Below are 57,671 nucleotides of genomic sequence, written 5' to 3'. Positions count from 1 at the left end.
AAACGCCAATCAAACGAACCTTGGGCTTGGTAGGTATAGGCCAAACAATTATGGTCTTTCAGCGCCTCTAGATCATTGACTTCACCCTGTGTCTCAAGATAGCTTGGTGAGCAACAGACAATCCAATTGGACTGGATTAAAGGCTTAGCGATCAAACTAGAATCTTCCAACTTACCGGTGCGAATGGCCAGATCGAGTCCTTCTCCCACAAGATCGACAAAATCGTTTTCAAGGCGCATATCCACACTGATATTGGGATATTTTTGACAAAATTCGGCAATGGCTTCGGCCAGTAACAACTCACCGGAAATAGTCGGTACCGACATTTTAATCGTCCCCGTTAAACCTTGGCTAAAGGCTGACACAGAGGCAATCGCATCGCTGACTTGGCCTTCTATATTTTTCGCATGGACATACAAACTCTCCCCCGCTTCGGTCAAACTGAGCCGCCTTGTGGTGCGATGAATCAACTGCGCACCAAGGTCTTGTTCAAGCTTACTAATGCGTTTACTCAGTGCCGGTGTTGAAAGGCCAGCTAATTCGGCCGCTTTATTAAAAGATCCCGAGTCGGCAACATGAACGAACAGTGTTAGATCAGTAGCGTTCAACGATAAGGCTCCATTTCATTAAGTTGTTTTGAGAAAGAGTTTATTAGTTTATGTCGTATTTATCGCAAATAAAACTAAGACTATAGTGAACACATACAATAAAAGGAGCAAAAATCCATGCGTCTCAAAGATTGCCACAATTTCCAAGACTTTCGCACCTTAGCCAAAAAACGCCTGCCAGGGCCGATCTTCAATTATATTGACGGCGGTGCCGATGATGAGACAACTTATCGACGCAACACCGCGGCCTTTGAAACCTGTGACCTTGTGCCCAGCGTCCTGACTGGCGTAAAAGAAGTGGACTTATCTGTCACTGTGATGGGACAAAAGCTCGCGCTGCCCATATATTGCTCACCAACCGCATTACAACGCTTATTTCATCATGACGGTGAAAGAGCCGTTGCTGGTGCCGCGGAAAAATACGGCACCATGTTTGGGGTGTCATCCCTTGGCACCGTGAGCATGGAAGAGATCGCCAAGCAAACCACTACCCCTCAGGTCTATCAGTTTTACTTCCATAGAGACCGCGAACTGAACCGCGCCATGATGCAACGCGCCAAAGACTCTGGCATACAAGTGATGATGCTGACGGTGGATTCCATTACTGGCGGCAACCGAGAACGCGACCTTCGCACTGGCTTTGCAATCCCCTTTAAATTGAACCTAAAAGGCATAATGCAATTCGTTCTTAAGCCTATGTGGGGCATTAACTACGTGACTCATGAAAAATTCCGTTTGCCACAACTTGAAGAGCACATCGACATGGGTTCTGGCGCGACTTCCATTGGAGACTATTTTACCAACATGCTCGACCCATCGATGAACTGGGATGACGTGGCGGAAATGGTGAAATTCTGGGACGGCCAGTTCTGCTTAAAAGGCATCATGAGCCGAGAAGACGCCCGCAAAGCAGTAGAGATTGGCTGCACTGGCATCATCATTTCCAATCATGGCGGTCGCCAGCTTGATGGCTCCCGCAGCTCCTTCGATCAGCTCGCAGAAATCGTCGATGAAGTAGGTGACGAAATCGACGTGATATTCGACAGCGGCGTGCAACGCGGTACTCACGTGCTCAAAGCTTTATCTCTTGGCGCCAAAGCCGTCGGCATCGGCCGCATGTACTTGTATCCACTCGCCGCCGCTGGACAACCTGGTGTCGAACGCGCACTTGGACTGATGAAAGCCGAACTCGAACGGGACATGAAACTCATGGGCAAAACATCGATTGATCAACTCAATAGAGAAAACCTGCGATTTCGGTCTTAGTCTTCGACATATTAATTAATAGATTTGCTCTGCTACAACTAACGTGGAGCTAATCTTGGATCGATAGAAAACGCGACTCGTTGAGCAATCGATGTAAATTCTCGACATTGGGGGTGTCTCGGATTTAGTAACGCACAAAAGTCACCCGATATAACACTGGGCACCAATAAAACAAGGCTTTCAACATTCTCAAGCCATTCCGCCCCCATGTCAGCTAACTCTTGCGGTGCTGGATAATCTCTCCAATTTTCCGGTAGATCACTCTCTTGAAACGCCATAATCAACTCTTCTGGAACATCGATGGACAACATCGCGTACTGATCTAAGGCTTTTGCGTCAGTCAAATGCGCCACCGTTTCAAGTAGACAGACAGATTTTGATTCACCTAAATAAACGCAATCCAACCCTTTGGGGTTCCAGCGACCACCATAAGTTCTTGCGCCATAACCATCAAACGCAGTATCAGCAAACTCCATTTTGCACAAACGATAGAGCTTCATTAGATGATAACCCCATGTTTAATTCTACCGATAAGGTCTATCACCGCTTCTTGCCCTAACGGATATCTCGCGTAATCAGCAGGGCTTATACCACCGAGAGCAATGGCTGGTGTATTTAGCCAGTTTTCTGCCTTTTGTTTATCTTGATCAAACAAATTTAATGTGGCATCAATGATTCGAGCAGCGTTATAGACTTTGACGGCAGAAGCCCCCGTCCATTTTGTACGCGCTCTTGTGTGGCGGCTCAACGTCCCTCGGTCAATTCCTGCCGCTTTCATCACGGTGATCTGCTTGATTTGAGCTTGTTTTACAATGCGTCCAATAAAAGCAAAGTCAAACCCTTCTGCCAATTGATTTGACGCACTCACTGGATCATTAGACAGCGCCAATGCAGACAGAAGCCCTACTTTTTCTTTTTTACTAGGTTTAAACGCTCGAATTGTCATAGTGCCTCCGAATTATGTTGCAACTGCAACATTTATTGTAGCGATTGCATCAAAATACACAAGACACTCTCTTCTCTAATTATCCTATCGAGTCAAATTACCCTTACCCCAACCCTCATAAAGTTAACTTACATGTAAACATTCATTCTCGTAAAAGTTCACCTTAGTGTTAATATTTGGGTATGAGGAATTAAATTTTTACATCACGGAAGATGGCAAGTCGCCAATAGCAGACCTTATTTCGAGGAAAAAACATGAGTGATTTAAAAAAGTATTTAGCAGACCGCAAAGCGGTCAATAAAAATTTTAATGACGGTTACGACGAGGGTTATCAAGCCTTTAAATTTGGTGTATTGCTCAAAGAAGCGCGAAAAAGTGCAGGGTTAACACAAGATGAATTAGCGTTAAAACTGCATACTCAAAAAAGCGCCATCTCTCGTATTGAAAACCACTCTGATGATGTAAAGCTATCGACTCTTGAACGTTTCGCTACCGCTCTGGGGAAAAAATTAGAAATACGTTTGGTTTAATGTTTCCATCTACAAAACTATAAAAAAATCACATACAACGCCTCATGAAGAGTTCGCGCCATTGTCGGTGTGAGACGTTGTTAATAGTTTTTTACAGCCGAATTAAATTTAGCGAAAACTACAACTCCCCCACTAAATCCCGCCATTGCTGACGATACAGGTTCAGCAGTGGTTTTATTTGCGCATCACATAGAGCAAGGCTGAGACGGCCTTTTAGCTTTAAGCTTTTGTTAGACAGCAAGGCTGCGCCGCCGGAGGTGCCGGTGACATCGCGGGAGGCGTAAATTTCGTTTTGGCTGCGCATACAAGCCAATAAGGTGAGGAAGTTGAGGTTATTACTGAATGCCCCTTCGACAATCACGGTATCGCTGCTGTCCATCAGATCCAGACAATAATCCGTCATCAAGGCCACATACACATCCGCCAAAGCAGACTGCTGGGCGGAGGTTAATTCCACACCACGGTTAATAATGCGACCTTCGCAATGGGCAAATGGCCCGCCACCTTTGGCAAAGGCGGGTATCGCTAAAATACCGTGCTCAAGGATAAAGCTCACGTCGCTCAAGGTGGCTTTGCTGTCGCTGCGCAGTTGCTCCCATTCTCGTCCGCCCATAAAGCGAATCGTCGGTGTAGCGCGGCCAAGAGCATCCACATTAGCGAGCATGTCTTTGTCTTCTTGTAATGAATCCAGCTTGCCATTGATGGTGGCAATCACCGTCCAAGTGCCGCTAGACACCACAGTGAGTTTTTCCATCGGTTGCCCAATATAAGGCACCAACGAAGCGTTGGAATCGTGTATGCCGTTGAAAATAACACAACTCGGCGGCAAGCCAATTTCTCTGGCTAAGTCTGGCAAAATGGTGCCCAGTTTTGCGCCCGTTTCCATGACTTCGGGAAAGCGCTCCGCCCACTTTTGTTGCTCACAAAAAGTAGAAAACTGACAGCTGGTCGGATTCCACAGATCGGTGTGACAGCCTAACGAGGTCACCTCTGTCGCCTTGTTGCCACTGAGCTTATAACCCCAATATTGCGGATACAAAAGTAACGAGTCGACCTCAGAAAACTCATCAGGAAAGCGTTTTTGCTGCCAAAATAGTTGTGCGCCCAAATTTAATCCTTGTGGCAATCGAGGACTAAACGATTCACTAAAATCTGGGCGTGCAGCGTCGTATTCTTCTTTTGACTCAGACACACCATCGTATTCGTAATCCAAAATCGGCAAGGCGAGTTTGTCGCCCTTCATGCAGGCAATCGTCGCGCCATGCGTGGTAATCGCAATGCTGGCAATAAAATAGCGCTGAGCTAAATCGGTCAGCGTATCTTTGATCCATTGCCAAATAGAATCCACATCCACGTGAGGATATGGCTGCGCATCAATCACACCATTAACTCGTTTAGCGATCTGCAATAAGGCACCAGTTTGCCCATCCATCAGACAGATTTTAATGTTGGTTTTACCTATGTCTAACACCGCCACTACGCGTGTTTTATCAGGTTGCAACACATTAAAGCGAAACACTTCTTGCAAGGCATCGGCAACGGGCTCAAACGATGGGGTTTTGGTTTCCATGATGTCCGCCATGTATTCCCACCAGCGCTGCATGACAGGATGAGCGGCTAATGCTTTCGCATCCAGATCGTCTGCGTCAAAGGTGGCATACAGTCGGTTTGCGTTTCGATCACTCTCATTAGCATCCAAGTGAATATAATAATTGCGGATGCCATGTTGCTTAAGGTGCTCAGCAAGCTCTGGCCAGAGTTCATCATGACGTTTTTTGTATTCTTCTTCACAGCCTTTGTGTAAGTACATGACTGAGGCGTATCTCATAGCGCTTTTGCCTTTTTGCTTTTATTTTTATAGAGAGTAATGAGTATCGGTAGACTCACTACCGTGATCAGCATCACACCAACAATAATGGTCATCACAATGCCAGGAATATTCAACAAGCCCATGCCGAAGGTCACCAAGCCCATTAGAATCACCGCCAACACCACGCCACCAATGGTGCCGCTACCACCAAGAATGCTCACACCGCCCAATACCACCATAGTGATGATGCTTAGCTCCCACCCCGTAGCAATACTCGGACGTGTGCTGCCCAAACGTGACGTAAGCAACACTGAAGCAATACCAGACATCACACCAACTAGGGTAAACAAGATCAAACGATGTTTATTGACTTTAATACCTGAGTAATAAGACGCTGTGGGGTTATTACCTATCGCGTAGGTATAACGACCAAATTTAGTGCGATGCAATAGCCAATAAAACACCAAGCCAAAAAAGACAAATAGAACCAGTTCAAACGAGAATACCCAGTAAACGTAGCCCTGACCAAAAAACTCAAAACCAGCAGGATAATCACGTACCACCTGATCGCCCAATAAGACATAACTGATACCACGAAATAAACTCATGGTGCCGATTGTCACCACAATAGAGGGGATCTTAAAACCTGTTACCAAAGCACCATTAAACAAACCACAACCAGCGCCAACCAAAATACCAACGCACGCCACCACATACACGGGTGCGCCCATTTGCGCCACCAGTCCCATTAGCGTACTGGAAAGCGAAATAATCGCCGCCACGGAAATATCAATTTCCTTGGCAATAATCAGCATCGCCATCGGCAAAGCAATGAGGGCCTTTTCGGTAAAGTTAAAAGTCGCATCTGATAAATTCCAAGGGTCTAAAAAGTAAGGTGATAAATAGGAATTCATTACACACACCAAAACAATGATCAATATCAGCAAGCTTTCCCACCGGAAAAGCGCTTGTCGCTTACTGGTTAACAAAACATCTGGTGTGGCTGATTTTTTTATTATTGTGTCCATAAAAAGCCTCTTTCTCTTAATGTGATTGCGACGACGCGGAGCCAACTGGCTCCTCGGGCTTACGAAGAATAATCCGTGCTTTGTCTTTGTCGGACGAGGCGTTCGCTACCACAGCGATGATGATCACGACTCCAGAGATGGCCATTTGCCAAAAAGGCGATACGCCAATAATAGGCAAAGCGTTATTCACCACACCAATAAACAAGGCGCCAATCACACACCCCACCACGGTTCCCAAACCACCAACGATGCTAACACCGCCAATCACACACGCTGCGATCACTTGCAGCTCAAAGCCATTGGCGACATCCACGTAAGCCACGGCAAAACGCGATACCCACAAATAACCACACAACCCTGCCAAGGTACCGGATACTAAAAAAGCATAAAACTGCACCTTACCGACATTCACACCAGAATAAAAAGCCGCCATAGGATTGCCACCAGCCGAATAGAAGTTGCGCCCCCACACACTGAATTTCATCGCCCAAAAGGCCAATATAATGGTGATAATCGCCATCCAGGCTAATACCGGAATAGACAGAATTTCATATCGAGGCAAACCAATGAAGGCCTCACTCATTTGGTGAGAATTCACCCATGCGCCGTCTGACAACAAAAAGGTCGCACCGCGATAAATACTCATGGTGCCTAGGGTAATCACAATAGAAGGCACTTTTAATAACCAAACAAACAAGCCATTAATCGCCCCTAAAAATGCCCCAATCCCCAACGCGAGTAACATCAAAACAAACATATTCAAGGTCGGAAAATATTGATTCACCATGGCAACGACCATGCCGGTAAAAGCCACATTGGCCGCCACAGACAAATCAATACAACGGGTTAAAATCACCAGCATTTGGCCTAACGCCAACATGATCAAGATCGAGGTATCATTAAAAATACTGATGCTGTTAGACACACTAATGAAGTTCGGACTGATCGTGCCCACCGCCAAAAACATCGCCAGCACAATCATGCTCAAAATGCCTTCGCGGGAATAAATAAAACGTTTTAACATGTCACATTGCCTCCGGTCGCCAGAGAAACGACTTTTTCAGGTGTCGCATCAGACCGTGACAACTCACTGACAATCAAACCTTCGTTCATCACTAAGATTCGATCAGACATACCCATAATTTCAGGCAATTCCGATGACACCATGATGACGGCCAAACCAGAATCCACCAATTCAGACATAAACTCATGTACTGCGGCTTTTGATCCAATATCAATCCCCTTTGTTGGCTCGTCCAAGATAATGACTTTGGGGTTAGTCGCGAGCCATTTAGCAATCACCACTTTTTGCTGGTTACCACCGGATAGATTCATGACTTTCTCTTCCCAGCAAGAGGCTTTCACTTGTAAACGCTCACAATACTGGCGCGCTAACGACATCTCACTTTCTTGATCCAAATTACCGTGTTTCGCTAAACGGTCCATTTGCGGCAAACTGATGTTTTGATAAATGGGCAACTCCAACACAATCCCTTGCTTCTGACGTTCCTCTGGTACATAGACAATGCCATTTTCTATCGCGTCTTTTGGTGAGTGAATGATCACCTCTTTGCCATTCATTTTTACCGTGCCTGTCACGTGGTCCGTGGTGCCAAACAAAGCCTGCATCACCTCCGTTCTACCTGAACCCACCAGCCCATAGACACCAAGGATCTCGCCTTTTTTCAAACTAAAACTGATGTTAGCGAACTCCGTTGTGTGACATAGGTTACAGACTTCTAATAATGTCTCACCAATTTCTACGTCTTTTTTGGGATACGTGGCGGCTATGCTTCTCGCCACCATCATTTCCACCAGCTGACCTTCATTGGTGTCTTTGATAAAGCCTTCCCCCACATAACAACCATCACGAAACACGGTGTAACGATCTGCCAAGGCAAAAATTTCATCGAACTTATGGGTAATAAAGAGAATCGCTTTGCCTTGTTGCTTGAGTGTATTTACCAATTCATAAAGCTCATGAATTTCATGGTGAGACAGAGCGGCTGTAGGCTCGTCTAAAATCACCACTTTGGCGTCAACCGACAAAGCTCGCGCAATGCCAACCATGTGTTTTTGACCAATACTTAGCTCGCGTAAAATTTGATTGGGATCCATGTGGGCATTGATTGACGACAGAATTTCTTGTGACCTCATCTCCATCGCAGGCCAATCAATGGAAAAATGTTTGGTCATCGGGCCTTTTTTCATTGGGTAATTACCCAAAAAGATATTTTCCGCCACCGTCAGATCATCAAACAACACGGTCTCCTGATGAATCGCCGTGATACCTAAGGCATGGGAATCATGAGGGGAATGAAACTGCACAGGTTTGCCGTTAAAAATAATGTCCCCACCATCCGGTTGATAAATGCCAGTCATGGTTTTAACTAGAGTAGATTTGCCTGCGCCATTTTCACCAATTAACGCCGTCACTTGGCCGGGATATAGGTCTAAATTAACACCGTCCAGCGCTTTGACGCCTGGGAAAACCTTGCTTACCTTTTTTAAACTAAAAATTGCATTGTTCATAACGGCAGCTCTTATTGTTATTGATTCATTATGAAATTATTGAACGAGTGAACGCCCAACCTAACCCTCCCCTTCAAAAACACAAGAGGAGGGAACAAAAGCTCTTAGTACCTTTCCCTACTAAGGGAGGTTGGGAGGCGGTTAATAGCCACTAAAAAATGGAAGAGAATTCGTCGACGTTGGACTCATCATAAACAAAGGGTTTCGCCATGGCGCCGTCACCATTCTCATCCAATGTCAGTGTCCCCATGCGGCCCATTGGGACTTCAGTTTTTGTACCTTTGCCTTTAACAAGGTTGTAAGCCAACATAGTTGCTGAGTAACCAAGGTCTATTGGGTTCCAGATAGCAAAACTATGAATCGCACCACTGTGCACATGACCCGCTAATTCAGAAGGCAGACCCAAACCGGTCACATAGACTTTGCCCGTTAAGCCCAAATCACTTACGGCTTGTGCTGCCGCCAGAATGCCAACGGTAGTTGGTGCCACGATGACATCTAGATCGGGATGATTTTTGATCAAAGCGGTCGCTTCACGGAAGCTCTTATCCGCAAGGTCATCACCATAGACAGTATCGACAAGTTTTAGATTAGGGAATTGGCTAAGAGATTTTTTCATCTCACCAATCCAAATATTTTGGTTGGTTGAGGTTGGTGTTGCGCTCAGGATGGCAAACGTACCGGAGGTTTTGCCTTTGGCTTTAATGGCATCCGCAGCAAGCTGGACGTTCATTTCGCCAATTAGGCTGTTACTAGAAGGGTTTAAGTGAATTTGGCGGCCTTCTTTGCCAACACCAGAGTCCCAAGAAATCACTTTAATACCACGCTGTTGTGCTTTTTTCAAAGCAGGAACCAAGGCATCCGCGTCATTGGCAGACACGGCGATGGCATCAACACGCTGTGCAATCAATGAATTGATGATCTCAATCTGGCCTTCTGCTGTGGTTGATGTAGGGCCTGTGTAAATAATCTCTACGTCACCGAGCTCTTTCTTGGCTTCTTCTGCACCGCGGTACGCTGCTTCAAAAAAACCAATCCCCAAAGCCTTTACCAACAACGCGACGCGAACCTGCTCCGCGGCATAGGCACCAGAAGCAAACAAAGTGGCAGACGCCAACACACAAGCTGTGATGAGTTTATTTTTCATAATTATCTCCAAGAGCGCGCTCATCATCACACAACGAGATGTTGTCTTATCCGAGACGCGGTTTATTGTTTTTGTTTTTCCACTATGATCAAACGACACCCTGCCGACTTAATCACTTCTTTACTCTTGTTATCTATTCCATCGTCCGTAATGACGATGTCTATCTGCGACAAAGGACAAATGATCATACTTGATCGGTTTTGAAACTTTGTACTATCAACCAAAAGCACCCGCTGATCGGCTCGATTTATCAGTTTCATTACCGCTTGTACGATCTGAGGATCTGTCTCCATCACACCGTGAGAATTTACCCCGTATGCACCGATAAAAAGAATGTCAGCGTAAGTGTGATTAGCAATATCATTCGGGAACGGACTCAATATAATGTTCTGCTCCCGATGAATTTTGCCGCTCGGCACGGTCACGCTGCACTTGCTCTTTTTGATCAATTGATCGGCAATAGAGAAGGAGTTAGTCAGGACTTGTAGCTTTAAGCCACGCATGTACTCAGACATAGCCGATGTGGTTGTACCACCGCTGATCATGATCGACATATTGTCCGATAATAAATCCACTGCGGCTTTGGCTATACCTCGCTTTACATCCGTATTAATCGTCTGATTGACGGAGTAAGGTCGCCCCAACAAACTGGCATCAGACGGTGGATTGATGGCTTCCGCCCCACCCCGTACACGACGCAGTTTTCCCTCTTTGTCCAAAAAACCAATGTCTCTTCGTATTGTGGCTTCAGACGCACCTAATACATCCACTAAATGCGCTACTGTCACAATAGGTCGAGTCTCGACTTCTGACAGGATCACTCTGTGCCTTTCAATTTCGTGCATCGATCATCCTCGATATTCAATATAATTAATTTTCAATCATTATCAAGCACTATTAATCACAAACCATCGAAAAAGATAAAAAATGCTTGAAAATGATTATTTTTGTTTTAGTATGAAGGTTATCGATCATTCTAACCCGCTGGTTGTGCATAACAAAAATAAATTTAAGTCTTTATTAAATAGCCATGAAACAAAGTTTTACGCTATTAAATAGGCAATACTTGAGGTTAAACGATGTCTACTAACTTACTCCCTACTCTTTGGAATGACGCGGATGCGTCTCTTCTAAGTGAAGCTGAATTATTGCAATATCGATCAAACTTGCTTGGTTCTGACATGCGCGTTACCAACTACGGCGGCGGCAATACCTCAGCAAAACTGCAAATGAAGGACCCTCTCACGGGTGAAAAAACCACCGTATTATGGGTAAAAGGTTCTGGTGGCGATATTGGTTCAATGGGACTGGATGGCTTTTCCACTCTTTATATGGACAAATTGAATCAGCTTTTACCACTGTATCGCGGACTTGAGTTTGAAGATGAGATGGTCGCTTACCTTCCGCATTGTACTTACAATCTAAACTCCCGCGCCGCCAGCATCGATACGCCACTTCATGCCTATTTGCCTTATCTTCACGTCGATCATCTTCATCCAGATGCCGTGATCGCGATCGCAGCAAGCAAAAACAGCAAACAGCTCACACAAGACATTTTTAATGGCGAGATTGGCTGGCTTCCATGGCGTCGACCAGGTTTTCAGTTAGGCATGGATTTGCATAAAATCGCCACCGAAAATCCGCATTTAAAGGGCGTCGTACTGGAAAGCCATGGTCTTTTTACCTGGGCTAATGACAACAAAGACTGCTACCTCAACTCACTGAATATTATTAACAAAGCACAAACTTGGTTAGAAGAACAAAGTGCTGGCAAAGCCGCCTTTGGTGGTGAGCGATTTAACACATTACCGGACGACAAACGCCAACAAGTGGTTTCAAGCTTAATGCCACTGATTCGTGGTAAAACCAGCGAGAAACAACGTCAAATTGGTCACTTTAATGCGTCCGACGAAGTATTGCAGTTCGTTAACTCTAAAGATCTAGATCGTCTTGCAAAACTGGGTACCTCCTGCCCAGACCATTTCTTGCGCACTAAGATTCGCCCTTTTGTGGTCAATTACAATCCAGAAACTGACAACCTTGATGAAGTAATCGAATCATTGGACCAAAGCCTTGCAGAATACCGTGAAGATTACGCGGGTTACTACAACCGCTGCAAACGCGATAACAGCCCAGCAATGCGCGATCCAAATCCCGTCATTTACTTGATCCCAGGGGTGGGTATGCTGTCTTTTGCCAAAGACAAAGCCACCGCTCGTATTGCAGGGGAATTCTACGTAAACGCCATCAATGTCATGCGCGGCGCAGACAGCGTCAGCGAATACGTCGGCCTACCGGAGCAAGAAGCCTTCGACATTGAATATTGGCTATTAGAAGAAGCCAAACTGCAACGTATGCCAAAACCCAAATCCTTAGCGGGTCATATCGCCTTGGTTACTGGCGCGGCTGGCGGCATAGGCCTTGCTACCGCTAAACGTCTCGCTAAAGAAGGCGCCAACATCGTATTGATGGACATAGATGAAGACGCTCTGCAAACTGCTCAGGCGAATATGAACAGTGAGTTTGGCAAAGATTGCGCGTCTAGCATCAAAATGGATGTGACCAATGAAGACGATGTCATCCGCGCGGTGAAGCATTGCGCAGTGGCCTTTGGCGGTTTGGATATTGTTGTTTCCAACGCTGGTATAGCCTCTTCCGCGCCATTAGAAGAAACCTCTCTTGCTCTATGGAATAAAAACCAAAGCATCTTATCAACAGGTTACTTCCTGGTTGCTCGTGAAGCCTTTAGTCTGCTAAAACAACAGAACATGGGTGGCAACATGGTGTTTATCGCCAGTAAAAATGGCTTGGTTGCCAGCGCCAACGCCAGCGCCTATTGCGTCGCAAAAGCCGCTGAAATCCAGCTTGCTCGCTGCGTTGCCCTAGAAGGCGCACCGCTTGGCATTCGTTCAAACGTGGTTAACCCAGATGCGGTTTTACGTGGTTCAAAAATCTGGACTGGCAAATGGAAAGAAGAAAGAGCCAGTGCGTACAAACTGTCGACCGATGATTTAGAAGAACACTATCGCCAGCGCAGCATGCTGAAGCTAAATGTATTCCCTGAAGACATTGCGGAAGCCATTTACTTCTTTGCGTCAGAGGCCTCCTCTAAATCGACGGGAAATATTCTGAATGTCGATGCGGGTCACGCACCGTCGTTTACTCGCTAACGACGGTAGATATTTACTCAAAGACCTTTGCAGGCGCTATCGTCGTCGCAAAGGTCTCGATTAAAAGAACAATAAAAGGAATCACCATGAAACAACTCATTGATCAAAATTTGCTACAAGAGCAAAACGCCAAGCAAGAAGCCGCGGTCACTAGTGACTACCATGCACTGGCGAAAAAATTGGATCGCTCCGGCATCAAAATTGACACTATTTTAGAGCAAGCTAAGCAATTTACCGTCGCCGTTCCCTCTTGGGGAGTGGGCACAGGTGGTACGCGTTTCGCCCGTTTTCCAGGCAAAGGCGAGCCGCGCAATATCTTCGAAAAACTTGACGATTGTTCGGTTATTCAACAGCTATCACAAGCCACTCCAGCCGTTTCTCTGCATATTCCTTGGGACAGACCAAAAGATCCAAGCGAGCTACGCCAATACGCTGAGCAATACGGTTTGCATTTTGACGCAATGAATTCCAACACATTCCAAGATCAAATCGGTCAGGAAGAATCGTACAAATTCGGCAGTTTGACGCACACCAACAAAGCCGTGCGCGAACAAGCTATTGCTCATAATATCGACGTGGTGGAATTAGGCCAAAAGCTCGGATCAAAAGCCCTCACCGTTTGGGTGGGCGATGGCTCCAACTTCCCCGGCCAACAACACTTTAAAAACAGCTTCAGCAATTATTTAGACAGCATCAAAGCCGTTTACAACAGCCTGCCAGACGATTGGAACATGCTGCTGGAACACAAAATCTTTGAACCTGCTTTCTACTCAACTGTGATTCAAGACTGGGGCAGCAGCTACCTTGCGGCTAAAGAAACAGGCGAGCGTTGTTTGTCTCTCGTGGATTTGGGCCATCATGCGCCGAACGTCAACATCGAAATGATCGTCAGCCGTCTTGCGCAATTCGGCAAGCTGGGCGGATTCCATTTCAACGACAGTAAATACGGCGACGATGATTTGGACAGCGGCTCGATAAATCCTTATCAATTATTCCTAATTTTTAACGAATTAACCGATATACGCGCACAAGATCCGTCTTACCGTCCCTTCTACATGTTGGATCAATCCCACAACGTCACCGACCCAGTGGAAAGTTTGATGTACAGCGCAGCGGAAGTACAACGTGCTTTCGTGAAAAGCTTACTAGTCGATCGCAACGCGTTAACACAATACCAAGAAGCAAACGACGCCATGATGGCGCAAGCCAGCTTAAAACAAGCGTACAACATGGATGTAGAGCCCATATTGCAAATGGCGCGCTTACAGGCCGGCGGTGCCATCGATCCAGTGAGCTGTTACCGAGCAAGTGGCTATCGTGCCGCCGTCGCCAAGGCTCGTCCTGCAGATCCGAATAAAACGGGCTCTGGGATTGTCTAGTAAAGATAGACAAGTTTTGTAGGTCGCGGCTTTAGCCCGACAAAACGTAATTTATCGTGATGAGCTTGTTGTCGGCATACTTTTAAATGACATCTGAAGAGATTAAAAAATATAGCTTTAAAAGAGGCTATATTTTTTTGGCAAAATTAAATTTAGAAACAACGTTTTATTAAAAAAATACCATTTTAATAAAAATTTAAACTACTATTTCAGCTAGCGCTCTTATACTTTATATTCAGCTCAGTTATTAAAATAATAAAAGGATTGAAAATGCACACATTATTAAGTCAACCAACCTATGTCATGCCAAAGGCACGTACCATAGAACTGATCGAGCGACTCACCGACAATCTTATCAACATTGAAGATACTACTGGCGATTTTTTGCTGCGCCTTGAAGATGGTCGTGTCATCGATACCAAAGGCTGGGCTGGCTGGGAGTGGACTCATGGAATAGGTCTATATGGCTTGTTCAAATACTGGCAAACCACCAATGATCCCAAAACATTAAACATCATTCACGACTGGTTCGAGCAACGTCTTAGCGAAGGTACGCCCACCAAAAACATCAATACTGTCGCCCCCTTTTTAACGTTAGCGTGTTTGCATGAACGGACACCAAAAGAATCTTGGATTCCGTATCTAGAAGAATGGGCTGAATGGGTAATGTACGACATGCCACGCGTACAAGAAGGCGGCTTGCAGCACATCGTTTACAACAGCGTGAACCACAATCAAATGTGGGACGACACCTTAATGATGAGTGTTTTACCTCTCGCTAAAATCGGTAAATTGCTCAATAAGCCCGAATACGTCGAAGAAGCGAAATACCAGTTTTTGACCCACATTCAATACCTGATGGACACCCAAAGTGGTCTGTGGTTTCACGGTTGGACCTTTGAAGGCAACCACAACTTTGCCAAAGCCTTGTGGGCTCGCGGTAACAGCTGGATCACGATCGTCATTCCAGAATTCATCGAGCTATTAGATTTGACCGAGAACGACCCAATTCGTCGCTTCTTACTGTCTACGCTGGAACGACAAGTGAAAGCCCTGAGCGAACGGCAACACCGCGACGGCCTTTGGCACACCTTACTGAATGACAGCAGCACCTATCTAGAAGCTTCCGCGTCGGCCGGATTTGCCTATGGCATCTTAAAAGCCGTGCGTAAACGCTACCTATCAAAAGACTATTTGCCTGTGGCTGAAAAGGCCATCAAAGCCGTTTGTAACAACATAGACGAGCGAGGCGAACTGCAAAACACCTCGTTTGGTACCGCCATGGGTAACGATCTAGAGTATTACAAAAACATCAAAATCACCGCCATGCCTTATGGGCAAGCCATGGCGATTTTGTGTCTTAGCGAATATTTACGTCGCTACATCTAGCAATCCGCTAGAGAAAAAATGAACCCTCTATTTCTTAAAACGACAATAAAGATAAAAAGGATAAGAAAATGAAACTTAAACGCCTTAGTACCGCATTAACCCTTATTGGCTTGAGCATAACGTCTGTATCAGCCTACGCGGAAAATTTGCGCTTCGGTTATGCCAGCAACGCCACTCCAACCGTTGAAGCGATGAAAAAATTTGCTGAATTGGTCGATCAAAAAACCCAAGGCGATGTGACCATCACCTTCTTTCCTGACAGCCAACTCGGCGGAGAGCGGGAAATGGTCGAGTTACTGCAAGCGGGGTTGTTGGATATAACCAAGGTCAGTGGTGGCCTCATGGAAAGTTTCGCACCAGTGTACGGCGTTTTCTCTATGCCTTATTTATTTGACAGCCAAGCGCACTTTTACAAAGTCATGGACAATCAAGACATTACCACCCCTATTTATGAATCTTCAAAAGACCAAGGCATTTTAGGGTTAACCTATTACGACAGCGGCGCACGCAGCTTTTATACGTCCGAGAAAATCATCCGTAGTGTGGATGACCTTAAGGGTCTAAAAATCCGCGTTATGCAAAGTCCGACCTCCATTAAAATGGTCAAAATGTTGGGAGGCTCGCCTATCGCCATGGGGCAAGCCGACGTCTATTCGTCAATTCAACAAGGCGTATTAGACGGGGCGGAAAACAACGAATTTGCCTTAACCATTGCCCGTCATGCGGAAGTCGCTAAACATTTCTCCTACGACCTACACTCGCGGGTGCCAGATATACTTTTGATTTCTAGTGCAACCATGCAGCGTTTGAGCCCAAACCAGCAACAAGCCGTGCGAGAAGCCGCAAAAGAATCCACCGAGTTTCATAAACAAGCGTGGGCACAAGCCGTCAATGACGCCAAAGAAACCAGTGAAAAACAATTTGGTGTGACTTTTTATTATCCAGATATCAGCGAATTCCAAGCCGCCGTTCAGCCTATGTACGACGAGCTCAAATCTGAGCCTGAAAAATACCAAGTCTACGAAGCGATTCGCCAACAAGCGGAGCCAAAGTAATGCCAACCATAAGACGTTTCCTAGATATATTTTTAGGGACAAGCTGCTCACTCTTACTGCTCAGCATGGTCGGTGTACTGTGCTGGCAGGTGATCAGTCGCTACGTATTTAACGACCCTTCCACCTATACCGAAGAGTTGTTGCGACTGGGATTGGTCTGGTTGTCTCTGTTAGGAGCCGCTTATTCTGCTGGTCGTGGTTCCCATATGGCCATTGACCTACTGCGCGATCTTTCGCGCGGTAGGTTTCGCACATTCCTTAAGCTACTGGTGCCGATCAGTTTTATTATTTTTAGCGTCTACGTGCTGATCATCGGCGGCTTACATAGCATGCAAATTTCATCAAAACAGCTCACGGCGGTATTACAACTGCCGATGTCGAGTTTTTATGCAGCCTTACCCGTGTGCGGTGTGTTGTTGATTTTGTACGCTATTTTAAATTTGATTGATGTCATCAAAACGCCAGCCAATGAAGCGCCTGTAGACGACATCGAAAAATCACTCAATATGGGAGAATAAACATGGCAGGTGAAGCAAGCTTAGTGCTGATTATTACTTTTTCGATCCTGTCTCTTTTAGGATTGCCCTTGGCGATTGCCTTGGTAGCATCGTCGTTGGCTGCCGTCACCATGATGGTACCAGTCGACATGGCGCTGTTCACCTCAGCGCAAAAAATGGTGGCCAGCTTAGACAGCTTTTCCCTGTTAGCCGTGCCATTTTTTATTCTCTCTGGGGTGATTATGAACTCTGGCGGTATCGCCATACGCTTGGTCAATTTCGCCAAGCTGCTCGCAGGGCGTATTCCTGGTTCCTTAGCGCAAACCAACATCGCTGGTAACGTTTTATTTGGCTGTATTTCTGGATCGGCCATTGCCGCATCTACCTCAATTGGTAGCGTCATGGTGCCGATTCAAGCCAAAGAAGGCTATGACCGATCATTTGCAGCCGCGGTGAATATCGCTTCCGCCCCAACGGGCATGCTGGTGCCTCCGACGACAGCCTTTATCATTTATTCCTTGGTATCAGGTGGCACCTCCGTTGCGGCCTTGTTTTTAGGGGGTGCGGTCGCGGGTATTATTTGGGCCTTGGGCTTGGTATTAGTCACCGTCATTATTGCCAAAAAACGCCAATACCCTTTGTCGGACAGTGTGCCGTTTAGAGAAGCGATTAAGATCACCTTAGACGCCATTCCCAGCTTATTCCTTATCGTCTTTATCATTGGTGGGATTGTCATGGGCGTCGTCACACCAGTAGAAGCCTCTGGTATCGCGGTGATCTACACCATGGTCTTGGCGTTTTTCATCCACAAAACCACGCCACTTAAAGCACTGCCTAAGTTTCTAATCGAGACATCACACATTACGGGCACCATCATGTTGCTGTTAGCAGCATCGGCCACCTTGTCTTTCGCCATGGCCTTTACTGGTATTCCAGCCGCCATTTCTGCCTTGATTCTGGGTATATCCAATGACCCTATCATGGTCATGCTGATCATCAATATTTTATTACTGGTGATTGGCTGCTTTATGGACATTGGACCGGCGATCTTGATCTTCACGCCGATCTTATTACCGATTGCCATGAAAGTAGGCTACGACCCTGTGCACTTTGGCGTCGTTATGATCTTCAACCTCGCCATCGGCACGATTACACCACCTGTCGGGACCGGCTTATTCGTCGGTGCTACCGTGGCCAAAGTGAAAGTGGAAAAAGTCATCGTCGCCCTCGCCCCCTTCTACTTCGTGCTATTCAGCTTACTTGCCGTTATCTCCTACGTGCCAGTCATCACCTTGTATTTGCCATCATTATTTGGGCTTTGAATGGATAGTTTTGAATGAATAACTTTAGGGTTTAAAACAATTCATTGATTTAAAATCCGCATGAGAGTTGAATGGCTCCCATGCGGTTCTACTTTAATATTAGTAGTATTAACCGCTGATTTTTTTGTACAAGTATTTACGACACGTACTTTCATCCAGTCGTTTAAGTACAAAAGCCAACATCCCAATCACTGTCACGGCAAAGACCATCCGCCCCCAGAAAATGGTCATAAAGTCCGCGCCAATTAACAGAATCAGCAGGGTGTCTTCAATTAAGCTATGAAGTAGGTTGAGCAACATCATGGCGACAAAAATATCCCGTGGCGAAATGATCCCTCGCTTTGCTTCGTTAATAAGCAAGCCGCCACCAAAAGAAACACCTAGCGTGATGCCAACAATGGTTAAATTTGTGGCTTCTCGACTGATACCAAGCACAGACAAAATAGGCTTAAGCAATATTGCCATCAACTTTTCAATTCCGAGTAATTTCAACAAGCGTAAAAACGTCATTAGCGTAGCAATGATCACAAAGATCATCGCAAGACTTTTAAGCTGATCGATTGCCCAAGCGACATAGCTGGGATCACTCACTGGCGCATGTCGCCAAATCACTTTAGCAGGCGTATTTAACAGATCTCCGCCTTGGTATATTTGATGCAAAATCCACCCCATCAACAAACTGCCACCAAGGCGAATAACAAGCGTCGCCACTACACCAACGCCAGCTTTCTTAGCAACAGCGACTTCAATAGGGAGCGAATGAGCGAGTAACATCAAAGTACCAAGAATTGAGACTTGTGCGACCGTTAAATCGACATCTGTACTTATAAATACCACAAGTCCAGCGTACATATTGGTCACAAGCGTAGTTGCCCATACCAATCCCATTTCACTAGGCAAACCGACCAGCGACATAACTGGGCTCAACCATTGGCTTAATAACTCAATGCCACCAAACTCTTCAAAAACCTTGATCACGATGATCATCGGAATCATGATTTTATAAAGAGTCCATGTGATGCCTAAGATCTCCTTCCAAAGTCCATTCAACAAAAGCCCAACCCAATAGGATATTCGTTCATTCACGTCTCTTTCTCCAAAACAGTCTATGGAGGAAGTGTATTGAGTTAACAGGAAATATGCCGATCAATTTAATGATTGATAATGACAAATATTTTTAATATAAAAACCATTAAGAAATTTTCAAACACAAAAACATATCTTTGAGAAATTTATGGAATTAGACAAGATAGACAGAAAAATCCTCGCCATCTTGCAGAATAATAATCGCATCGCAAACGTGGAACTGGCCGAAGAAGTGGGCCTATCGCCACCAGCTTGCCATAAAAGAGTAAAACGACTGAGAGATGACAACATCATTGTGGGTGATGTTTCTCTTGTGAACCCAGAATTGAGCGGCAATAAACTGACATTACTGGTTTCTGTCGAAATGGAGCGAGATCGTAAAGATGTGTATGACGCCTTTAAACGCGTCATTAGCAAAGCGCCAGAAGTAAGACACTGTTATCAAATAACAGGCAACTATGATTTTATGATGGTCGTTACTGTGCCAGATATTCAAGCTTATGAAAGCTTTGTTGATCGGGTGCTGCACACAGAAGCCAACATCCGAAAATTCCAAACTTCTGTGTCACTTCGAACCGTGAAATCCTCAACTGAAATTCCTTTAAATGGATAATGACAACTTCACTATATTAGGTTTAATGCTTTATTAAGCGCTTGAGCAAGATACTTAGGTTCAACTGATGTGAGCGTGACAAAATCACATTGTTGAAATTCGCTGAATATTTTGATGGCTTCGACGAAAGCGTTAATAACTTGCTCATCATCAAATGTTTTTTCGCCCAGCTGCGACTCTAAATGCAAAGATTTGATTTCTAGGCGGCGTTCTTGTCGGTGGGCTTTGCAATCCATGCGCCCAATGAATTCACCACGAAACAATAACGGCAGGGAAAAATAGCCATATTGGCGTTTTGGCTCTGGTACGTAGCATTCGATCTGGTAATCGTATTGAAACAAGCTTTTGAGTCGATCACGCTGGATAACGCTGTTATCAAAGGGCGAAAGAATCAATAAACGCTTGTTGAGACTCGGCAAGCGAGCTTCTAACGCACCGGTTTCAATAAAGTATATCTCGCCATTGTTTAGTACGACTTGCTCTAACAAACCTTGTACCAAGCGCTCATTGACCAAAGCTTTCATGGCATTGCGCAGCTCTGTATTACGCCTTAGATACGTCAGGCCCTTCAAAGACACTAAACCATGACAACGCAGCTGTTGGTCAAGCATGTGTGTCACAAATTCGTCCAGACTGGGCATAAGGGTATTCACCTGATTCGGCAAAACCCGCTCGGTTAGATCATAATTTTTCTGAAAGCCAACGCGATCTTTCACCATCAAATCGCCTTCCATAAACAACTGTTCGAGTGCTTTTTTCGCAGGTTTCCAATCCCACCAGCCAGCACGATTACTGGTTTTGGTTTCGACATCACGTGAACGCAACGGCCCTTCTGCACGAATACGCGCTAATAATTCGGCCATGAGCTTTCGATCAGGGTGTTTATTCCAATGAGTTTGACCGCTTTTAATCGCTTGTTTATAAGGCAGGGAAAAACGAAAATCATCCATTGGTAGAAACGCCGCCGCGTGGGACCAATATTCAAAAATCCCCCCATCCATCAACATCTGATTCAGCATCGCTGGCTCAAACTTAGGTACTCTAGAATGCAACACATGATGGTGCGCCCGCTCCACCACAGAAATAGTATCTATCTGTACATAGCCTAAATGATTCACTGCCTGACGCGCCCCTGATAAACCGCGCCCAAAAGGCTGAGCCTGCAACAAGCCTTGCGATGCCAAAGCTAAACGACGAAGACGAGCCAAGTCTTTAGGAGACGTTAATTCCATCATAATGCAATGCCTTGTGTTGGGTATCCAATATTCGCAGACAGGGTCACTCTTTGCCACTGCCTCATCAATAAACATCAAGCACCAGTGGTAAAGAAAGGCCATGCGTTATATGATCATTTTCTAACCTTAGGGGAGTAGTCTCTCAGAACTTTCTGAGATAACCGTCAACAGTCTCCGAACAGCAGTTCGTGGCGGTTATGTCCTATCTGGATTGACAAGACTTAAGGCAAACGTTGCTCTCGGGGTGGGGAGTAGTGGTTGCCTTTGTCTATGCCACCCCGAGGATACCCATATGTATAAACCGCTTGAACGATCCCTAGCATTGGTCTCAATGTCTTCTCAGCTCATCGTATTTTCTGCTCTCTCTTTTCTTGGTTTCTTTTTAGGTAAGGTGACTCTATGACCCTCGCAATTCTCGCCATTATAGGTGGTTTTATTTTATTGGTTTGGAGTGCCGATCGCTTTGTCGAAGGCGCTGCTGCCACAGCAAAATACGCTGGGATGCCGCCATTACTCATTGGCATGGTCGTAGTTGGCTTTGGTACGTCTGCCCCTGAAATGGTGGTTTCCGCCATGGCAGCCTTGGACAACAATCCTGACTTAGCGTTAGGCAATGCCATAGGTTCCAATATTGTCAACACAGGGTTAATTCTTGGATTGACGGCCATTATTGCGCCTATTATTGTGCAATCCAACATAGTCCGAAAAGAAATCCCTCTGCTGTTATTAATCGGTTTACTGTTGGGCTATTTTCTTTGGGACGGCGCATTAACACGCTTTGAAGCCGTTCTGTTGTTAGTGGGGTTCTTCGCCCTCATTGGCTGGAGCATTTATTCCGCCATGAAAGGCAAAGGCGATGCACTAGAAGGCGAGATGGAACAAGAGCTGGTTGATCATGCTATGCCAATCAAAAAAGCCATTTTTTGGTTAATATTTGGCCTTGTAGTGTTGATCATAAGCTCTCGTATTCTCGTTTGGGGCGCGGTAAGTATTGCCCAAGCACTTGGTGTCAGTGACTTGATTATTGGTTTAACCATTATCGCACTGGGAACATCATTACCAGAATTGGCCGCCTCTATCATTGCCGTCAGAAAAGGCGAACATGATATTGCCATTGGTAACGTCGTTGGATCGAACATGTTTAATATACTGGCGGTCATTGGTATTGCAGGCATCATATCCCCCATGACGAACCTGACTGGAGAAGTTCTGTCACGGGACTGGTTGGTCATGATGGGGATGACTGTCGTCTTATTAGTTATGGCTTATGGCTTTCGTAAAACAGGCCGTATTAATCGCTTGGAAGGTGCCGGACTCTTGCTCGCTTTTTGCGCCTACAACCTCTGGCTCGTATCGTCCGTCATCGCTTAATAAAAGCGATGGCAATGGCTTTGAATAACCCGCATTAAACACAACGCTGTGTTTAATGCGTTTGAATCACAAGAGACTTTTATGAAAGAATCACTCATTCAGTTTTGGCAAAATAACTCAGAAACCATTATTGCGCTTGGTTACAACGTAATACTGGCCACCGTCATCTTAATCGCCAGTTCCATCATGGCAAAAGCAGTACGCAAAGCGATACAAAACACCAATTCAAAATTGAAAAAACTCGATGCCACTTTGATTCCTATTTTTTCAACGGTGGCCAGTTACGCCGTTTATCTTATCGGCGGCGTGTTTATTTTAGACATATTTGGGGTGAATACCGCCAGCCTTATTGCCCTCGTTGGTGCTGCTGGTCTAGCGATTGGCTTAGCATTAAAAGATACGTTAAGTAATATAGCGGCAGGCATAATGCTATTAATATTACGCCCATTTAATACCGGAGACTTTATCGAGTTTGGTGGAACGCAAGGTACGGTTCGAGAAATAAATCTCTTTACCTGCGTTTTAGAAACCGTTGACGGTTTGTACATAGCTTCGCCAAACAGCGTGCTGTGGGGGAACAACATTAAAAACTTTACCCGCAATGGAAAACGACGCATGGACATTATCGTCGGTATTTCATACTCAGACTCTATTGATGAAGGATTTGCGGTATTACAGAAGATTGCAGAGAACGAACCTAGACTACTCAGCACCCCTGCACCACAAATCATGGTCGCTTCCATGATGGACAGTGCCGTGAACATTCAGTTTAGAGCGTGGGCAAATAACGACGATTATTGGCCTACCTATTGGGATTTAAACAAACGTATTAAAGAATCCATCGAAGCCGCTGGATTGACGATTCCATTCCCACAAAGAACCTTACATCTCGTAGGAACGGATCCAATTTCTCTGAATAAAAACCGATAACACGACATAGAGCGCTTTAGCAAATAAGCCTAAAGCGCTCTATCCATAATACGAGTCACGCTCTTTCAATGGCGCAAACAATCGTCCCCGTTATGCGTTGTTCCCAGTTTTTTAAAATCACCGATCGATACTTCTGCATCACGTCCTCCGCAACAAAAGACGTAATGCCAATATGATCCAATAACGCGGTCATAACCGACTCAGCCGCTCGAACCGCGCCATCTTCACATTTCAGCGCTATGGCGAGTTTTAGCTCAGGAATCGCCGCGATATAAACCCCTTCCGCTCCTACTTTTAAAAAGACGCGCTTCTGTAAGATTCTCATCATATCGGTGCAATAACGATCGGTTCCCGCCACCATAAAAGGATGTTTCACCACAGCGTCATATAAGGTTTTACAGGCCTTTTGGCGCACTTCTGATAAGTTTTCAGGGCTCGCAAACTTCGCAAAGGCCAATGCAAGATTGGTCAGTGGCATAGCCCATGTTGGCGCAGAGCAACCATCTGGCGACCAAGGAGCAGAACTGTAATCGTACTCGCACATTTCTGCCATGGTATTCGAAATTTTTTGTTGTACGGGGTGATCAATGTCTATGTACCCCTGCGATGGAACACCAAGTAATTTTGCCAAACCTAACATACCGGCGTGCTTGCCGGAGCAATTATTATGCAATTGGTTCGGTTTTCTTCCCTCACCCGCTAAGGCATAACCGGCTTCTACACGCATTGGCCAATGACAGCCACATTCAAAATCAGACTCAGACAATACAAGCTTATCCAACATGCTTTGTACGGTATTCACATGCTCCGGCTCACCATTGTGAGACGCACAACAAATGGCAATTTCTTCATCCGTAAACGCAAATTGCTCCGCTCCCCCCATCTCGATAAAAGCCAACACCTGCATAGCCTTAATCGCACTACGAGGATACACCAATGCCTCTACATCGCCCCAAGACGCCATTACCTCGCCAGTACTTGAGACAATCACCGCCTTAATACTGTGTTCACTTTCTACGATACCACCACGTGTCACTTGGACAGAAAGAGGAGCATGCTGCATTAAATTATTCCTTTCATCGAAAATGGACATAAACCATTGTAAACAGAGTAAATTGGACCTAGGGATAAAAAAACGAATTAGATCCGCTCTTTCAATCGACTGGAGATGGGATGATTGTCTTTGAGTTGCAACAAATCCCACAAGTTGCCGTATAAGTCTTCAAACACGGCAACAGTGCCGTATTCTTGTTCTGCAGGTGGTCGAATAAAGTGAATGCCTTCGGCAACCATGCTTTCGTAGTCTCGCCAAAAGTCGTCCGTGTTTAAAAACAGGAAAACACGGCCACCTGCTTGATTGCCGATAAAGTCCATTTGTTCAGGTTTAGATGCTTTCGCCAACAATAAGGTCACCCCCTTTGAACCGGGTGGAGAAACCACTACCCAACGTTTGTCTTGCTCTGGCTGATAGGTATCTTCAAGCAGCTCGAATTTGAGTTTATTCACATAAAAATCAATAGCTTCGTCGTAGTCTCGAACCACCAAAGCAATATGAACAATGTCTTGTTTCATGCTTTTTCTACTCGTTCTGATCAATAAAAATAACAACCATTATTAATGCTAACAAGACGACATTAAAATGTCCCGTAGAGAATTAGATAAAAATTGAGGCGAAGTCAACCAATAACCTCAAATAAACACAATTTAATAAATAAGCAACTTAACCTATAAAATATCAATGTATTAGCAAACGTTAACAATGCCATTAGAAGACTTAATTATTTTTATAAAAATTATTGTGCCAATATTTATTTCACAAAAACAATCAAAATTAACGGATGGACTTATTATGGAAACCTCTAAAAAGACTAATGACTTATTTTCTAATAAAGAGTTACTACCTGCTATCACTCTACCTTTTTTATTTATAGTGCTGTGGAGTTCTGGCTATATCGGCGGTGCGATAGGACTTGATTACGCAGAACCTTTTACTATGACTTTATTTCGCTTTGGTAGTGCTGCTGCAATTCTGACGATTGTTTCTTTATTGATGAAAGCGCCTTGGCCTAAAGGTAAAAAATTTCTACACGTAGGAGTTGTTGGAGTGTTAATACAAGCCGTCCAATTCGGAGGACTTTACAGCGGTATGAATCTCGGCGTTCCTGCTGGAGTATCCGCATTAATCGTTGGAACTATGCCTATATTAACCGCTATTGGCGCTGGCTTTTTCCTTGGAGAGACCGTTACAAAAAAACAATGGGGTGGGCTATTACTAGGGATTTGTGGCGTCGCCCTAGTCGTTTCGGAAGGATTAAACTTTACGGACATTAATCCTATGGGATACTTCTTTGTAATCATCGCTTTACTTGGCATTACATCCGGAGCGTTATATCAGAAAAAATTCTGTCAATCTATGGATCTACGTAGTGGTGGAGCTATTCAATTAACGATTGCCGCTATGATTATGTGGCTACTCGCGTCTAACTTCGAAACAATGACAGTACAATGGAGCTTCGGGTTTATTGCCTCCACAGCTTGGCTAGCATTAATGAACTCCATCGGTGCCATTAGCTTGATGTATCTATTACTTCGTCGCGGAAAAGCATCCGCTGTCTCTAGCTTATTCTTTTTAATCCCTCCAACGACAGCCATAATGGCAACGCTAGTATTAGGTGACGATTTTGAATTGGTTGAAATGCTTGGATTTACCGTAGCTGTATCAGGGGTTTATCTAGCAACACACAGTAAACCTTAAGAATTAATTAAAACAACTTAAATCATACGTGTATAAAAAATAATTGAAGAGGAATGTAAAATGTGTGGAGCAAAAAAAATTAAAGGGTTAAATCATAGAGTTAAAATTGAAAGTAAATACCTATATAAAAACATACTTGTTAAGTGCGTCTATAATATCCGTAATAACAGGGTCTTTGCCATATGTCCTACTGTGTAAAACAACATCTACTTTAGGTAGTTTTGGTAAATTTGAACATTGAGGCTTTCCCTCATTTAAATAACCATCAATTTCACAACTGAGTAATGCTGAAATCCCAATTTTTGCTTCAATAGCGGCTTTTAAATCACCTATACTGGAAGCATTATAAACAACTTCCCATTGAATATTATGTGCCTCTAATGTTGATATCATCATAGTACGAAACATACATGGACCATCATAAAGGATAATAGGTAATGCTTTATGATCTTTTTTAGAGTATGTTTCTGGAGAAGATGCCCAGAAAACCTCAAATTGTCCAACCACTTTTTTACTATGAGCCCCCTGTTCACAAACCAATAATGCAATATCTAACATTCCATCATTTAAATCGGAAAATAATTTTTGGTTTAAACCGATTTTCACATCTAATTGAATGTTTGGCATTTTACTGCTAATTGAAAGTATCTTTGGTAAGTAAACATGGGATATATGTTCTGACAATCCTATAGAAATATAATTTTTTTCGACTTCTTTTCTAAAGTGATTAATAATCGCATCATTTGTTAACAGTATTTTAGATGCATACTCTAGCAACATTTCACCTGTAGGGGTAAGAACCAGCCCCCTACCCGCTCGGCTAAATAAAGTTGTATCAAGCATGCTTTCCAGCCGTTTTATATGTTGAGAAATCGCTGATTGAGTAAGATATAACGCCTTTGCAGCTTTAGAAACTCCCCCGTGCTCAACAACAGCGCTAAAGCTCCTTAATGTTACAATATCAATATTTTTTGACATTAACATTCTCCCTTAAAATTACACCAAGTCCTCATTACTATTTTTAACTAGTTACTATATTGAAAAATACTCTATTAATTTAATTTTTCTATTGAAGTTAAAAATTTTTGCCATTAAGACCTATGATGACACAAGATCAAAACTCTTTTCTATGAAGCACCTCTACCTTAATTTTCACGGCAGAAAAGTATTTTCAGAACGTTCAATATGAAAGAAGTAGTCTTGCTGAACAATGCCCTCTAACCAAAGCAATATACACAATGTTCTGCTTCATACTTTACATCTTCGTTTCAATAATAGGAATAACGAACACTATAATCATTGTATTGCTAAAAGTTGTGAGGAAGGGTTAACGCTCATTTACAAGCTTGGTTGCCAACAAAGATCAACCTATGCCGTATTAGGTGTCAAAGACTTCAGATAGGGCTAGGGCGGCAATGCAAAACCACTTAACTCAAAATAGCAGCAATTCGCTTGATATTGTTGACTAGGTTTGTGAAAAATGATGCTCAACCTCAACTCTAACTGTACCCCATAGATTAACTAGTCCCTTGCTCTCGAAGAAAACCTTTCCATGAGAATTCCCTGCATCAGTCTTCATTGACGCAAAATGTTGGTCGAAGTTTTCAACGTCGTATTTTTTTGAGCAGTAGTTCCGAAGCTCCTCAACGGTAACGTCATTTTCAGTTTCAAGCTCCAAAAAAGCTCGGATGATCCGACTATTTGCTTGTTCTGGTCTGCCCGCCCAAAGCCGTATGCGGCTTAACTTACTAAATTCACCGGTTTGCTGTGCGGTATTCAAATTATCTGAATCAATCAGCCCTGACTTAGGAGTAGTACTATCGTACTGCGTATGACAAGGCTGGCAAATGAACTTGAACGTCTCATGCACTGGTTCATGAGCCAAGAGAATTTTATCTTCCGCCTGTTTGATGTCGCATACGACGTATCCAGCACTATTGAGATATTCAGACAGGACCTTCTCAATAATTGCACGTCGTTCTCGACCATGTACATGAGCTGACTGCAGAATTGCCTGAGAACCGCACATTTCACAAGTTCCACCTCTACCTATTCTATGCAACCTAGTGAAGCTATTTATCAAGTTCCGGATTCGTGGTCCAACGAAGTTATGGAACTCTTGAATGCTTCCTTTGAATTCTGCCATGTACGATAACCTAACTATCATTGAAAGACTGGAAAACTGCGCAGCAGTTTGAAGGTTAAAAGGAATTAAACTAATGATTCTTAAATGTTTTTTATAAATCCTTTGCACTCAAAGGATAAGAAATACATTTTTTATATCGAACTCCAATTTTAGCCCAGTGGGCTCATCAAAATAAAAATGGCCATGCGAACCAGAAATAATACCACCAATCGAATCAGAGTTTATTTCTGATATTTCTACACACCAATCATTATTTGAAGTATCCCTGACAACAACGCATGTGCCAATTGAAACTCCTCCCTTGCTGAAATATTTCCCACTTCCAGCTTGTGGAATGCTTTCAAGATCAGCTACCTGTAATTCAATGGGCTTATTTTTAAGCATGATTTATCCATCTTCTTATAATTTTTTCATTATTATTCCAAGTTTCTATACATCCTGTCCATCTATCTGCTCGTATCTCAAAGCCCAACCTAGGTCCAAGATATTCATAGCAAAACAGCACATGTTAAAGCAGCCACCTACAGGTGAAAGCGGCGCTTTCAATGGCAGATTACGGTCGTTCCTCCCTCATACTGCCCTACAAGGGATGAAGACCGTCGCAGAAAGCGCAACTTATTTCTGTTTACACTGGGTGCGCGGGCAGTTTCCAAATCTCGTCAGCGTATTCTTGAATAGTACGATCTGATGAGAATTTCCCCATGCGGGCGGTGTTTAAAACGGCCATGCGTGCCCAGCGTGTTTTGTCTTGGTAGGCGTCTGACACTTGCTGTTGGCAGTCCATGTAGGCGCGGTAATCGGCCATGACTTTATAAGGGTCTCCTCCAGCGAGTAGGCTGTTTCGAATATCATCAAAGGCATGAGGATCGTTTGGCGAAAAATGACCTGAACACAGCCAATCTAGGGCGCCTTTTAGCTCTTCATCTTGTTGATAATACTGGTACGAATTATACCCTTTATGATCCAACGCCCTCACTTGATCGACGTTTAAGCCAAAAATAAAAATGTTGTCTGGCCCGACTTCTTCGAGTATTTCCACATTAGCGCCATCCATAGTACCAATGGTCACTGCGCCATTTAGGGCCAATTTCATGTTGCCGGTGCCAGACGCTTCTTTTCCTGCGGTAGATATTTGCTCAGACAAATCCGCTGCGGGGATAATATGCGATGCTAAAGACACACGATAATTGGGCAGAAAGACCACTTTCAATTTGCCCATAGTGCGCGGGTCGTTGTTAATAACCCTTGCCACACTATTAATGGCGTAAATAATATTTTTTGCTAACGCATAACCTGGTGCCGCTTTCGCACCAAAAATAAATACTCGTGGTACCATGTCCAATGCAGGGTTATTCAATAACCGATGGTATAAGGTCAGAATATTTAACAGGGTTAGATGCTGACGCTTGTATTCATGCAAGCATTTGATCTGCACATCAAACAAGGCAAATGGATCGACGTCTATGCCGCATTCTTTTTTAATGATATTGGCAAGATGCACTTTATTTTGATGTTTGACCGCCATGAAGTCGTCTAAAAAGGCGTTATCATCCAAGAAGCTTTCTAATTTACGCAAGCGCTCTAAATGCTTTGGCCAATCACTATCAATTCCATATCGTTCGAAAAGTTGTACCAATCCGGGATTACAACCTAATAACCAGCGACGAGGCGTGATGCCATTGGTTTTATTGGTAAATTTTCCCGGATAAAGCTGGTCAAAATGCGGGAAAAGTTCACTCTTCAGCAGTTGAGAATGCAGCGCCGCCACACCATTGACCTTATGGCTGGCAATCACCGCTAAATGCGCCATACGGATCATTTTATGCTCGCCTTCTTCAATGACAGACAAGGCACGGCATATATCATCGCGGCCCGGCCAGTGCTGAGCCACTTCACCCATAAAACGATGATTAATCTCATAGATAAGCTGCAGATGTCGCGGTAGCACTTTCTCAAATAGCCCAACACTCCATTTTTCGAGCGCTTCTGGCAATAAAGTGTGATTGGTGTAAGCAAAAGTACGTATAACAATATCCCAAGTGGTGTCCCAACCAAGGTGTTTGTCATCCAACAGTACTCGAGTCAATTCCACAATGGCGATGGCAGGATGCGTATCGTTCAATTGAATCACGGCTTTTTCAGGTAACTTTGTCCAATCCGAGTTCATTTTCTCAAATCGACGTAAAATATCGGCCAAAGAGCACGCCACAAAAAAGTACTGTTGTACCAAACGCAGCTCTTTACCGTTGGCATTTTGATCGTTGGGATACAATACTTTAGAAATTGTCTCGCCCATGGCCTTAGAACGAACCGCTTCAACATAGTCGCCTTTGTTAAACTCTTCTAAATCAAAATCTTCGGTGGAATGTGAAGACCATAAACGTAAGAAGTTCACGGTTTTGGTATCATAACCGGCGACTGGGATATCAAATGGCACCCCCATTACGCTACGAGTATCAACCCACACGGAGCGGCTATTACCAGCATTGTCATAAGCCGTTTCTACACGACCATAGTATTGAATGGTCTGTGAATATTCAGGACGAATGATGTCCCACGGCGTACCGTATTTAAGCCATGTATCCGGATGCTCTATTTGCTTACCCTGCAAGAATTCTTGTTTGAACAAACCAAATTCGTAATAAATGCCGTAACCAATTGCAGGCAAATCTAAAGTGGCTAACGAGTCTAAAAAGCAAGCGGCTAATCGGCCAAGTCCGCCATTGCCCAAGCCCATGTCCATCTCTTCGTCACAGATCTGTTCCCAATCCAAACCCAATTCTTCAATAGCTTGTTTCGCGGCGTCATATACACCGATATTATGGGCGTTATTGATCAACATACGCCCCATCAGATATTCCATCGATAAGTAATAAACACGGCGTACATTGTCGCGATTATGAGCGATTTGAGTTACCGACATGTCATCGGTAATACGATCACGAATGGCTAAAGATAAAGCCAACCACCAATCCCTCGCAGTGGCCTGTTGGGGCAAATGTACCAAAGTATAGCGCAGATGGTGCAGGATACTTTCTTTCATAGTTTGACGCGAAGCAACGCCATCAAAAGCATCATCGGAGATTATATTTGCCACTAGAGACATAGCCTACCACCTCATATTTCGTTAGATCATCAGTGTAACGCCTGAATTGAGACAATAAATGTTTTCTTTTAAAAAAGCGTCATGTGAAAAACTAAAATTTTACCAGCAATAAAAAACCAATCACCAAAAACAAGAAGAAAGACACGCCTTGCCAGAACATCACTGGGTTGCGTTGTATAAGTGGCGGTCGATTACGATCGAGGAAGATTTGATTTGGGTGATGCAAGTCGTAGATAAATTCAGAGACTTCTTCATAACGTTTTAACGGATTGATGTGTAAGGCTTTATGCAATGCATCGTCAATCCAAACGGGCAATTCAGAGTCTTCGGTAATCACACTACGGTAGGTTAGGCGACGTTGAGCGGTGATGCTTTTTGCTTGAGCAATTTTCGGGCTATAAGGGAATTGGTTGCCAGATAACATTTGGTAGGCAATGACGCCGAGAGCATAAATATCGGAGCGCTCAGAACCCGCATGACCAAGAAAGTATTCTGGTGCGGAATAGCGCATGGTGCCACGCAGAACCTCATCGTCTTTGGTGTTGCTCACACCTGCAATATGAGTAGAGCCAAAATCGATAATTTTCACTGTGCCGTGTTTATCTATCATGATGTTCGCTGGGCGAATATCTTGATGAATCATGCTTTTACGATGAAACGCCTGCAAGCCATTGGCGATCTGTGAAAGGATGTCGCGGATTTTTTCTAATGTCGGTTTGGGGTTATCTATCATCCATTGAGCAAGGGACTGTCCTTCGATGTATTCGGTTACCAAATACAGAAATTGTCGTTGCCGAGGCGTCTCCATCGCTTTCACTACATGAGGATTATTGAGGCGTTTGGCAATCCAATCTTCTAACATGAAGCTTTCCAAGTACGCGCTATCGTCGCTCAGTTCCGCTGAAGGCGTTTTTATCACCACATGTTCATGACTCTCCATATCCCGTGCCAAAAACACATGGCTGCGGCTGCTCACATAAAGAGAACGAAGTATCTCGTAGCCGTCAAATGCCATTCTTTCTCTTAATGGCGGCGGCACAGGTAATTGACAGACATTTTGCACTACCTCGTCCCATTGATAACTTGGCACCTCGTCAACACGGGCAATTTGCATACTCAAATTATCATCGCTGCCATTGCTCAGTGCTAGCGAGATAATATGCTCTGCGGCTTGGTCCACACTCTCAGACTCGGCAATACAGGTAATCATTTGCTCAGCCGTGACGAATTCATACACACCATCCGTCGCCATCACAAATATGTCGTCTTTGTTCATCGGTACGGTTTGATAATCCAATTCTAAAATCGGTTCTATGCCTAAGGCACGCGTCAAATAGCTCACATTAGTCGACACCACTCGACGATGGTCCTTTGTGAGTTGCTCAAATTTGCCATCGAGTAAGCGATAAATACGGCTGTCGCCTAAATGAAAAATATGCGCCGCATTTGCGCACAGAACAATGGCGGAAAAAGTACAAACATAACCTTTGTCTTTATCGAATCGGCCGGGGCCATTCTGGGTTTGAGAATACAGAGCGGCATTGATGGAGTGAATGACTTTTTCGCCAGATGTTTTCACCGACCACGCGTCCGAAGTGTGGTAAAAATCGTCTAAAAAACGCGTAGTAGCGAATTCACTAGCGACTTGGCTCACTGGGCTAGAACTGATGCCGTCGGCGATGACAAGAGCAATCCCCCTGGTGGTGAGCAGCGGTTCTATAGGGATCAGACTGCCCAAACTGTCTTGATTAATGGCTTTTTTGCCCCTATTGGTAGCGCGGCCAATACTTATTTCCAGTGCTTTCATCAAGATCCTTAAATACAAAAAACTCTGCAAGCATAAATACTCACAGAGTTTTGAAGTAAATACCTTATGCCAATTTACGCGACGCAGAAGTTCTTACATGCGTCAGATACAGTGGCAAACCGACCAACAATAGACCACCGGCTAAATTCCCCAACACCGTCGGAATTTCGTTCCAAATTAAATAGTCCGATACCGTAAATTCGCCCCCCATAATCATGGAAAAAGGGAACAAGAACATATTAACAATAGAGTGCTCAAAACCCATGTAAAAGAACAACATAACCGGCATCCACATAGCCGCCATTTTAGCGCCAGCTGAAGTCGAGATCATTGCGCCAACCACGCCCATAGACACCATCCAGTTACATAACATGCCACGAATGAAAATGGTAAACCAACCACCAGCGCCATGGGATTGATAGCCCAAAGTACGAGACTCACCAATTGAGCTCACTTTTGCGGCCAGTGCGCCACCGTCCGTCGCATAACCATAGGTCAAAATAAACGACATAAAAAACGCCGTGGTTAAAGCGCCTGCAAAGTTACCAATAAACACCAAGCCCCAATTACGCAGGACTTGCGCCGGAGTCACTCCCGGACGTTTATCCAGTAACGCCAAAGGCACTAAAGTAAACACGCCCGTTAGTAAATCAAACTTCATCAAATACAGCATAATGAAGCCCACTGGAAACAATACCGCCCCCAGCAATGGGCTTCCTGTTTGAGTGGCGACGGTAATCGCAAATACCGCCGCTAAACCAAGAATGGCGCCAGCCATAAAAGCACGGATAACAGTATCTTTTGTCGACATGTAGACTTTTTGCTCGCCCGCATCGACCATCTTAGTAACAAATTCGCTTGGTTCTATGTACGCCATTTTTACGCCCTCTTATTCTTTAAAATTACCTAAGATTCACTTTTGAAAAGAAATAATTACCAAGATTTATATGGCAAAAACTTCCCGTTCAGTGTCAAAATCACACGATCTCCTTTAGGGTTTTCTTCCTTATCGACCGTCATAGAAAAATCAATCGCACTCATGATGCCGTCGCCAAATTTCTCTTGAATTACTTCTTTCAATGTTGGTCCATAAACGCCTACCACTTCATACAGTCGATAAATCAAAGGATCTTGTGGAATCGCTTGATCCCAGGTTTTGGTTGGATACTCCATCAGCGCGGATTTTGCTTCGGCTGGTAAACCTAAAAAAGCCACCAGCTTATCAGCCACATCCGCTGAACAACTGTTCATACCTAAACAAGCCGAAGTGATCCAGACATCCGTCATACCAGTGGCTTGCGCGATAGACTCCCAACTGAGATTTTTTTCTTTTTTCATCGCAAAAATTGCTTCAGTGACATCAATTTTTTTCATTCACTTTCTCCTAAATATAGAGCCCTCAAACGAAATAGAGCGCATCAAAATACAGATCATTAGCGCGGCTAGAACCAAAAGATTCAGTAATCCATAGCAATATTTTTTTCGAACTTTATTTGCTTATGACAAGGCCAAATTCGGAGAATTAAATGGCTTTTTTAGAAAGAAAAAGAGAAGAGAGAAGAAAAGCGCACAGGCCACCCTCATCAGCAATCTCCTTTCTAAAGGAGCCTGACCGAGTGCTACTGATAAAACAGCAGCTGGCGACGATGCCAATAAGCAAACTGATCGACATTGATCAATTTGTTTTCCGTGCCCAAAACAACACAGAGACGCTTAGGTAACAGCAAGTATGGTGCCAAATAAATAAAGGCACCTGTGATACCCGCCTAAATACGCATAATACGATTGATTTACCTATTAAAAATATTTTCGACCACAACAAAATCCGTTTTTTTAAAATAAAAAAATACGGCGTAAACAAAGCCGTTCGCACCAAAAAAAAGCACCCTGATTGAATTAGGAACAAGATCCGAGCACGGATCTAAAAGACAAAAACCAACCCATTGATAGATTTCCCACAAAACCCAATTACCTATTTCTTCTATTTCAACATTTTGCTAATTTCAGAAAGAATCTTTCGTTTACTCAGTTAAAAACAGTAAGGTATGGTATATGGACAAAATTGATAAAAAAATTCTACGCTTATTACAACAAGATGGTCGACTCACCAATGCGGATTTAGCCGAACAGGTCAACGTGAGCCCAGCGACGTGTCATCGCCGTACCCATCAACTTTTTAAAGACGGTTACATCAGCGAAGTACGTGCAATCATTAATCCAGACAAAGTAGAGCGCAGCGCATTAGTCTTAGTCGGTGTGGTATTAGACAGATCCACACAAGAAAGCTTTGCTACCTTTGAGAACGCCATCGCTAAGCTGCCTTTTATTCTGGACTGTCACTTAGTCGCAGGCGATTTTGATTATTTTCTTAAAGTCCGAGTCAAAGACATGGCCGACTTTAATAAACTACACAGCGATCAATTATTGGCCTTGCCAAGCGTGCGGCAACTACGTACTTTTTTTGTGATGAAAGAAGTCAAAGACAACGTGGCACTGGCTTTTTAAATTGCCATGCCACATTAAGAATACGGCATTTAAAAAATACCCATTTCGTTTTAACAAGATTGGATAAAAAATGAACAAATAGTCATTGTCTACTAGTATTAGTAATCATCGCCCTCAACTCGGAGCAAAGTAATGACAATAAAAGTAAAAATATATTTAGGCGTATTATTGTTCGTTGTCATCGTGCTAGGTAATGCTATTTTAGGCATGCTATCGATCAGCAAATTAAACTCTGAAATCACTTTTATTACGGGTAACGCTTGGGATGCCGCTGACGGTGCGATGGAAGGCACTATTGGCATCCAATCACAAATCATTACCCTTGATGCCTTCATCAACAACGAAATGTCATTAACTGACGCCAGAAATAAGATGAAGGAAACCAATGCATTCACTCTTGAAGCCCTGGACAGAATGAAAAACTCAGGTTTAATAGGAACACAAGCCTTAACCACTCTGGACAATTATTTAGCAACCCTAGAAACCCTGAAAGGCAGAATACTGTCCGATAATACTGAGATCTCTACCGGCGCCGTTGCAGAATTTGATCAACACGTTGAAAAGCTACTAACCTTCCTTGAAAAGCTCGAAGAAGAAGGTGACAGCCAAGTCGAAATCAGAGCGGTGAACTTAGAAAATGTCATCAATACAGTAAAGCTCAATAATACAATCGGCTTAACCATTGTATTGATTCTGTCTGTTTTTATCGCTTTCGCTGCGAACCGTCTTATTATTCAACCTTTACGTCAAATGATAACAGTTTTAGAAAACCTCAATCGTGCTGACGGCAACTTAACCACTCGTCTTGATGCTTCTGGCAAAGACGAAATGGCCGAAGTCGCTAGAAACCTAAACGGGTTCATTGAACTGGTGCATTCAGTGATTAAGCAAGTTGCCAACACCGTCTCATCAACCCAAGGTTTTGCCACACAGATAGACAACGCTTTGCAACAAGTCGACAAAATGTCCAAACATCAACAGCGAGGCACAAAAGACATTGCCAACGCGGTGAATGTCATGACCAATTCGTTGAGCCAAGTGTCGGTTGATGCGAATAAGTGTGGTGACATGGCCATAGAAGCCAATACTAACTCTACCAAGGGGCAAAATAACCTGTCACAAACCCTTAAGTCCTTACACAACGTTGTCGACGAAATGGATAAAGCTTCTTCCGTGGTGTCTACCTTAGAAACAGACGGCCAAAACATTGGTAATATACTGGATGTCATTCGAGGCATTGCTGAGCAAACCAACCTATTGGCTCTTAATGCTGCTATTGAAGCCGCCCGTGCTGGGGAAACCGGTCGAGGCTTTGCCGTCGTCGCCGATGAAGTGCGCAACCTAGCCAACAGAACACATGAATCTACTCTGGAAATAGAAACCGCCGTGGAGCGTATTCAAAAAGGTTCTGCCGATGCAGCACAAGTCATGCGAACATCGCAGACACTCACAGAAAGCGTCTCGAAACAAGCACAAGAAACCATTGAAATGTTTACCACCATTATCGAATCTATCAACATTTTGAGCCATACCAACCAACAAATCTCTATCTCCATTCAGGAGCAAAACCAACAAGCTGATGAAATAGCAGAACAGATCAATGGCGTCACCAACACCGCATCATCCAATGTGGAATACACACAAACCGCCGTTGATATCAAAAACCGCCTGATCAATGATGTACAGCAGTTAAGCAAACTCGTGGACCGCTTTCGTATTTGATGGTGTGTTAAATCAATGCGAAATCCCTTCACAAACATACACATTGCAATAAAAAAGGCTTCCACCTGGAAGCCTTTTTGACAAGTTTAATAACTCATTAACCGTTAGCCATTACGATAAATATAGCTATAGCCGTTGATGGCAGGAACACCACCGAGATGAGCATAAAGTACTTTAGAACCTTCAGGGAAGAAGCCTTTTTGCGCTAAATCAATCAAACCTTGCATGGATTTCCCTTCATAAACAGGGTCTGTCATCATGCCTTCTAAACGTGCAACCAAACGAATCGCCTCATTGGTTTCGTGCGATGGCACACCATAGGCTGGATAAGCATAGTCTTCCTTAATCACGATATCATCTGCCGTCATTTCACGACCTAGCTCAACCAATTCGGCCGTATTTTTGGCAATCGCTAATACCTGATCTCGTGTTTGTTGAGGCGTTCCTGAGGCATCAATCCCAATCACATTTTGTGAGCGACCATCCGCAGCAAAACCAACCGCCATACCGGCATGAGTCGACCCAGTTACCGTACAAACCACAATATAATCGAACTTAAAGCCTAGCGCTTTCTCTTGCTCACGCACTTCTTCAGCAAACCCAACATAACCCAAACCACCGTATTTATGCACAGACGCTCCCGCTGGAATTGGGTATGGTTTACCGCCTTTGGCTTTTACGTCTTCAATAGCGTTTTTCCAACTCTCACGGATACCAATATCAAAACCATCGTTCACAAGATCGATTTCTGCGCCCATCACTCGGCTCATCAGAATGTTACCAACGCGGTCATACACAGCGTCTTCGAATGGCACCCAACTCTCCTGAACCAAACGACATTTCATACCTATTTTCGCAGCGGTCGCGGTGACCAAACGAGTATGGTTGGATTGCACACCACCGATACTCACCAAGGTATCCGCACCAGAAGCGATGGCATCAGGCACTATGTATTCCAATTTACGAAGCTTATTACCGCCTAGAGCGAGACCAGAGTTACAGTCTTCGCGTTTCGCATAGACCTCAATATTGCCTAGGTGATCAGACAGACGTTGTAGCTTTTCAATGGGGGTTGGTCCAAAGGTCAACGGATAACGCTCAAATTTTTTCAAGTTCATGATGGTCGTTCCTTTTCAGTGAAAATATATCGTTTTAACGACCACCAGATTAGCGAAACAATAATGAAATGTGCTTTCTAATATCGATTATTTTTGACTAAAAAAACCAATAAAATACTTTTTAATAATGAAAATATCGTATTTAAATCCAATAAAATGAAAGAGTCTTTCAAGACATAAAGCACAATAATAACGACAAATTAACCTACAGAAAATGGTAGTAGACATAGTCGTGTCCACAGGTTTTCTGTCGAGTTTTAGCGCATCAAGAGTTTTGGAGGGATCAGATTTTTGACGGCCTAAAGACCGACCTACAGGTAATTTGTTTTGGTTTGATGGGATTTCACTAAGGGTGGTAGCGCAATCCAACGTTGGAATGGCAACGCTGGATTTGAATTCATTTCGCTCAGGTAACAGCAAGTGCCCAAACTGGATCTGGAATCATCATAATAGCATCCACTTGCATCTCGGCATCCATAGGTAAGCCCTTTACCGAGACAACGGCCCTTGCAGGCAGCGGTGAATTCAGGTGTTTAATCATTTCCCTGTTGAATTCCGCGAGGTTCGACATGTCTTTTAAATAAAGAGTGAGTTTCACCACATGTTCAAGTGAACCACCAGAAGCCATTGCCACGACACTTAAGTTATGAAAAACCTGAGCCGTTTGTTCGGCAATCGAGCCTTGCAATAAGCTGTTGGATTCAACAACAAGAGGGATTTGCCCAGATAGAAATGCCCAGTTACCAGATTTTATCGCTTGTGAACAAACATCTGATTCAGAAGGTGCCAACTCAGTTTCAATTGGGTGAAGCATGATTTTTCTCCATTAGATTCAATCCTTTAGGGCAAAAGCAAAATACTCTTGGCAACCGCTTGAGTGCGAGGCACGAAGGTATCCAGCAAACAGAATTCTCCTTCGGTGTGCATTTTCGCCCCCACCGGCCCCGTTCCACACAAAGTCGGAACCCCCATCGACGAGGTAAAACCCGCATCGGAACAACCACCGGTAAATTCACCTTCAACTGAAAACCCCAATGACTCGGCTTGTATCTGATAATGCGCTAATAACGCAGCACTCATATTTGACTCAAACGGATGAAATGCTGATATCAAGCGCACTGAAGCCGTCACACCTTGAAGCCTGGACATATCAATAATGGCCTGAATCGCATCCATGGCATCGACCATTTGCTCTTTCGTGATGTAGCGTAAATCCAATTTCGCTTTGGCCTCAGCCGCGACTGTATTAGAAGACATACCACCACTGATCAAGCCAACATTGGTCGTGACTCCCGTTTCATAATCAGTCAATGCATGCAGCTCAGTGATGATAAGGGCCAAGCCCCCAATAGCGCTGGCACCGTCCGCATGATTCACACCAGAGTGAGCCGCCTTACCTTTGACAACAATCTCAAAGCTCGCCCCACCTTTTCGAGCCGACACCACATTGCCACTGATACGACCAGGTTCAGCATTGAATACCGCTTTTGCCCCCTTCACCATTTGCTGAATAACATGACGACCTTCTGGCGAACCAATTTCTTCATCGCCAGTAAATAAGCCAACAACCGGGTGAGGTAATTCATAGATATCAGAGTTATTCAACAAATACTGCAAGCCTCTTAGCACAAAACAATTCAATACCAAGCCAGACTTCATGTCCGCCACGCCTGGCCCAAACGCCGTCATCCCATCACGCGTAAAACCACGCGTTGCTACCGTACCTTTTGGAAAAACCGTATCCCGATGACCCATCAAAAAAATAGCAGGCTGTGGATTTTTTTTATCAAATCCAGAACCAATACGAGCCTCCAGCACATCACCTGAACTAACCGATTTATGCCAGCGACATTCAATACCATCAGCTTCCAGCCAAGACGCCATTAGATGTCCAGCCGCATCCACGCCTTCTTTGTCATAACTGTTTGAATCGGTATCCACTAATTCTTGCAGACACTGAATCATCTCGTCCTCTTGAGTGGCGAGCCAATCACAGAGTAAATCCGCATAAGGCGCAAGCCCGCTATTGTTGACCTTTTTTACTGTCGCTAATGTCATGTCGTTCTCCTTAACGTTTTGCCTGAATCGTGGCACCTTGTTCAGATAAATCCCAAAAAAGCCCTGTCATAATTTGCAAGGCCTCACGACACACCGGCGCTAATACGTGTTCATTTGGCGCATGTTGACTGCATGCAGGGTAAGAATGTGGCACCCAAACGGTGGGTAAATTCAGAATATTGGCAAATACATCGTTTGGTAACGAGCCGCCTAGATTAGGCAATAACACCGGCTTCTTGCCCGTTGTTTGTGCAAGAGAACCCAAAGCCCAATCTACCCAAGGATCTTCAGGGTCAAGGCGTGTCGCTTCCATCGTATGGCCGCTATCGGTGACTTCCACATCGCTAAAACCATGGTAATCAAGGTGGTCACGAATATGTTGTAAAAAGTGTTGGCTATCGCTTTCGACCACAAAACGCAGCTGACAATGGGCGCTAGCGTATCCGGGAATCGCATTGACAGGCATCTCTGGATTCCCTGTTTTGCACGCCAACATTTCTAACGTGTTCCAAGCAAAGACACGTTCGGCTGGCGTTAAATCTGGCTCGCCCCAATTAGGATCAATGACTGGGCTATTCGCCCCTTCGCCCACCGGAATGTCTTTTAAAGCAGCTCGGACAGATTCAGGCAAACGCGCCGGCAACAAACCTTTGACCAAAATTTTACCTTTGGCACCCACCATAGATGCCCAAGCATGGGCCAAGCGCGTACCAGCGTTGCTCAATAAACCGCCCCAATTACCAGAATGATGAGCACCATCGCGCAACAACACTTTCATATCAAAATTAAATCCGCCACGAGACCCAAGGAAAATCGTCGGATGCTCAGCACTTAATCGTGGCCCATCAGAGGCAATAAATAAATCCGCCGTCAGTTCCTCTTTATGAAGCTCGCACAGCTCAGCCAATCCGGGTGAACCTGCCTCTTCGCCCATTTCCAAAATCACTTTAACGTTGAAGCCCAGTTTGCCTTTTTTCGCATCAATAACCTGTTTCAAAGCCGCAAAATTAATGGTGTGCTGACCTTTGTTGTCCGCTGTTCCTCGACCATACCAACGGTCGCCATCCACCACGACTTTCCAAGGTGACAATCCTGCTCTCCATTGATCGTCATAACCGCGCACCACATCCCCATGACCATAAGTCAGCAGCGTTAGTTGAACTGGATCTTCGATTCGCTCCGCGATCAAAAATGGCCAAGAACCCGGTTGATTTGCTTCGGTCACTGGATTGGCAACAATGCGTGAATGAAAGCCCAAAGAAGCAAGCTCGGGCATAATAATGTCTTGCAAATAGGCGTGTAACTGATCAAAAGCGTCGTGATTTTGACTCTCACTGCGAACGCTAACACGCTGTTCTAACGCTGAAAAAAAAGCACCGGAGTCAAAGTAAAACTCCGCACCTTGAATAGTAGATTGGCGACTCATTTTTATTCCTTAAATAACGTTTACGAAGCTTGATTCCACGCGCTTGAATCCAACACATCAGGCAACCCCAAAGCCGGCTCCGGCGTTAAAACAGAAGACAACAAGGCTTGGGTATAAGGATGTTGCGCATTTTGGAAGATGTCTTCTCGGGTGCCCTGTTCGACAATTTTGCCGCGATACATCACCGCCACTCGATCCACCAAATGTTCCACCACGCCAAGGTTATGGCTGATAAACAAATACGTCAGTCCGAGCTCTTTTTTTAAATCCATCAATAGGTTAAGAATTTGCGCCTGCACCGAGACATCCAGTGCCGACGTTGGTTCATCACACACCAAGATGTTGGGTTTTAGAATCAAGGCTCGCGCTATCGCCACCCGTTGTCTCTGACCTCCTGACAATTGCCCGGGATAATTCTTTAACAAACGCTCAGGCAAACCTACCAAATCACAGATGTCTTTGACCGCTCTTTGCTGACTATTAGCGTCGCCAATTTTATGCAACTGCAAGGGCAAACGAATGATTTGTTCAATGGTTTTACGTGGATTCAAAGACGAATAAGGATCTTGAAAAATGGGCTGAAGCTGGCGCGACATAGACAAACGCGAGCTGGCTCCGCGCATTTTGTCATTAATTAAAACATCCCCATCTGTTGGCTCTAATAATCCCAAAATCATTTTCGCCAAGGTGCTTTTGCCACAACCAGATTCCCCCACCAAGCCCAAGGTTTCTCCAGGACGAATGCGCAATGAAATGCCGTCCACTGCTTTTAGTAATGTAGGCTCTTTAAAGGCGCCATTTTTAAGATGAAAATGACGGGACAAATTCGTTAACTCTAAAGCGTATTCTGCCATTACACCGCCTCCTGAAATGACGCCGTCGCAATCGGACAACGTACTTGATGGGCCGCTGAACCCAGATGATTTTCCAAGCTAGGTGAACGGTAACAACACTCACCAGTCGAGGCATTGCAACGGTTTTCAAACGCACAACCTTTTAGTTCACCAATCAAACTCGGCACTACGCCCGGAATAGACTCTAGATGACTGCCCGGTAAGGTTTTGCCAGGAATCGGAATGCAGTTAAGCAAGCCCTTGGTATAAGGATGTTGTGGATCAGCAAACAAATCTTGCGCGGAAGCGGTTTCCACCACTTGTCCGGCGTACATCACCGCCACGCGATCTGCGATGCGCGCCACCACACCAAGGTCATGAGTAATAAAAATAACGGCGGTGCCAAACTCCTGTTGCAGCTCACGAATCAATCGCAATATCTGCGCTTGAATCGTCACGTCCAATGCTGTGGTTGGCTCATCGGCAATGATCAAATCTGGCTCACACATTAACGCCATGGCGATCATCACCCGTTGACGCAAACCGCCCGATAATTGATGCGGATATTGATCTAAACGCTTTTCTGGATAAGGCACGCCAGCACGCTCCAATAAATACACTGCGCGTTTTTTGGCTTCGTCTTTGCTTACTTTTTTGTGTTTGATAATGCCTTCGCAAAGCTGATTACCCAAGGTATAAGAAGGATTCAGCGACGTCATTGGCTCTTGAAAAATCATCGACATGCGCATACCGCGTACTTGATTGCGTTCTTTTTTCGATAAAGACAATAGATCCATTCCGTCGAAGTGCATTGCCTCAGCGGTCACTTCTGCTCGCTTCGGCAATAAGCCCATCAGAGCCATAGACGTCATGGATTTACCACAACCAGATTCCCCTACAATGCAGAGCATTTCACCTTTATTTACCTGCAAATCGATACCACGCACCGCACGCAAATTGCCATTTGGCGTTGGCAGACTGACTTGTAAATTTTTCACGTCGAGTATTCGTTTCATCATGTCTCCTCTGGCCTCAATTCCGGCCTTCTGGTGCGTTCATATCACGCAAGCCATCGCCGACTAAGTTAATCGCCAATACCAACACCATCAGCGCAATACCGGGAATCGCAATGACCCAGGGTTTAAAAAACATATAAGCTTTACCTTCGGAGATCATTAATCCCCAAGAGGGCATTGGCGGCTGAACGCCCAAGCCTAAAAAGGACAAGGTCGCTTCTAGCAAGATGGCATGGGCCATCTCCAAGGTCATCACAACAATTAACGCACTTAATATATTGGGTAGTAATTCACGCACTAAAATATAAGTTGTTGATGCCCCCAACACTTTGGCCGATGCAATAAATTCAGCATCGCGCAATTGCTGAGTGGTGGAACGCGCTACCACAGCAAATCGATCCCACAACAACAAGCCCAATAAGATGATCACCATTTGTAAAGAGCCGCCGACTAAAGCCGACATAGCCAACGCCACAAGAACAACCGGCATGGCCAAACGCGTGGTAATAATGTAACTAATCACCGCATCGACTCGGCCACCGAAATAGCCTGCCAGCACACCCAATGTCGTGCCAATCAGCCCAGAAATAAGTGCTGCTGACAAACCAATCGTCAAGGAAATTCGCGCTCCGTAAAGCAAGCGACTTAGGTAATCTCGCCCCAATTTATCGGTGCCAAAAACATGTTCCCACGAGCCTTTTTCGTGCCAAACGGGTGGAATCATACGCTGTGAAATATTTTGTAAGTATGGATCATGGGGCGCCAGCCAAGGCGCTAAAATCGCCAGCACCACGATCAGTCCCAGAATAATCGACCCCATTAGCAAACCACGATGACCGAGAAAACGATTCATCATACGGCGCCACTCAGGAACAGCCGGTAATAAAAGCTGTTCTTTCGACAAGTTTGAACCAGTAGCATCGGACATAGTAAACACCTCAGCGGACACGCAAACGTGGATCAAGCATGGCGTTGATCACATCCGCTAGAAAAGTTAACAGGATATAAAACACCGCAATAATCAACACCACGGCTTGCACTACTGGATAGTCATTACGGGTAATCGCATCCCATCCGAGCTGGCCCAAACCTTTTAAAGAAAATACCGATTCGATGACCACAGACCCACCAAGCATAAAACCCAATTCAACCGCTGCTAAAGCCACAACAGGAATCACCGCATTGCGCAATGCGTGCTTAAAAATCACAGTGGATTCATTCAAACCTTTGGATCGAGCGGTGCGGATGTAATCGGAATTCAATACTTCTAACATGCCAGTACGCGTTAAACGCATCATGGCAGGCATGGCGTAATAACCCAGTGCAATGGCAGGCAAAACAAAGTGTTGCCAAGATTCATTACCACCCGCAGGCAACCATTGCAGATTCACAGCGAAGATCACAATAAGCGTAAGCGCAAACCAAAAACTTGGCATGGCTTGACCAATCACCGCGATGGTTAATGCCAAGCGGTCAATCCAAGTATCTTGTTTGATCGCAGCAATAACACCCAACGGAATCGCAATCACGGTGGCTAAGGCCAAAGCCAAAGCGCCTAAGGTTAGCGTCACGGGTAAGCGTTCACTGATCAGTCCCATCACCGTGTCTTGGAAATAATAGGAGCGTCCGAAATCCAATTGCACTGCTCCCCAAAGCCAATCAAAGTATTGATAGACCATGGGCTTATCCAAGCCAAAGTCGATACGAATTTGCTCAACTTGTGCAGCAGTAGACTCAGGGCCAGCAATCGAAATCGCTAAATCACCTGATAAATGCAACAACATAAAGCTCACAACCGAAACGGTGATTGCCACACTGAATGCCACCAGCAACCGACGAAATATAAATACCAACATAAAAAACTCCACAACCGTCTTTGAATCTTTGTTGCTAAAGAAGCCAACGACGTTTACCGCACTTGTGCAGTAAGCGTCTTACACATTACTTCCAGCTTGATTCGACAAAGCGCGGTAATTCATCAGGATAAGGTGTGAAGTTCAGTTCTTTACTAAAGGCATAGTTACTTGAATAAGAGAACATGGGTGCCCAATAAGCCGCTTCGGTAATTTTCTTAATCGCTTCGCTGTAATTATTCTTACGAATCTCTGGATCAACATTGGTATCAGCGGCATCAACCAAAGCAATCACCTCTTCGTCACGATTCATGTCATCCGCACCACCATTAAAATACACACTGGTCATGGCAGAGGCATCGTTCACCGAATAAGAACCCCATGTTTGAAATGCCAACGGAACATTTCCTGAACGTTGCTCTTTACGTAATGCTGCATAGGTCAACATGTGCATCTTAGAAGTAATGCCAACGGCTCGCAGGTTACCTAATACCGCTTCTGCCAAATCCATGTCTCGATAAGCATAAAAATCGGTTTCAAAACCATTTGGATAGCCCGCTTCTGCCAATAAGGCTTTGGCCTTAGCTGGGTCATAGTCAAACTTTTTCGCGGCCGACACGTCGCAACCAAATTGTGAAGGAAAACAAGGCGTATAAATGGCTCGACTTCCGCCTCGTACCAACTCGTTCGCCAGATCATCACGGTTAATAGCATGATTCACGGCTTCTCGAACCAGCTTATTTCGGAATGGTGAATCCTTTAACGCTTCGCTGCTGGTATCCATTGCCAAATAACCGACTCGCATGGTTTCTGAACTCACCACTTGCAAATTAGGCATCATCTTCATTTCATCCGCTTGGTCAGACGGCACACGCCACGTCCAATCCACCGCACCAGTCATCAACTGGGCAAGACGCGCATCAGGATCGGGAATGACTCTAAATTGAATTTTACCAATGGCTGGTTTCTTAATTGGACCACCTTCAAAGTAGCCTTCATAACGCTCTAGATTCGCCCCTTCACCACTCAATACTTCGGTAATCTTGTAAGGACCTGTACCAATTGGTGCTTTGGCATAGCCTTCAATACCAACAGAGTTAAAATATTTTTCAGGGTAAATCGGTGTCGGGCCAGACAAGTATTCTAGCGCCGCTGGGAAAGGCTGTTTCAACACCAAGCGTACTGTAAAATCATCAACCTTTTCTGCGCGCTCAATCCAGTCGACATTTTGACGTGTGACGATTTTAGACTCAGGCGATATCACATAATTAAAGGTGAAAGCCACGTCATCGGCACTAAACGCATCGCCATTTTGGAAGGTTACGCCTTGACGTAACGTAAACAACAAATGTGTAGGGTCCTCCCATTTCCAACTGGTTGCCAATAATGGCTTGTATTCACCCGTCTGAGTATCACGGTAAATTAACGTATCCCAAGCTAGATGAGACAAAATGATCCCTTCTCGCACATTGTTGTGATAAGGGCTAACATTTTCTGGTTCAAGCCCCACCGAGTACACCAAGGTATCATTCGCTTTATTCGCCAACGCTGGTGCAGCCAAGCCAAGCAAAGAACACGCTACCAGCGTACTGACCAGAGTTTTATGTGGAGCGCAGTTTAATACGGGTAATAGAGCAAACTTATTCTGACTGAATTTTTTCATCGTTTCGTTCCTTTTAAGCCCTTTTGATTTGATATTCACGCAATGCAACTTTCATTCACACTATGCAAAAACAACCCTTGCCACAATTAAAAAAAATGCAAAGAATCGTTGCCAAAAAAGCATGACTGTGGCGAAATAACAAAAACCATAAAATCCAATAAAAGTTACTAATAGTCGATAAAATGCAGGAAAAACACGATGAAAGCCGCATTACGCTTACAAGACACCGCTCTACGCTATTTTTTAGAAGTTGCTAGGTATGGTTCTATTAGTGAAGCATCTTTGCACCTAAATGTGGCAGCCAGCGCAATAAGTAGGCAGATAAATAGCCTAGAAGATATTCTTGGTACAACCCTGTTTGAACGCCGCCCTCGCGGCATGGAATTGAGTGCAGCGGGTGAAATGTTAGCCGTGTATGCACGTAAGAACGCACTAGAATCGGACAGAGTGGTGTCTGAAATAGCGGCATTGGAGGGATTGAACAGAGGCCATGTAAATATCTCCTGTTCGGAAGGTTTTGCAATGGAATTCTTGCCACGTAATATCGCGAGTTTTCGCAAACAGCATGAAGGCATTCATTTTCATATCAATGTCAGCTCGCCTGCGGAAGTATCTCGACGTGTTAGTCACGGCGATGCTGACATAGGTGTTACTTTAAATTTGTCTCCCGCTAAAGACATCCAAGTCGCTTATCGACAACCCTCACCCGTCGTTGCAGTTGTCCACCCAAACCATCCATTGGCAAACAAAAAAACCGTCACCCTTGCACAATTACAGCCCTATCCGATTGCCTTGCCAGAAGAAAACACAACCGTAAGACAACTGTTTGATATCTGTTGCAGTCGTTTGAATCTATTATTCGATCCTGTTTTAGTCTCCAACAACATGGCGACATTAAACCGCTTTACCACTTATGAAGGCGGTGTTCACCTTGCGGGGGAAATATCCATGCGCCATCAACTGGCTGCTAACGAACTGGTCGCTATCCCCATTCGTGACCGAGGCATGGACATACGCAACATTGAGGTGCAAACCCTTTCAGGCAGAACCTTACCCGCTGCCGTAAGAGTATTTTTAAATTACATGATTGAAAAAATGCAGCATGAAGAAAACATTGAAGACAGGCATTCAGCGCTTTCTTAAAAGCGCCGCTGCCCCTATTAAAATAAAAGCCAAAGAAAACAAACGCGCTTTAAGAAAGCAAGGTTTGGCCCTTTTGATAATAGGCTTGTCTTTCTTCTTCCGGCACCATGTCACCGCCTGTTGCCCACATAATATGCGTGGCTTGCGACATTTTATCGTCCAGTTGGTGAGCTGTTAGGTAATCATGTCCTTCTGTTAACACTCGCAGCATACCGCTTACACCCGCGGCGCCAGACGGTTCCACTGGAATATTTTCTACATCCACCAGCAAGGCCAAATGACGATACATATTGTCATCAGAAACCGTGTAAACACCGCTAAGCAATGAATCCATCATAGGGCCAACGAAAGCGGAAGGCCGACCAACCGCCAATCCATCGGCACAAGTTTGGTTATCTATGCCCAGCTCTTGTACCGAAATGCCATTATGTAAACCCGTTTCCATGCCTAATACCATGCAAGGGGAATGAGTCGGTTCGGCAAAAAAACAATGCACATAATCACCAAACACTTGCTTCAAACCAAAGGTAATGCCACCTGGCGCACCACCAACACCGCAAGGCAAATAGACAAACAAAGGATGGTCTTTATCAACTTTGACACCCTGCTCGACTAGCTGTTTTTGCAAACGTAACGCTGCCACGCTATAACCTAGAAATAACGACTTCGAATCTTCATCATCGATAAAATACGCGGTGTCCTTTTGCATGGCTTCTTGTCGTCCTTGCTCTACAGCAACACCATAATCCGCCGTATGTTCCACAACATTGACACCTTTACGTCTCAGCAAGGCCTTTTTCCATTCACGGGCATCAGACGACATATGAACCGTGACATCAAAGCCCAGTTTGGCACTCATAATGCCGATGCTTAAACCAAGATTTCCAGTTGAGCCAACAACAATCTGGTGTTGTGAAAACAAGCCTCGAAACAAGTCTGAATCAAATGTTCGATAATCATCACTGGTTTTTAATAAGCCATTGGCAAGTGCCAAACGTTCCGCATGCAACAAAACCTCATATATGCCACCGCGGGCCTTGATAGAGCCCGCAATCGGCAATTGATTGTCGCACTTCATCATTAAACGGCCGGGGATTTCTAGATTCATCGAATCCGACAACGCAATCTGCATAGCAGGAATCGCTTTTAATTCCGATTCGATGATACCGCTTGTCACTGCGGTTTCGGGAAAGACTTGCTCAAGATAAGGCGCAAAGCGCGTGAGTCGATCCGACGCATCAAGCATGTCTGACTTTTGCAGAGATAGCTTGGGTTGAATCTGATCAAAACGCACTTTTCTCGGATTGAACCAAGTGATTTCCTGCAACGCAATAAGCGACTGCACAACAGAATTAGAAATATAATCAGTCACTTACCTACTCCATAAAAAAAGCGCCTGTACATTAGAAGCCCATGAAACCATCCGCATTCTTCAATGCAGGCAAACCAGACAACATAGCAATATCAACCCTTGGACGCGCTAGATCGGGCGTTTTTTCTAACAAGGCTTCTAACGATTTAGCAAATGCCAAGGTGGATAAATCGTCGCCTCGTCGGCCAATAATCTGTAAACCAAACGGCATATTATTTTTGTCTCGGCCAACAGGCAAAGTCACAGACGGATGCCCTGTTAAAGTCGAGGCATACGCCATAGAAAGCCAGTGATAATAGCTTTGTGTCGACTTGCCATCAATCTTCTCAGGGTAAAGTTCATGCCAATCTCGCGGACTAATGGTTGTGGTTGGCGCAAGGATAAAGTCATATTCTTCGAAAAACATCTGCCACGCACGATACATGACGGTTTGTTTATTCAACGCACTCACCACATCTAATGCGCTGTATGACTCCCCCTCAGCAATGTTCATCAGAATATTCGGCCCCATTTGACCTGGGTATTTGTGAGATAAGTCACGGTGATGACCCGAAAAATTAAGCGCTCTTAGCACAGCAAAAATATGATCGGCATGGTCACAGCTGGGGTGAGCGTTGTCACATTGAGCGAATACGGTGCCAAACTTATCGATTTTTTCTTGGAAAGATTCCTTTATCAGGTTTTCCGTCATGGCAAAACCAAAGTCGTTGGTAAACGCCACTTTCGCGCTGCTCAAATCGAAGTCTGGCAAATGACGATAAGCATCGGCGTTATGCTGCCCAACGCCTTCCACTATAGAAACCCAAGGGTCTCGACGATCAGGGCGAATCATCTGCGATAACATCAAACCAACATCTTCGACAGAACGCGCCATGGGTCCATTGGTTGGCAAAGGAATTAGGCCTATCGGCCGACTGTGTCCCGGCACCACACCCGGGGACGGACGAAAACCCACCACACCACAAAAAGCCGCTGGGTTACGCAAACTGCCACCTGTATCGGATCCGGTGGCGAGAGATATCATGCCACACGCCAACGCCACCGCTGAACCACCAGACGATCCCGCCGCTGAACGTGTTACATCAAAGGGATTGGCGGTGGCACCATACACGGCATTGCGCGTATTACCCCCTGCGCTCCATTCTGGATTATTGGTTTTGCCTAATGGCAAGGCACCAGCCTGACGTAACTGTGCGACCATTGGGTCATCCGATGTGGCCATGTTATCTTTGTAAATTGTGCTACCGAACGTTGTTGGGAATCCCTTAAGGTCAACCATGTCTTTTACGCCCAGTGGCAAACCATGTAATGCCCCCAGCGACTTGCCTTTCTCGATGGCTTTTTGAGCTTGCTTTGCTTGGGCCATTAAATCGTCTGGATCACAAGCAACGATCGCGTTCACGGCATGATTCACTGCATCCATTCGTGTAATACAGCTTTGTGCTAGCTCCATCACAGACAACGACTTTTGCGCCATCAATCGACGCGCCTCAGCGGCATTTAAATCACACGCTTCCATCCATACCTTCTTAGTGAGTTATTCACATCATCATTAAAATAAAACGATGTTAAGCCTCAAAAAAACATCGAAAAAGCGGAATAATTCGAAGGTATCCATGCCTTTTAGGCAAGGCTGCTCACGCCATGGAAATAAGTAAAGTATCCCAGCCTTTTCCACCCAATGAGCCAAATAATTAAAAAAACAGTAAATCCCACCATAACAGCGCAGCCGTTTTCTTAAGGAACCTTAAGAAAACGCGCTTTTTGAACATCAAAACAAGCTTACGCTTTCTCAGAAAATAAAATATAACCACATGATTTAAATAGATTTTTATCTTTTAAAATCAGACTGATTATTTTTTATGAAAATTCATAAAAAATAATCAGTCATAAGGTTCCCTTAATGCTAAGCCTCTAATCTGAAGCTATATAAATTAAGGGGTATCCCATTATGCAGCCTTCAGATTCAGTACATACCAACCTTCAGCGGAACAAAGTCGCGACACCGACCATGCCCTATGAATTTGTTGCCGCCAGCATGGACGGTGGTACTCGGCGTGATTTAGAGAACTTCGTAAAAGACGGTTTTGCGAAAAAATATCAAGCAGATATCAATACGTTTATGCCCATTCTGCTTGGCATCAGGGCGCAAGGGCTAAGAGCCGTTATGGGGGTTCGCCGTGGTACTCAGCCATTGTTTGTCGAACAGTATTTGCCTATGTCGATTACCGAGAGCCTGCAAAAACACGGCATTTGGACAGAACGTACAAATGTAGCGGAATTGGGCAATCTGTACAGTCAAAACCAACGTTTTACCTTGCCATTGTTAATGACGGTGGTCATGGGGCTGTATCTGTCTGAGGTGAATTATTTGGTCTTTGCTGGCACAGATAAGGTACGTCAACTGCTTGGTAAGCTGAAATTACCACTGACGTTTTTAGCGGATGCCAACCCAGCCTTACTACAAGATGACGGAACGCAATGGGGCAGCTATTACGACAACAATCCCAAGGTCATGTTTTTGGACGTAAAAAAAGCCGTCGCTCTTGCCCTGCAACAGCCAGAACTGGAAGCCTTAATGGATCTGGTCCAAGCCAACTTTCAACATTTATTGCTACAGCTAAGGAACGCATAATGTGGTATTTCTCTTCACCTGAATGGGCCAATAAAATCGCCCTAATACAACAGGACAAACAGCTAACCTATCAAGAGCTAACCAATGCCGTGTCCACTCGTAAAAACTGGCTATTAGCACAGCAAGTGTCTCGTGTGGCGATCGCCATGGATAACACCATTGAGTGGGTGCTGTTTGATTTGGCCTGCCAAGCTGCAGAAATATGCTGCGTGCCAGTCCCCAGCTTTTTCAGTGCCCAACAGACCGCTCATTTGCTCAATGAAAGCGCCATTGAACTCATGCTGACACACACTAACAACCGTCTCGGCAACAGGAGCACACCAGCAAACCCAGACACAACAAACAGTCCATTTGATGGCGTGGATGTCACTCGTTTAACGGTGAATCATTCGCCCACTATTCCGGCTGGCACTCATAAAATCACCTTCACTTCAGGCACCACAGGGCAACCAAAAGGTGTTTGTTTGAGCAACGAAGCACAGCTCAATGTCGCCCGCTCGATTGCAGACGCCGTGGCGTTAGAAGAGGTTCGTCATTTATGTTTGCTCCCATTAGCGACCTTGCTTGAGAACATCGCGGGAGTGTATTCGCCGCTCTTGGTAGGCGGAACCATCATTCTAGCCAGCCAAGAAGAGCGTGGTTTTAGTGGCAGTCGTTTGACTCAGCCACAGCAGTTACTGACATTGATCAGCCAGCAGCAACCGACCAGTTTAATTTTGGTTCCAGAGTTACTTTCGCTGTTTGTGGGCGCTTGCTTGCAAGGCTGGAAACCGCCGACCTCTTTGCGATTTATCGCCGTTGGTGGCGGTAAAGTCGCAGCAGGTTTGGTGCAAAAAGCGCACGCTCTTGGTTTGCCTGTTTATCAAGGATACGGCTTGTCTGAATGCGCGTCTGTGGTGTCGTTAAATACGCCAGCGCAACAGGATCAGACCTCCGCAGGTGCTGTATTACCTCACAATCAACTACACATTGAGCAAGGCGAACTGGTGATCACCGGCAACCTTTTCCTTGGTTACCTCAATCAACCCGACAGTTTTTATCCACAAGAAGTACGCACTGGTGACTTGGTCAGCCTAAACAATAGCTTCTTAAGCATTGATGGCCGCCAGAAGAACATCATCATTAACTCGTTTGGTCGTAACTTATCACCAGAATGGGTAGAAGCCGAACTTATGGCAACGGGGTATTTCCGTGAAGCCTTAGTATTTGGTGACGCCCAACCTTATTGCGGCGCCTTACTTAGCCCTGCAGCGGCACATGTCACCGAAGAACAAATTCACCAGGTGGTTTCCATGGTGAATCAATACTTACCAGATTACGCCCGAGTTGGCACATGGCTGATGCTAGCACAACCATTAATGACGATTCCGGGCATGGTCACCGCCACAGGAAAACCGATTCGAGACAAAATCTTGGCACATTTTTCGGACCAAATTGAATCTCTCTACACAGACACACTTTCACCATTAAGCACTGCATCAGGAGCAACACTATGACTCTTTACCAACGCCTACAACAAGAAACCCTAGCTGAAAGACAGTACTTGGTGACCTCGCCTATTATTCAGCGTTGTTTCCATGGCCAAATTACCTTAACAAACTACGTCGATTTTTTGACGCAAGCTTATCACCACGTCAAACACACAGTGCCATTATTGATGGCGGTAGGCAGTCGTCTACCGGAAGAAAAAGAATGGTTACGAGAAGCCGTTGGTGAATACATTGAAGAAGAAATGGGCCATCAAGAATGGATCCTAAACGACATCGCTGCTTGCGGTGCCGATAAAGAAGCCGTTCGCAAAAGCCAACCCGCATCGGCAACAGAATTGATGGTTGCATACGCCTATGATGCGGTCAATCGTATTAATCCATTGCGCTTTTTTGGCATGGTGTTCGTGCTAGAAGGCACCAGCATTGCTTTGGCGGACAACGCCGCAGGACAGATCAAAAACAAACTCGACCTACCAGCGAATGCCTTTAGCTACTTGCGTTCACATGGCTCATTGGATCAAGAACACATCGTCTTTTTTGAAAATCTAATGAATAAAATTACCGACAAACACGAGCAAGATCAGATCATTCACAGCGCAAAAATGTTTTTTAAATTGTACGCCAATATTTTCCGTGAGCTAGACCATGAAACCGCTCAAGCCGATGCGGCATAGGAGAGACATGATGCAATGGCAACAACAAACCTGTTTATTAACGGGCGCGACGGGCGGCATAGGCCAAGCCATCGCGCAAGCCTTAGCCAACAAAGGTGTACGTTTGATTCTGCAAGGTCGAAGTGAATCGCGCTTACAAGCCCTCAGTCAGTCGCTGAATGGCGAGCATAAGATACTCATGGCGGACATCACCACCATAGAAGGCCGTGAAAAAATTTGCTTTGCGGCGGAATCCAACGCTATCAGTATGCTGATTAACAATGCAGGAGTTGGTCAGTTCTCTCTCTTAGAGGACACCGATGAAGCCTCCATTGTAGACACCTTAGAGACCAATTTATTGGCACCGATCTTACTGACTCAAGCGGTATTACCTTATTTGCAAAAACATCATATATCAGCGACGACACCGTCATACTTGGTGAATGTTGGCTCTGCATTTGGCAGCATTGGTTTCGCAGGACAATCTGTCTACTGCGCCAGCAAGTTTGGCCTACGTGGATTTACCGAAGCCCTATACCGCGAATTAGCAGATACGAATGTCCATGTGAGTTACTTTGCCCCACGAGCAACCGCCACCAGCATTAACAGCGATCAGGCCATGGCGATGAACAATGCACTAGGGAATCACGTCGATTCGCCAGAAAACGTTGCTCAAGCCTTAATTCAACAACTCGAAAAAGGTCATGCTAGGCAGTTTGTCGGCTTTCCAGAAACACTCTTTGTCAAAATTAACGGCGCTTTTCCACACATTGTGGACAAGGCTCTGTTTAAAAAACTTCCCATTATTAAACGCTTTTTACGTCCTGAAAAAGACGTCAAGCACACTGCACAAGAGGTATTATCATGAAATCATTCATCACGGCTGGCTTACTGACTTTCGGTTTAATTTCTTCTACTTGGGCGGCAGATACCTCGCGCCTATTAGAGATTCAACAACAATGGGCACACATTAATTACCAAATTGAAGGAGATGATGCCAAAGAAGCGGCCTTTAACGACCTTGCGATTAAAGCACAAGCTCTGGTTAACGCTGAACCAAACAACCCAGACGATCTGATTTGGCTGGGTATTATTCAATCCAGCACAGCAGGCGCAAAAGGCGGATTAGGCGCGTTATCCTTAGCAGAAGCCGCAAAAAAATCATTCGAATCCGCCATGAGTATCAACCCCAAAGCGTTATCGGGTTCTGCCATGACCAGTTTAGGGGTGCTGTACCATAAAGTACCCGGTTGGCCGATTGGGTTTGGGGACGACAAAAAAGCCAAAGAGCTCCTTGTGCAATCCTATAAACTGAACCCGACGGGCATCGACAGCAACTATTTTCTTGCGGAATTTTTATACGACGATGGTGATTATCAGGGCGCCAAACAACACCTAGACATCGCCAAAAAAGCCGCCCCAAGACCAGACCGTCCCATTGCCGATATGGGCCGCCATAAAGAAATCGAGGCATTGATGGCAAAAGTAAACCAACAATAAAAGCAACAACAGCAAAAGACATCATCTTGCCATGGCCGCCCAAAATCAAAGTGGGCGGCCTTTTTTATGGACATGAGTTTTATACTGACAAGCACTGACACCATGAACGGATAGCGTTATGCTATTGCCTAGCCTCTAGAAAGGAAAAACGCGCATGTCAGAACCCTTTAAGAATCTTTTTAATGACGCCTTGATACATAAAATGGCAGAAAATTTTCACCGTCATTGGACGGATTTCGATAAACAAGGGTTCATTGCCACAGCCAGCCATCAACTTGATGCTTTAGAGTTAAAAGCTCGCTCACAGCAAATCACCAGTGCCATGGGGCGTTATTTTCCTGAAAACTTTGAACTCGCTGGACAGATTTTACTTGCCTCCTTAGCGCCAGAATCCACAGAAGCGGCGCCGGAATCAGAAGAAAACGCAACGGAGAATGACGGTATTTCAGGTTGGGCCATTATGCCCATGGGCGATTATGTGGGGCTTCATGGCCTTCAACATCACGCTCTTTCTATGGCATTACTAAACGCAATGACGCGGCGCTTTACCGCTGAATTTAGCATCCGCTTTTTCTTACTGGCGACCCCAGAAGACACACTCAATACGCTCAAAAGCTGGCTCAACGACGACAACAAACATGTGCGACGTTTGATCTCTGAAGGCACTCGACCACGTTTGCCTTGGGCCATGCAGCTACCGACATTTATTCAAAATCCTGCACCGGTTATTGAACTGCTTGAAGCCCTAAAAGACGATCCTGAAGACTATGTACGCCGCTCGGTGGCCAACAATCTCAACGACATCGCTAAAGATCACCCTGATCTGGTCGCAAGCCTCGCAGAAAAGTGGATGCAAGGCGCCAATACAAATCGTCAAAAGCTAATTCGTCACGCGTGTCGAACCTTATTGAAACAGGGCAATACTAAAGTGCTGGCCGTCTTTGGTTATGGCCAAC

53 protein-coding genes (2 of these 53 cut by a window edge) are annotated in these 57,671 nt (G+C 44.9%); 22 read left to right on the top strand and 31 right to left on the bottom strand.

Annotated elements, in window-relative coordinates:
- Window positions 1–608, bottom strand: partial view of a LysR family transcriptional regulator gene (locus tag DKT73_RS11715; protein ID WP_111638740.1) — the 5' portion only. The gene continues 292 nt to the left of window position 1, outside the view; only the first 608 of its 900 coding nucleotides appear in the window; the start codon lies at window positions 606–608; its stop codon lies off the left edge, out of view.
- 117 nt (window positions 609–725) lie between these two features.
- On the opposite strand from DKT73_RS11715, the gene DKT73_RS11710 reads away from it, so the two are divergent.
- The gene (locus DKT73_RS11710) at window positions 726–1,874 is read left to right on the top strand and encodes an alpha-hydroxy acid oxidase (protein ID WP_111638739.1); all 1,149 of its coding nucleotides are present in this window, start codon (window positions 726–728) and stop codon (window positions 1,872–1,874) included.
- A 38-nt stretch (window positions 1,875–1,912) separates the two neighbouring features.
- Here DKT73_RS11710 and DKT73_RS11705 read toward each other — a convergent pair whose 3' ends face one another.
- Both DKT73_RS11705 and DKT73_RS11700 read right to left on the bottom strand, forming a co-directional pair.
- Window positions 1,913–2,374, bottom strand: a complete 462-nt coding sequence (locus DKT73_RS11705; protein WP_111638738.1) for an RES family NAD+ phosphorylase — start codon at window positions 2,372–2,374, stop codon at window positions 1,913–1,915.
- Entirely contained in the window at window positions 2,374–2,820 is a 447-nt protein-coding gene (locus DKT73_RS11700) for an Xre family toxin-antitoxin system antitoxin (protein ID WP_111638737.1), read from the bottom strand. Before DKT73_RS11700 ends, DKT73_RS11705 begins: the two co-directional genes overlap by 1 nt.
- A 254-nt stretch (window positions 2,821–3,074) precedes the next feature.
- On the opposite strand from DKT73_RS11700, the gene DKT73_RS11695 reads away from it, so the two are divergent.
- Window positions 3,075–3,350, top strand: coding sequence for a type II toxin-antitoxin system RelB family anti-toxin (locus DKT73_RS11695; RefSeq protein WP_111638736.1), 276 nt, complete (start codon window positions 3,075–3,077; stop codon window positions 3,348–3,350).
- Between the two features lie 118 nt (window positions 3,351–3,468).
- On the opposite strand, the gene DKT73_RS11690 is transcribed toward DKT73_RS11695, so the two are convergent.
- The 6 genes from DKT73_RS11690 to DKT73_RS11665 form a co-directional block, all read right to left on the bottom strand.
- The gene (locus DKT73_RS11690; RefSeq protein ID WP_111638735.1) at window positions 3,469–5,178 is read right to left on the bottom strand and encodes an L-rhamnose mutarotase; all 1,710 of its coding nucleotides are present in this window, start codon (window positions 5,176–5,178) and stop codon (window positions 3,469–3,471) included.
- Window positions 5,175–6,188, bottom strand: coding sequence for an ABC transporter permease (locus tag DKT73_RS11685; protein ID WP_111638734.1), 1,014 nt, complete (start codon window positions 6,186–6,188; stop codon window positions 5,175–5,177). Before DKT73_RS11685 ends, DKT73_RS11690 begins: the two co-directional genes overlap by 4 nt.
- A gap of 16 nt (window positions 6,189–6,204) precedes the next feature.
- Window positions 6,205–7,212 (bottom strand): ABC transporter permease, encoded by a 1,008-nt coding sequence (locus DKT73_RS11680; RefSeq protein ID WP_111638733.1) that lies wholly within the window; start codon window positions 7,210–7,212, stop codon window positions 6,205–6,207.
- A complete protein-coding gene (locus tag DKT73_RS11675) occupies window positions 7,206–8,720 on the bottom strand; it encodes a sugar ABC transporter ATP-binding protein (RefSeq protein ID WP_111638732.1) in 1,515 nt (504 codons plus the stop codon). Before DKT73_RS11675 ends, DKT73_RS11680 begins: the two co-directional genes overlap by 7 nt.
- A 151-nt stretch (window positions 8,721–8,871) precedes the next feature.
- Window positions 8,872–9,867 (bottom strand): rhamnose ABC transporter substrate-binding protein, encoded by a 996-nt coding sequence (gene rhaS / locus DKT73_RS11670; RefSeq protein WP_111638731.1) that lies wholly within the window; start codon window positions 9,865–9,867, stop codon window positions 8,872–8,874.
- Window positions 9,868–9,929: 62 nt separating this feature from the next.
- A complete protein-coding gene (locus DKT73_RS11665; RefSeq protein WP_111638730.1) occupies window positions 9,930–10,712 on the bottom strand; it encodes a DeoR/GlpR family DNA-binding transcription regulator in 783 nt (260 codons plus the stop codon).
- Between the two features lie 234 nt (window positions 10,713–10,946).
- Between DKT73_RS11665 and DKT73_RS11660 the strand changes: the two genes are divergently transcribed.
- The 6 genes from DKT73_RS11660 (at window position 10,947) to DKT73_RS11635 (ending at window position 18,679) form a co-directional block, all read left to right on the top strand.
- Window positions 10,947–13,037: a bifunctional rhamnulose-1-phosphate aldolase/short-chain dehydrogenase gene (locus DKT73_RS11660; RefSeq protein WP_111638729.1), complete on the top strand. Its 2,091-nt coding sequence runs from the start codon at window positions 10,947–10,949 to the stop codon at window positions 13,035–13,037.
- Window positions 13,038–13,123: 86 nt separating this feature from the next.
- Window positions 13,124–14,416 carry an L-rhamnose catabolism isomerase gene (gene rhaI, locus DKT73_RS11655; protein ID WP_111638728.1) on the top strand — a complete coding sequence of 431 codons (1,293 nt, stop codon included), beginning with the start codon at window positions 13,124–13,126 and terminating at the stop codon, window positions 14,414–14,416.
- A 270-nt stretch (window positions 14,417–14,686) separates the two neighbouring features.
- Window positions 14,687–15,805 (top strand): beta-galactosidase BglB, encoded by a 1,119-nt coding sequence (bglB, locus tag DKT73_RS11650; RefSeq protein WP_111638727.1) that lies wholly within the window; start codon window positions 14,687–14,689, stop codon window positions 15,803–15,805.
- Between the two features lie 68 nt (window positions 15,806–15,873).
- The gene (locus tag DKT73_RS11645) at window positions 15,874–16,860 is read left to right on the top strand and encodes a TRAP transporter substrate-binding protein (RefSeq protein WP_111638726.1); all 987 of its coding nucleotides are present in this window, start codon (window positions 15,874–15,876) and stop codon (window positions 16,858–16,860) included.
- The gene (locus DKT73_RS11640) at window positions 16,860–17,378 is read left to right on the top strand and encodes a TRAP transporter small permease (RefSeq protein WP_111638725.1); all 519 of its coding nucleotides are present in this window, start codon (window positions 16,860–16,862) and stop codon (window positions 17,376–17,378) included. The genes DKT73_RS11645 and DKT73_RS11640 overlap by 1 nt, the downstream gene beginning before the upstream one ends.
- Window positions 17,379–17,380: 2 nt before the next feature.
- A complete protein-coding gene (locus tag DKT73_RS11635) occupies window positions 17,381–18,679 on the top strand; it encodes a TRAP transporter large permease (protein WP_111638724.1) in 1,299 nt (432 codons plus the stop codon).
- 108 nt (window positions 18,680–18,787) lie between these two features.
- Here DKT73_RS11635 and DKT73_RS11630 read toward each other — a convergent pair whose 3' ends face one another.
- Entirely contained in the window at window positions 18,788–19,765 is a 978-nt protein-coding gene (locus DKT73_RS11630) for a hypothetical protein (RefSeq protein ID WP_111638723.1), read from the bottom strand.
- Window positions 19,766–19,913: 148 nt separating this feature from the next.
- Between DKT73_RS11630 and DKT73_RS11625 the strand changes: the two genes are divergently transcribed.
- The gene (locus DKT73_RS11625) at window positions 19,914–20,378 is read left to right on the top strand and encodes an Lrp/AsnC family transcriptional regulator (protein ID WP_111638722.1); all 465 of its coding nucleotides are present in this window, start codon (window positions 19,914–19,916) and stop codon (window positions 20,376–20,378) included.
- An 11-nt stretch (window positions 20,379–20,389) separates the two neighbouring features.
- On the opposite strand, the gene DKT73_RS11620 is transcribed toward DKT73_RS11625, so the two are convergent.
- Window positions 20,390–21,613 carry a winged helix-turn-helix domain-containing protein gene (locus DKT73_RS11620; protein WP_111638721.1) on the bottom strand — a complete coding sequence of 408 codons (1,224 nt, stop codon included), beginning with the start codon at window positions 21,611–21,613 and terminating at the stop codon, window positions 20,390–20,392.
- A 399-nt stretch (window positions 21,614–22,012) separates the two neighbouring features.
- Here DKT73_RS11620 and DKT73_RS11615 point away from each other — a divergent pair, with 399 nt between their 5' ends.
- Together DKT73_RS11615 and DKT73_RS11610 are read left to right on the top strand one after the other, a co-directional pair.
- Entirely contained in the window at window positions 22,013–22,984 is a 972-nt protein-coding gene (locus tag DKT73_RS11615) for a calcium/sodium antiporter (protein WP_111638720.1), read from the top strand.
- An 81-nt stretch (window positions 22,985–23,065) separates the two neighbouring features.
- The gene (locus tag DKT73_RS11610) at window positions 23,066–23,914 is read left to right on the top strand and encodes a mechanosensitive ion channel family protein (protein WP_111638719.1); all 849 of its coding nucleotides are present in this window, start codon (window positions 23,066–23,068) and stop codon (window positions 23,912–23,914) included.
- Between the two features lie 55 nt (window positions 23,915–23,969).
- Here DKT73_RS11610 and DKT73_RS11605 read toward each other — a convergent pair whose 3' ends face one another.
- Both DKT73_RS11605 and DKT73_RS11600 read right to left on the bottom strand, forming a co-directional pair.
- The gene (locus tag DKT73_RS11605; RefSeq protein ID WP_111638718.1) at window positions 23,970–24,977 is read right to left on the bottom strand and encodes an asparaginase; all 1,008 of its coding nucleotides are present in this window, start codon (window positions 24,975–24,977) and stop codon (window positions 23,970–23,972) included.
- Window positions 24,978–25,054: 77 nt separating this feature from the next.
- On the bottom strand, window positions 25,055–25,486 hold the full coding sequence (locus tag DKT73_RS11600) for a VOC family protein (protein ID WP_111638717.1): 432 nt from the start codon (window positions 25,484–25,486) through the stop codon (window positions 25,055–25,057).
- A 187-nt stretch (window positions 25,487–25,673) separates the two neighbouring features.
- Between DKT73_RS11600 and DKT73_RS11595 the strand changes: the two genes are divergently transcribed.
- The gene (locus DKT73_RS11595; protein ID WP_232827857.1) at window positions 25,674–26,669 is read left to right on the top strand and encodes a DMT family transporter; all 996 of its coding nucleotides are present in this window, start codon (window positions 25,674–25,676) and stop codon (window positions 26,667–26,669) included.
- Between the two features lie 120 nt (window positions 26,670–26,789).
- On the opposite strand, the gene DKT73_RS11590 is transcribed toward DKT73_RS11595, so the two are convergent.
- The 7 genes from DKT73_RS11590 to cynS all read right to left on the bottom strand — a co-directional run bounded on the left by DKT73_RS11590 (window position 26,790) and on the right by cynS (window position 35,102).
- Window positions 26,790–27,647, bottom strand: coding sequence for a LysR family transcriptional regulator (locus DKT73_RS11590; RefSeq protein ID WP_198666606.1), 858 nt, complete (start codon window positions 27,645–27,647; stop codon window positions 26,790–26,792).
- Between the two features lie 487 nt (window positions 27,648–28,134).
- Window positions 28,135–28,815, bottom strand: a complete 681-nt coding sequence (locus tag DKT73_RS11585; RefSeq protein ID WP_157959178.1) for a hypothetical protein — start codon at window positions 28,813–28,815, stop codon at window positions 28,135–28,137.
- Window positions 28,816–28,923: 108 nt separating this feature from the next.
- On the bottom strand, window positions 28,924–29,199 hold the full coding sequence (locus DKT73_RS11580) for a hypothetical protein (RefSeq protein ID WP_111638714.1): 276 nt from the start codon (window positions 29,197–29,199) through the stop codon (window positions 28,924–28,926).
- Between the two features lie 241 nt (window positions 29,200–29,440).
- Window positions 29,441–31,921, bottom strand: coding sequence for a glycogen/starch/alpha-glucan phosphorylase (locus DKT73_RS11575; protein WP_111638713.1), 2,481 nt, complete (start codon window positions 31,919–31,921; stop codon window positions 29,441–29,443).
- A gap of 91 nt (window positions 31,922–32,012) precedes the next feature.
- Window positions 32,013–33,728: a bifunctional protein-serine/threonine kinase/phosphatase gene (locus DKT73_RS11570; protein WP_198666605.1), complete on the bottom strand. Its 1,716-nt coding sequence runs from the start codon at window positions 33,726–33,728 to the stop codon at window positions 32,013–32,015.
- Between the two features lie 64 nt (window positions 33,729–33,792).
- Complete coding sequence (locus DKT73_RS11565) at window positions 33,793–34,605, bottom strand: formate/nitrite transporter family protein (RefSeq protein WP_111638711.1); 813 nt, start codon at window positions 34,603–34,605, stop codon at window positions 33,793–33,795.
- A gap of 56 nt (window positions 34,606–34,661) precedes the next feature.
- On the bottom strand, window positions 34,662–35,102 hold the full coding sequence (cynS, locus tag DKT73_RS11560) for a cyanase (protein ID WP_111638710.1): 441 nt from the start codon (window positions 35,100–35,102) through the stop codon (window positions 34,662–34,664).
- A gap of 152 nt (window positions 35,103–35,254) precedes the next feature.
- Here cynS and DKT73_RS11555 point away from each other — a divergent pair, with 152 nt between their 5' ends.
- The 3 genes from DKT73_RS11555 to DKT73_RS11545 all read left to right on the top strand — a co-directional run bounded on the left by DKT73_RS11555 (window position 35,255) and on the right by DKT73_RS11545 (window position 37,955).
- Window positions 35,255–35,449 carry a hypothetical protein gene (locus DKT73_RS11555; RefSeq protein WP_111638709.1) on the top strand — a complete coding sequence of 65 codons (195 nt, stop codon included), beginning with the start codon at window positions 35,255–35,257 and terminating at the stop codon, window positions 35,447–35,449.
- 331 nt (window positions 35,450–35,780) lie between these two features.
- Window positions 35,781–36,233, top strand: a complete 453-nt coding sequence (locus DKT73_RS11550; RefSeq protein ID WP_111638708.1) for an Lrp/AsnC family transcriptional regulator — start codon at window positions 35,781–35,783, stop codon at window positions 36,231–36,233.
- A 132-nt stretch (window positions 36,234–36,365) separates the two neighbouring features.
- Entirely contained in the window at window positions 36,366–37,955 is a 1,590-nt protein-coding gene (locus DKT73_RS11545; protein WP_111638707.1) for a methyl-accepting chemotaxis protein, read from the top strand.
- Between the two features lie 104 nt (window positions 37,956–38,059).
- On the opposite strand, the gene DKT73_RS11540 is transcribed toward DKT73_RS11545, so the two are convergent.
- The 9 genes from DKT73_RS11540 to DKT73_RS11500 form a co-directional block, all read right to left on the bottom strand.
- Window positions 38,060–39,073, bottom strand: coding sequence for a 1-aminocyclopropane-1-carboxylate deaminase (locus DKT73_RS11540; protein WP_111638706.1), 1,014 nt, complete (start codon window positions 39,071–39,073; stop codon window positions 38,060–38,062).
- A 406-nt stretch (window positions 39,074–39,479) separates the two neighbouring features.
- Window positions 39,480–39,887 carry a Rid family detoxifying hydrolase gene (locus DKT73_RS11535; RefSeq protein ID WP_111638705.1) on the bottom strand — a complete coding sequence of 136 codons (408 nt, stop codon included), beginning with the start codon at window positions 39,885–39,887 and terminating at the stop codon, window positions 39,480–39,482.
- Window positions 39,888–39,913: 26 nt separating this feature from the next.
- Window positions 39,914–41,131 (bottom strand): M20 family metallopeptidase, encoded by a 1,218-nt coding sequence (locus DKT73_RS11530; protein WP_111638704.1) that lies wholly within the window; start codon window positions 41,129–41,131, stop codon window positions 39,914–39,916.
- 10 nt (window positions 41,132–41,141) lie between these two features.
- Window positions 41,142–42,557, bottom strand: a complete 1,416-nt coding sequence (locus DKT73_RS11525; RefSeq protein WP_111638703.1) for a M20 family metallopeptidase — start codon at window positions 42,555–42,557, stop codon at window positions 41,142–41,144.
- Between the two features lie 20 nt (window positions 42,558–42,577).
- Window positions 42,578–43,411 (bottom strand): ATP-binding cassette domain-containing protein, encoded by an 834-nt coding sequence (locus tag DKT73_RS11520; protein ID WP_111638702.1) that lies wholly within the window; start codon window positions 43,409–43,411, stop codon window positions 42,578–42,580.
- Window positions 43,411–44,406 (bottom strand): ABC transporter ATP-binding protein, encoded by a 996-nt coding sequence (locus DKT73_RS11515; RefSeq protein ID WP_111638701.1) that lies wholly within the window; start codon window positions 44,404–44,406, stop codon window positions 43,411–43,413. Before DKT73_RS11515 ends, DKT73_RS11520 begins: the two co-directional genes overlap by 1 nt.
- A 16-nt stretch (window positions 44,407–44,422) precedes the next feature.
- Complete coding sequence (locus DKT73_RS11510; RefSeq protein ID WP_111638700.1) at window positions 44,423–45,334, bottom strand: ABC transporter permease; 912 nt, start codon at window positions 45,332–45,334, stop codon at window positions 44,423–44,425.
- A gap of 10 nt (window positions 45,335–45,344) precedes the next feature.
- Window positions 45,345–46,262 carry an ABC transporter permease gene (locus tag DKT73_RS11505; RefSeq protein ID WP_111638699.1) on the bottom strand — a complete coding sequence of 306 codons (918 nt, stop codon included), beginning with the start codon at window positions 46,260–46,262 and terminating at the stop codon, window positions 45,345–45,347.
- 85 nt (window positions 46,263–46,347) lie between these two features.
- Window positions 46,348–47,922, bottom strand: a complete 1,575-nt coding sequence (locus DKT73_RS11500; protein ID WP_198666604.1) for an ABC transporter substrate-binding protein — start codon at window positions 47,920–47,922, stop codon at window positions 46,348–46,350.
- 198 nt (window positions 47,923–48,120) lie between these two features.
- Between DKT73_RS11500 and DKT73_RS11495 the strand changes: the two genes are divergently transcribed.
- Complete coding sequence (locus DKT73_RS11495) at window positions 48,121–49,065, top strand: LysR family transcriptional regulator (RefSeq protein ID WP_111638698.1); 945 nt, start codon at window positions 48,121–48,123, stop codon at window positions 49,063–49,065.
- Between the two features lie 49 nt (window positions 49,066–49,114).
- On the opposite strand, the gene DKT73_RS11490 is transcribed toward DKT73_RS11495, so the two are convergent.
- Together DKT73_RS11490 and DKT73_RS11485 are read right to left on the bottom strand one after the other, a co-directional pair.
- Window positions 49,115–50,437, bottom strand: a complete 1,323-nt coding sequence (locus tag DKT73_RS11490) for a D-serine ammonia-lyase (protein WP_111638697.1) — start codon at window positions 50,435–50,437, stop codon at window positions 49,115–49,117.
- Window positions 50,438–50,468: 31 nt separating this feature from the next.
- Complete coding sequence (locus DKT73_RS11485; RefSeq protein WP_111638696.1) at window positions 50,469–51,956, bottom strand: amidase; 1,488 nt, start codon at window positions 51,954–51,956, stop codon at window positions 50,469–50,471.
- A 432-nt stretch (window positions 51,957–52,388) separates the two neighbouring features.
- Between DKT73_RS11485 and DKT73_RS11480 the strand changes: the two genes are divergently transcribed.
- The 6 genes from DKT73_RS11480 to DKT73_RS11455 all read left to right on the top strand — a co-directional run.
- On the top strand, window positions 52,389–53,072 hold the full coding sequence (locus DKT73_RS11480; RefSeq protein WP_111638695.1) for a thermostable hemolysin: 684 nt from the start codon (window positions 52,389–52,391) through the stop codon (window positions 53,070–53,072).
- Window positions 53,072–54,568: an AMP-binding protein gene (locus DKT73_RS11475; protein ID WP_111638694.1), complete on the top strand. Its 1,497-nt coding sequence runs from the start codon at window positions 53,072–53,074 to the stop codon at window positions 54,566–54,568. The genes DKT73_RS11480 and DKT73_RS11475 overlap by 1 nt, the downstream gene beginning before the upstream one ends.
- Window positions 54,565–55,236: an iron-containing redox enzyme family protein gene (locus DKT73_RS11470; protein WP_111638693.1), complete on the top strand. Its 672-nt coding sequence runs from the start codon at window positions 54,565–54,567 to the stop codon at window positions 55,234–55,236. The genes DKT73_RS11475 and DKT73_RS11470 overlap by 4 nt, the downstream gene beginning before the upstream one ends.
- 7 nt (window positions 55,237–55,243) lie before the next feature.
- Window positions 55,244–56,083, top strand: a complete 840-nt coding sequence (locus tag DKT73_RS11465; RefSeq protein WP_198666603.1) for an SDR family oxidoreductase — start codon at window positions 55,244–55,246, stop codon at window positions 56,081–56,083.
- Entirely contained in the window at window positions 56,080–56,715 is a 636-nt protein-coding gene (locus DKT73_RS11460; RefSeq protein ID WP_111638691.1) for a tetratricopeptide repeat protein, read from the top strand. Before DKT73_RS11465 ends, DKT73_RS11460 begins: the two co-directional genes overlap by 4 nt.
- 154 nt (window positions 56,716–56,869) lie before the next feature.
- A protein-coding gene (locus DKT73_RS11455; RefSeq protein ID WP_111638690.1) for a DNA alkylation repair protein crosses the window boundary here: on the top strand, window positions 56,870–57,671 show its 5' portion. The gene runs 338 nt beyond the window's last position; the window shows 802 of its 1,140 coding nt (coding positions 1–802); the start codon lies at window positions 56,870–56,872; its stop codon lies beyond the right edge, outside the window.

Origin of the sequence: Marinomonas shanghaiensis (assembly GCF_003259175.1) — a bacterium.
Taxonomy (GTDB): Bacteria; Pseudomonadota; Gammaproteobacteria; order Pseudomonadales; family Marinomonadaceae; genus Marinomonas; species Marinomonas shanghaiensis.
This window is presented reverse-complemented; position numbering and strand designations above follow the sequence as displayed.

Coding starts and splice junctions, on each gene's coding strand:
- DKT73_RS11710 (WP_111638739.1), top strand. CDS start 726: ATGCGTCTCAAAGATTGCCACAATTTCCAAGACTTTCGCACCTTAGCC.
- DKT73_RS11705 (WP_111638738.1), bottom strand. CDS start 2,374: ATGAAGCTCTATCGTTTGTGCAAAATGGAGTTTGCTGATACTGCGTTT.
- DKT73_RS11700 (WP_111638737.1), bottom strand. CDS start 2,820: ATGACAATTCGAGCGTTTAAACCTAGTAAAAAAGAAAAAGTAGGGCTT.
- DKT73_RS11695 (WP_111638736.1), top strand. CDS start 3,075: ATGAGTGATTTAAAAAAGTATTTAGCAGACCGCAAAGCGGTCAATAAA.
- DKT73_RS11690 (WP_111638735.1), bottom strand. CDS start 5,178: ATGAGATACGCCTCAGTCATGTACTTACACAAAGGCTGTGAAGAAGAA.
- DKT73_RS11685 (WP_111638734.1), bottom strand. CDS start 6,188: ATGGACACAATAATAAAAAAATCAGCCACACCAGATGTTTTGTTAACC.
- DKT73_RS11680 (WP_111638733.1), bottom strand. CDS start 7,212: ATGTTAAAACGTTTTATTTATTCCCGCGAAGGCATTTTGAGCATGATT.
- DKT73_RS11675 (WP_111638732.1), bottom strand. CDS start 8,720: ATGAACAATGCAATTTTTAGTTTAAAAAAGGTAAGCAAGGTTTTCCCA.
- rhaS (WP_111638731.1), bottom strand. CDS start 9,867: ATGAAAAATAAACTCATCACAGCTTGTGTGTTGGCGTCTGCCACTTTG.
- DKT73_RS11665 (WP_111638730.1), bottom strand. CDS start 10,712: ATGCACGAAATTGAAAGGCACAGAGTGATCCTGTCAGAAGTCGAGACT.
- DKT73_RS11660 (WP_111638729.1), top strand. CDS start 10,947: ATGTCTACTAACTTACTCCCTACTCTTTGGAATGACGCGGATGCGTCT.
- rhaI (WP_111638728.1), top strand. CDS start 13,124: ATGAAACAACTCATTGATCAAAATTTGCTACAAGAGCAAAACGCCAAG.
- bglB (WP_111638727.1), top strand. CDS start 14,687: ATGCACACATTATTAAGTCAACCAACCTATGTCATGCCAAAGGCACGT.
- DKT73_RS11645 (WP_111638726.1), top strand. CDS start 15,874: ATGAAACTTAAACGCCTTAGTACCGCATTAACCCTTATTGGCTTGAGC.
- DKT73_RS11640 (WP_111638725.1), top strand. CDS start 16,860: ATGCCAACCATAAGACGTTTCCTAGATATATTTTTAGGGACAAGCTGC.
- DKT73_RS11635 (WP_111638724.1), top strand. CDS start 17,381: ATGGCAGGTGAAGCAAGCTTAGTGCTGATTATTACTTTTTCGATCCTG.
- DKT73_RS11625 (WP_111638722.1), top strand. CDS start 19,914: ATGGAATTAGACAAGATAGACAGAAAAATCCTCGCCATCTTGCAGAAT.
- DKT73_RS11620 (WP_111638721.1), bottom strand. CDS start 21,613: ATGATGGAATTAACGTCTCCTAAAGACTTGGCTCGTCTTCGTCGTTTA.
- DKT73_RS11615 (WP_111638720.1), top strand. CDS start 22,013: ATGACCCTCGCAATTCTCGCCATTATAGGTGGTTTTATTTTATTGGTT.
- DKT73_RS11610 (WP_111638719.1), top strand. CDS start 23,066: ATGAAAGAATCACTCATTCAGTTTTGGCAAAATAACTCAGAAACCATT.
- DKT73_RS11605 (WP_111638718.1), bottom strand. CDS start 24,977: ATGCAGCATGCTCCTCTTTCTGTCCAAGTGACACGTGGTGGTATCGTA.
- DKT73_RS11600 (WP_111638717.1), bottom strand. CDS start 25,486: ATGAAACAAGACATTGTTCATATTGCTTTGGTGGTTCGAGACTACGAC.
- DKT73_RS11595 (WP_232827857.1), top strand. CDS start 25,674: ATGCCATTAGAAGACTTAATTATTTTTATAAAAATTATTGTGCCAATA.
- DKT73_RS11590 (WP_198666606.1), bottom strand. CDS start 27,647: ATGTCAAAAAATATTGATATTGTAACATTAAGGAGCTTTAGCGCTGTT.
- DKT73_RS11585 (WP_157959178.1), bottom strand. CDS start 28,815: ATGGCAGAATTCAAAGGAAGCATTCAAGAGTTCCATAACTTCGTTGGA.
- DKT73_RS11580 (WP_111638714.1), bottom strand. CDS start 29,199: ATGCTTAAAAATAAGCCCATTGAATTACAGGTAGCTGATCTTGAAAGC.
- DKT73_RS11575 (WP_111638713.1), bottom strand. CDS start 31,921: ATGTCTCTAGTGGCAAATATAATCTCCGATGATGCTTTTGATGGCGTT.
- DKT73_RS11570 (WP_198666605.1), bottom strand. CDS start 33,728: ATGAAAGCACTGGAAATAAGTATTGGCCGCGCTACCAATAGGGGCAAA.
- DKT73_RS11565 (WP_111638711.1), bottom strand. CDS start 34,605: ATGGCGTACATAGAACCAAGCGAATTTGTTACTAAGATGGTCGATGCG.
- cynS (WP_111638710.1), bottom strand. CDS start 35,102: ATGAAAAAAATTGATGTCACTGAAGCAATTTTTGCGATGAAAAAAGAA.
- DKT73_RS11555 (WP_111638709.1), top strand. CDS start 35,255: ATGGCTTTTTTAGAAAGAAAAAGAGAAGAGAGAAGAAAAGCGCACAGG.
- DKT73_RS11550 (WP_111638708.1), top strand. CDS start 35,781: ATGGACAAAATTGATAAAAAAATTCTACGCTTATTACAACAAGATGGT.
- DKT73_RS11545 (WP_111638707.1), top strand. CDS start 36,366: ATGACAATAAAAGTAAAAATATATTTAGGCGTATTATTGTTCGTTGTC.
- DKT73_RS11540 (WP_111638706.1), bottom strand. CDS start 39,073: ATGAACTTGAAAAAATTTGAGCGTTATCCGTTGACCTTTGGACCAACC.
- DKT73_RS11535 (WP_111638705.1), bottom strand. CDS start 39,887: ATGCTTCACCCAATTGAAACTGAGTTGGCACCTTCTGAATCAGATGTT.
- DKT73_RS11530 (WP_111638704.1), bottom strand. CDS start 41,131: ATGACATTAGCGACAGTAAAAAAGGTCAACAATAGCGGGCTTGCGCCT.
- DKT73_RS11525 (WP_111638703.1), bottom strand. CDS start 42,557: ATGAGTCGCCAATCTACTATTCAAGGTGCGGAGTTTTACTTTGACTCC.
- DKT73_RS11520 (WP_111638702.1), bottom strand. CDS start 43,411: ATGGCAGAATACGCTTTAGAGTTAACGAATTTGTCCCGTCATTTTCAT.
- DKT73_RS11515 (WP_111638701.1), bottom strand. CDS start 44,406: ATGAAACGAATACTCGACGTGAAAAATTTACAAGTCAGTCTGCCAACG.
- DKT73_RS11510 (WP_111638700.1), bottom strand. CDS start 45,334: ATGTCCGATGCTACTGGTTCAAACTTGTCGAAAGAACAGCTTTTATTA.
- DKT73_RS11505 (WP_111638699.1), bottom strand. CDS start 46,262: ATGTTGGTATTTATATTTCGTCGGTTGCTGGTGGCATTCAGTGTGGCA.
- DKT73_RS11500 (WP_198666604.1), bottom strand. CDS start 47,922: ATGAAAAAATTCAGTCAGAATAAGTTTGCTCTATTACCCGTATTAAAC.
- DKT73_RS11495 (WP_111638698.1), top strand. CDS start 48,121: ATGAAAGCCGCATTACGCTTACAAGACACCGCTCTACGCTATTTTTTA.
- DKT73_RS11485 (WP_111638696.1), bottom strand. CDS start 51,956: ATGGAAGCGTGTGATTTAAATGCCGCTGAGGCGCGTCGATTGATGGCG.
- DKT73_RS11480 (WP_111638695.1), top strand. CDS start 52,389: ATGCAGCCTTCAGATTCAGTACATACCAACCTTCAGCGGAACAAAGTC.
- DKT73_RS11475 (WP_111638694.1), top strand. CDS start 53,072: ATGTGGTATTTCTCTTCACCTGAATGGGCCAATAAAATCGCCCTAATA.
- DKT73_RS11470 (WP_111638693.1), top strand. CDS start 54,565: ATGACTCTTTACCAACGCCTACAACAAGAAACCCTAGCTGAAAGACAG.
- DKT73_RS11465 (WP_198666603.1), top strand. CDS start 55,244: ATGATGCAATGGCAACAACAAACCTGTTTATTAACGGGCGCGACGGGC.
- DKT73_RS11460 (WP_111638691.1), top strand. CDS start 56,080: ATGAAATCATTCATCACGGCTGGCTTACTGACTTTCGGTTTAATTTCT.